This window comes from Pseudomonas sp. PSPC2-3 (assembly GCF_049898265.1).
In the GTDB taxonomy this organism is placed as follows: Bacteria; Pseudomonadota; Gammaproteobacteria; order Pseudomonadales; family Pseudomonadaceae; genus Aquipseudomonas; species Aquipseudomonas veronii.
In genome coordinates, this window is the sequence record NZ_JAFCXJ010000008.1 from 1 (window position 1) to 54,066 (window position 54,066).

Here is a 54,066-nt window from a genome sequence, read left to right on the forward strand (position 1 = left end):
ACTGCATCATCTGCGCTCGTGAGCATTTTTTGCGAAACACCTCGCGGCCCGACTTATCCTGGCCGTGCAGGTGGAAAGTATGTTTGCCGAGATCGATACCGATCAGTGCTGACTCGCTCATGATGATGGCCTCCGAAAACAAAACACCCCGTGAAAGCGTAGCCCTCACAGGGTGTTGGGGGTGACCATCTCATTAACCGGCCTGAGAAGGCCGGTTTTTTTATGTGCGGGATTCCACTTCAGTCGTTGAAGTCTTCCCAGCCGCCCATCTGTTTCCAACGGTTGACGATGCCGCAGAACAGCTCGGCGGTCTTTTCGGTGTCATAGCGCGCCGAGTGGGCTTCGCGACCGTCAAAGTCGATACCGGCGGCCTGGCAGGCTTTGGCCAATACAGTCTGGCCATAAGCCAGGCCGGCGAGCGTAGCGGTGTCGAAGCTGGAGAACGGGTGGAACGGGTTGCGCTTCATGTCCAGCCGCGCCACGGCGGCATTCAGGAAGCCCAGGTCGAAGCTGCTGTTGTGCCCCACCAGGATCGCGCGTTTGCAGCCATTGGCCTTCAACGCCTTGCGCACGCCACGGAAGATATCGGTCAGTGCTGCTTCTTCACTCACCGCCATGCGCAGTGGGTGATCGAGCTTGATCCCGGTGAATTCCAGGGCCGCGGCTTCGATATTGGCGCCTTCGAACGGCTCGACGCGGAAGAAGTGGGTGTGTTCCGCGAACACAAAACCCTGTTCGTCCATGCCGATGGTGGTCGCGGCGATTTCCAGCAGCGCGTCGGTGGCGCAGTTGAAGCCACCGGTTTCTACGTCGATGACGACCGGCAGATAGCCGCGAAACCGCTCGGCCATCGGGTGACGGGAACCGCCACCGCTGTGCTCGTGTTCGTCATCGTAATGGTCTTCACTCACTTGCTTTCCTCCAGCAGGCGCCAGCGCAGTGTTTCACCGGCGCGCAGCGGGATAACAGTCAGCTCGCCAAACGGCAGGCTGACGGGGGCAGTCCAGTCTTCACGGACCAGGGTGATGCGGTCGGTATTCGCCGGCAGCCCGTAGAAACGCGGGCCGTTGAGGCTGGCGAAGCCTTCGAGTTTGTCCAGGGCGTTGCGTTGGTCGAACGCTTCGGCGTACAGCTCGATCGCCGCATAGGCGGTGTAGCAACCGGCACAACCGCAGGCCGCTTCCTTGGCATGCTGGGCGTGGGGCGCCGAGTCGGTGCCGAGGAAGAACTTCGGGTTGCCGCTGGTCGCAGCGTCCAGCAGGGCCACCTGATGGGTGTTGCGCTTGAGAATCGGCAGGCAATAGAAGTGCGGCCGAATCCCGCCCACCAGCATGTGGTTGCGGTTGTAGAGCAGGTGATGGGCGGTGATGGTCGCGCCAACGTTGGCCGAGGCCTCGGTGACGAACTGCACCGCATCGGCCGTGGTGATGTGTTCGAACACCACCTTGAGGGTCGGAAACAGCTCGACCACCCGGCGCATATGCTCGTCGATGAAGATCTTCTCGCGATCGAACACGTCGACATCGCCGCGGGTGACTTCACCGTGGATCAACAGCGGCATGCCGACTTCGGCCATCGCTTCGATCGCCGGCAGGATCTTGTCGATGCTGGTCACGCCGGAGTCGGAGTTGGTGGTTGCGCCCGCCGGATACAGCTTGGCGGCGTGTACGAAACCGCTGGCCTTGGCCTCGCGGATTTCGTCGGGCTGGGTGCGGTCGGTCAGGTAGAGCACCATCAACGGTTCGAAGCGGCTGCCGGCCGGCCGTACAGCGAGGATGCGCTGGCGATAGGCGTCGGCCTGCGCGGCATTACGCACCGGAGGTACCAGGTTAGGCATGATGATGGCGCGGCCAAACGTGCGCGCAACATCGGCCACGGTGTGGGGCAACGCAGCACCATCGCGAAGATGAATATGCCAGTCGTCGGGACGCAGCAGGGTCAGGCGGTCGGACATTGGGGATTCCAGGCGGGTCAATCTGGTGGGAATGCTACCGGAAAAGACTCTTGCAGGCACTCGCTATCAAGTTTTGCCGGATGCATCCGATAGCCTTTGGTATGCCTTAACGATGTATGACGCTTTGAAGTGTTGTAGAAACCAGTGGAGCCTCCCGTGCGCCAGCATTATCTAGCCCTGCTCAGTGTGTTCGCCAGCCTGCCTGCGATGGCCCTCACGTTCCAGACACGTCTGGAGAATATTGAGTGGAAGGTGGAGGGCGACAAATTCGAGTGCCGCTTGACCCAGCCGATCACCGATTTCGGCTCGGGTGAGTTCGTGCGCCGGGCCGGCGAGCAGGCGACATTCCGTCTGAAAGCCTTTAACGGCTTGCTCGGCGCAGGATCGGCGACCCTGCTGGCGGCGGCTGCGCCATGGCAACCGGGCCGCGGCGATATCAACCTCGGCGCCGTGCGTGCCGGCAGTGGCGATGTCTTGTTCAACAGTTCCCAGGCCCAGGCCGGGCGCCTGTTCAATGGCCTGCTCGAGGGGCGCAGCCCGACCGTGCGGCATTACGGGCGTGAAGGCGGCTATTCGGAAATTCGTCTGTTGCCGGTGAAATTCAACAAAGCCTACAACGACTATCAACTGTGTACCGCCAAGCTGCTGCCGATGAATTACGATCAGGTCAAGCAGACCGAAGTTGGCTTCCCCGGTGGCGGTATCGAGCTGGACGCAGCGGCCAAGCGCAAGCTGGCGGTGATCGTCGAATTCATGAAGGCCGATCCGACGGTCAACCATATCGAATTGAACGGTCACTCCGACAACAGCGGCAATCGCCTGACCAATCGCGATGTCTCGCGCCGTCGCGCATTGGCGGTGATGGACTACTTCAAGGCCAACGGCGTGCCGGAGTCGCAGATCACCATGCGTTTCCACGGTGAAAGCTACCCCTTGGCGCCCAATACCAATGCCGCCAACCGCGCGCGCAATCGGCGCGTCAATATCCAGCTCGAACGCGTGGCCGCCCCCGAGAAACCGGCGGTGCAAGCCAAGGGCCCGAGCAACCCCGCCGCTACGTCATAAGGTGCGACCATTGGTCGCCCGCTCGACATAATCTGTCGCTTTATCTTCATTTGCTGTCGCGCCCCTGTAATTTCGCGGTTTTGATCGGTAGAATCGTTGCCTTTCCGTAAAACCCCGTGGAGTGATGGCATGGCCGACGTAAACAAGGTCGTTCTCGCGTATTCCGGCGGCCTGGACACTTCGGTGATCCTCAAGTGGCTGCAGGATACTTATAACTGTGAAGTGGTGACCTTCACCGCTGACCTGGGTCAGGGCGAAGAGGTCGAACCTGCACGCGCCAAGGCGCAAGCCATGGGCGTCAAAGAGATCTACATTGACGACCTGCGCGAAGAGTTCGTCCGCGATTTCGTTTTCCCGATGTTTCGCGCCAACACCGTCTACGAAGGCGAGTACCTGCTGGGTACCTCCATCGCACGTCCGCTGATCGCCAAGCGCCTGATCGAAATCGCCAACGAAACCGGCGCTGACGCCATTTCCCATGGCGCCACCGGCAAAGGCAACGACCAGGTGCGTTTCGAACTGGGCGCCTATGCCCTCAAGCCGGGCGTGAAAGTGATTGCCCCTTGGCGTGAATGGGACTTGCTGTCCCGTGAAAAACTGATGGATTACGCTGAAAAGCATGGCATTCCGATCGAGCGTCACGGCAAGAAGAAGTCCCCGTACTCGATGGACGCCAACCTGCTGCACATCTCCTATGAAGGCGGCGTGCTGGAAGACACCTGGACCGAGCACGAAGAAGACATGTGGCGTTGGACCGTCTCCCCGGAGAACGCTCCCGACAAGCCGCAGTACCTGGAACTGACCTACCGCAACGGCGACATCGTCGCGCTGGACGGCGTCGAGATGACCCCGGCCACCGTACTGGCGACCCTGAACCGTATCGGCGGCGAACACGGTATCGGCCGTCTCGACATCGTCGAGAACCGTTACGTGGGCATGAAGTCCCGTGGCTGCTACGAAACCCCAGGCGGCACCATCATGCTGCGCGCCCACCGCGCGATCGAGTCGATCACCCTGGACCGCGAAGTGGCTCACCTCAAAGACGAGCTGATGCCCAAGTACGCCAGCCTGATCTACACCGGCTACTGGTGGAGCCCTGAGCGTCTGATGCTGCAACAGATGATCGACGCTTCCCAGGCTCACGTGAACGGCGTTGTGCGCCTGAAGCTGTACAAGGGCAACGTGATCGTCACCGGTCGCAAGTCCGATGAGTCGCTGTTCGACGCCAACATCGCCACCTTCGAAGAAGATGGCGGCGCCTACAACCAGGCGGACGCAGCAGGCTTCATCAAGTTGAATGCACTGCGCATGCGTATTGCGGCCAACAAGGGTCGCAAGTTGTTCTGAGTGTTCCCGTCGAAATGAAAAGTGGCCCCTTGTTCAGGGGCCATTTTTTTTTGCCTGTAAAAAAGGCGCGGCGATCCTGATGTTTAAAGTTGTTTAGGTTTGTTTAAAGTCTATCGAGGTTCGTCGTTTCAGAAAGTTTGATGCCTGGCCCGCCGAGGAATGAATTATTTACACCTGAGTAGGAACTATGTCTTACAGAAAATTCACTCACCAAAGTGCGGCGTAGATGTAAGTCGCGGAAAGTTCTGTAGGAAATTTATGGTGTAAATAAATATGTTGAATGGAACTGAAATCATCAGGCTTTTTTTACCTGTCGGCCCATGCGGTCGCGACATGCAAGGGGCATTTCCTGAAACGGGTGTGCGCTGCGTTTACGGTTGCCCCCCTATTCACCGGATATTTCTCTCAAAATATGTGCGAGCCCGGAAAGGTCTGAAAGGCTCCATAAAACTCGAAACATCTGAGTTGGTGTTTTTTTGTAGGTTAATTCCTATCTCGTTGTGGGTTGGGTCTCTGCTTGCTGTTGCTTGGGGTGGAACGCTATGCCAACTAGGAAACGACTAGGCTATTGTGCTTGCTCTGAATAATTCGAACAGCGAAATTGGACTTTCTCATGAATAAAGTGCTGATCGTGGATGATCATCCCGTCATTCGTCTTGCTGTGCGCATGCTAATGGAGCGTCATGGTTATGAGGTCGTTGCCGAGACCGATAACGGTGTCGATGCGTTGCAACTTGCACGGGAACATATGCCGGACATTGTCATACTGGATATTGGAATTCCCAAACTCGATGGCCTGGAAGTTATCTGCCGGCTGTCGTCCACCAAACAGGCCACACCGTTCAAGGTGCTGGTCCTGACTTCCCAGGCGCCGGGCCATTTCTCCATGCGCTGCATGCAGGCGGGGGCGGCCGGGTACGTGTGCAAGCAGCAGGACCTGACGGAATTGCTGAGTGCCATCAAGGCGGTGCTGTCCGGTTACAGCTACTTTCCCAACCAGGCGCTGAATTCGGTGCGTTCCACCATGGGCAACGCCAGCGAGGCCGACATGGTCGAGCGCCTTTCGGGACGCGAGATGATGGTGTTGCAGCAACTGGCGCGCGGCAAAACCAACAAGGAGATCGCTGACGGCATGTTCCTCAGCAACAAAACCGTCAGCACCTATAAGACACGCTTGCTGCTCAAGCTCAATGCCCGCTCACTGGTCGATCTGATCGAGTTGGCTCAACGCAATGGCCTGGTCTAGAGGAGGGCGCCACCCCATGGCTGGATAGCCAGGCGAATCGGCATAAAAAAGCCTCCGTGAGGGAGGCTTCCGGCCGTTCTCGGCTGATCAGAGGTCGAAATCGTAATCGGCCAGCTGTTTTTGCAAGCGTCGCTCTTCCAGAAGGTTGTCGATGGTGCGGCGTTTGCTTAGATTGGTCTTGGCCACCTCTACAGGTGCTTCCTGCCCATCGTCATCCGACTCGACAAGGTCATCGTCCACTTCCAGTTGTTCTTTGCCAGTGCTCATAACGTTAACTCCGGGCTAAGACTGCCGTTGGCGCTCCTTATAACGATATTCCATGAGCGGGTAAAAAAGATTTTTTCAATCGATAGATCGAAAAAACCTATGATCCCTCAATCGTCCGACGTCTTGTCCTTGTATTCGCACAGGTCTTCGATGCGACAGCTGCCGCAGCGCGGCTTGCGGGCCTGGCAAACGTAGCGCCCGTGAAGGATCAGCCAGTGGTGCGAATCGAGCAGATACGGCTTGGGGACAAACTTCATCAGTTGTTTTTCCACTTCCACCACATTCTTGCCGCGGGCAATGCCGGTGCGGTTGCTCACCCGGAAAATGTGAGTGTCCACGGCCATGGTAAGTTGCCGGAACGCCGTATTGAGCACAACGTTTGCCGTTTTGCGGCCCACGCCTGGCAAAGCCTCCAGCGCTTCGCGGGTTTGCGGCACTTCGCCGCCATGCCGCTCCACCAGTAGGCGGCAGGTCTCGATGACATTTTTCGCCTTGCTGTTGTACAAGCCGATGGTCTTGATGTATTCGGATAAACCTTCCACGCCCAAGGCATGGATCGCTGCCGGCGTGTTCGCCACGGGATACAGTTTGGCCGTGGCCTTGTTGACGCCGACGTCTGTGGATTGGGCCGAGAGAATCACCGCAATCAGCAACTCAAACGGCGTGGAGTAGGCCAGTTCGGTTTTGGGTTCCGGATTGTCTTCGTGGAGCCTGCGGAAAATTTCCAGGCGTTTTGCGGCGTTCATGGGGCAGGCGATTCCTTGCTGGCGGTCAGCGTGATTGTGAAAAATGGGCCCAGGCTTGCAACCCTGCGAGCAATAACCCAAGCAGGATAAACCCGGCCGGCATCAATGTGGTGGCGGCACTGGCGCGTAACAACCCCATGACGAGCATGAGCGCGGCGAACAGGCCGACCAACCGTAGCTGCGCCTTGCGCTGGCCCGCCTCAAAGAAACCATGGTGTTCCAGGACGACGCATTGCACGCTGATCAGCGCAAGGTAGATGCCCAACTGCTGATACAGCGGCAGCGCAAATGCCTGCAACAGTAGCTGCGCACAACTGACCAGTGTCGCGGCGACCATCAAGCTGGCACCCAGCCGCAGGGACGCGCTCAGGCGCGAGCGTACCGCGCGCATGACCAGGCCGTAGAGCGTCACGGTCAGCGCCGACAACGCCAGGAAACTCAGGGCTTTGGGCAGGGTGTCAGTCACCCCGAGCAACGGTGCGAGCAGCGCTGCATTGGCCAGGCCAACGGCTCTAGTCATGGGCGTCGGGCTCCAGCAGGGATGAGCGGTGCTCGTCGAAATAGCGCAAAGCGTCATGGGTGGCGCTGATCACCGCTCGAGAGGTGAGGGTGGCACCGGCTATTTGATCGACGGTCGAGTCTTGCATGTCCGTGCGTGAACGCCCCTTGAATGAAGCCAGCCAAAGGTTGCCGGGCTGGCTGATAAGCCCGCCCAGGCTTGGGGTTTCCGATTGCGCCAGGGTCTTGATGCCCAGCAGCTTGCCGTCGCGGTCAATGGCGATCAGCAGTTCGATCGGGCCGGCATAGCCGCTGGTGCTCAACCGCAGCAGCACCGCGCTGGGTTGGCCCGACAGGCTGACCCGATAGCCACCCAGCAGTTGGCTCTCCTCCAGCGGCTGCGCAGCGATCGGCAGCGGTTGCTCCAGCGGCTGATTGTCATAACGGTCGGCGGGTAGCAGGTCGAGCAGCGCCTGACGCTGCAGGGCCAGGGCCTGGCGCGCGGCGTGATCGGCAGTCAGGTGCTGAAGGGTCAGGATCAGCGTGCCGCCGCCGATAGCGATCAGCAACGCCAGCAGTACGCCTCTGTGCGACTTCATAGGCTGACCGCCGGCTGTTTCGCGGCCACCAGGCGTTCCAGCGCCGGCACGGCCAGGTTCATCAGCAGCACCGCAAAGGCTACACCGTCCGGGTAACCGCCCCACGTGCGAATCAGATACGTCAGCAGGCCCACGCCCACCCCGAACAGCAGCCGGGCCCTGGGGCTTTTTGGGCCGGAGACCGGCTCGGTGACGATAAAAAATGCGCCGAGAAGCGTGGCGCCCGTCAGCAGATGAAACAGCGGCGAGCCGTGGGAGTCAGAGCCCGAGCCATTCCAGCACAGCAGGCTGATCACAAACAGGCTACCCAACATGCCCAAGGGCGCGTGCCAACTGAATACCCGCTGGCGCAACAGCCACAGCCCGCCGGCCAGAAACGCCAGGTTCACCCACTCGCTGCCCTTGCCGCCGACATGCCCAAATGCCGGGTTGCGCGCGAACAGTTCATCGATGGTCAGGCTTTTGTTCAGCCGCAGGGCGTCCAGTGCCGTGGCCTGGGCCCAGGCATCGGGCGCGTCGCGGTGCAGGCCGAATACCTGTTGTGCGCCGGCCAGCAGGTCCATGCCGTGGGTGGTCGGCCAGTGTGTCATGAGTTGCGGAAAAGCCACCAGCATCGACGCATACCCGACCATCGCCGGGTTGAAGGGGTTGCGCTGGCCGCCGTACAGGTGCTTGCCCAGCAGCAGTCCACTGGCCACGGCCGCCACGCACAGCCACCAGGGGCAATAGGGCGGCAGTGCCAGGGCGAGCAGGGTCGCGCTGACCAGGCTGCTCAGATCGCCGCCACGCGCCCCCCGCAGGCGTTGCACGCCCGCATCGACCAGCAGTGCGCAGCCCGTCGCCAGCAACAGATTGATCAACACGCCCCAACCGAACAGCCAGAACATTGCCAGCCCACCCGGCAGTGTCGCCAGCAACACCCGTTGCAGGGCCTGTTGAGGCTCAAGCGTGGCCATGTGCATCCACCTGGCGCTGTGCTGCGTCGAGATTGGCGTGTGCCTCGGCCAGTTGCTGTGGGTCGGCGTTCCGATCCTGGGCTTTCTTCAATTCGGCGCGCCGCATTGCCAGTTGGATCTTGGCGCGCTTTAGATCGGCGGTGTTGGCGGGGGCCGGCGTTGCAGGCGCGGGGTTCACCTCCAGAGCGGCCAATGCCTGCTCCGCGGCTTCGAACTGTTGTTGCAGCACGATCAGTTGCGACTGCTGTTCAAAGGTGGGCGGATGCCCGAATGCCTTCAAGGATTTATGCAACTGCGCACGGCTCATCGCCACGTTGATCTTGGCTTTCTTGATCGCGGCGTCCTGGGCTGCCTGCGCCGCATCGATCGGCACGGCGGCCAACGGCGCGGCCCGCTTGGTGCGGGCCAGGCGTTCGGCCTGTTTGTGTTCTTCTTCCCGTTGCAGGCGCGCGTTGCGTTGCTCAAAGCGTCGCCGTGCGCGGTCTCGCTTCAAGGCGCGCGCGCGGCGCTCGTGGTCGTTGGTCGCCAGGCCGCCGACAATCGGCAGCACCGCCACTAGCGGGCGCATCTCGATGCAATCGACCGGGCAGGGCGCGACGCACAGGTCGCAGCCGGTGCATTCGTCGATGATCACGGTGTGCATCCATTTGGCCGCGCCGACAATTGCATCCACCGGGCAGGCCTGGATGCATTTGGTACAGCCGATGCATTCGGCCTCACGGATGTAGGCAATCTGTGGTGGCGCTTCGCCGCGGCTGGTATCCAGTGCCAGTACCGGCACGTTCAGCAACTGCGCGAGCGCGCCGATCGTTTCCTGCCCGCCGGGCGGGCATTTATTGATGGCTTCGCCTTGGGCGATCCCTTCGGCGTAGGGCTTGCAGCCCGGGTGCCCGCACTTGCCGCATTGGGTTTGCGGGAGCAGCGCGTCGATACGTTGAATCAGGCTCATGCTTTGATCATTGCGTTGAAACCCAGAAAAGCCACCGCCATCAGCCCGGCGCTGATCAGTTCGACCGGCAGGCCGCGGAAGGGCAGCGGGATGTCGTTGTCGGCGATGCGCTGGCGCAAGTCGCTGAACAGGCTCAGCACCAGCCAGAAGCCGAGCCCGGCGCCCACGCTCAGTGCCGCCATGTGCGCCAGCCCCTCATCGTCTTCAATGCCCAGCAACACCACGCCCAGTACCCCGGCGTTGCCCAGCAGCAGCGGCCATAACCCTTCCGTCGGCAGCGTCGGGCGCAGGCGCATGAGCGCGCCGAGCACGGGGCGGATCAGCAGCGCGGTCAGCGGTAAAAACACCCACAGCCGCAGGGCAGTCAACCCCAACGGTTGCAGCACGTAGTGATCCAGCAAATAGGCCAGCACGCCGCTCACTGCCATCAACACGGTGGTGGCAATCCCCAATGCATGCACCCGCGAGCGTGAATGCGCGGCCAATATCGGGTCGACGGCCAACGGCATCTGCAACACGAGGTTGTTGATCAGGGCGGCGCTGACAAGGGTGAGGAGCATATCGGTCATGGGCATGCCGGTTAAGCGAACAGGGCCTGATTATCCGGCAAGCGAGAAGGGGGTACTAGCTGAAAAGCCCTGTCGCCGCGACGACAGGGCTGTTTTGCAGGGCTTACTTGATGCGTTGACCCGGCTTGGCGCCGCTGTCAGGGCTCAGCAGGTAGATTTCTTCGCCGCCGGGGCCGGCCGCCATCACCATGCCTTCGGAAATACCGAACTTCATTTTCCGCGGCTTGAGGTTGGCGATCATCATGGTCAGGCGACCATTGAGCTTGGACGGGTCCGGATAAGCGCTCTTGATCCCGGAGAACACGTTGCGTTGCTCGTCGCCGATATCGAGGGTCAGGCGCAGCAGCTTGTCGGCACCTTCCACGGCTTCGGCCTTGAGAATCAGCGCAACCCGCAGGTCGACGGCGGCAAAGGCGTCGAACTCGATCTCCGGGGACAACGGGTCCTTGACCAGTTCACCGTTGCCAGCCGGGTTCGATTCGCCGGTGTCGGTCGGGCTGGCGACCAGGTCTTCTTTCGACGCGTCGCTCATGGCCTGGACTTTTACCGGGTCGATACGGGTCATCAGCGGCTTGAACTCGTTCAATTGATGGTTGCTGAGCAAGCTGGCGTGGTCGTTCCAGGTCAGCGGCGCGACGTTGAGGAACGCCTCGGCATCCGCGGCCAGCAACGGCAGCACCGGCTTGAGGAAGATCACCAACTGGCGGAACAGGTTGATGCCGGTGGCGCAGATGGCCTGGACTTCCGCCTGCTTGCCTTCCTGCTTGTTCAGCGACCACGGTGCCTTGTCGGCGATCCACGCGTTGGCGCGGTCGGCCAGGCCCATGATCTCGCGCATGGCGCGGGCAAAGTCGCGGGCTTCATAGGCATCGGCGATGCTTGGCGCGGCGGCCAGGAACGCGTCGGTCAGTTCCGGCGCGGCATTCTCGGCCACCAGCACACCGGCGTTGCCCTTGTGGATGAAACCGGCGCAACGGCTGGCGATGTTGACGACTTTGCCGACGAGGTCCGAGTTGACCTTCTGTACGAAGTCTTCCAGGTTCAGGTCAAGATCGTCGACGCCACGGCCCAGCTTGGACGCATAGTAGTAGCGCAGGTATTCCGGCGACAGGTGATCCAGGTAGGTGCGCGCCTTGATGAAGGTGCCACGGGACTTGGACATCTTCTGGCCGTTGACGGTCAGGTAGCCGTGTACGTTGATGCCGGTCGGCTTGCGGTAGCCCGCACCTTCGAGCATCGCCGGCCAGAACAGGGCGTGGAAGTTGACGATGTCCTTGCCGATGAAATGGTACAGCTCGGCGGTGGAGTCCTTGCCCCAGAACGCATCGAAGTCCAGCTCCGGCGTGCGCTTGCACAGGTTCTTGAAGCTGGCCATGTAGCCGATCGGGGCGTCCAGCCACACGTAGAAATACTTGCCCGGCTCGCCTGGGATCTCAAAGCCGAAGTACGGCGCATCGCGGGAAATGTCCCACTGTTGCAGCCCGGCATCCAGCCATTCGGCGATCTTGTTGGCGACGGCGTCCTGCAGGGTGCCGCTGCGCGTCCAGGTTTGCAGCATCTGCTGGAAATCCGGGAGCTTGAAGAAGAAGTGCTGGGAATCCTTGAGCACCGGGGTGGCGCCGGAGATCGCTGACTTGGGGTTCTTCAGGTCGGTGGGGGCGTAGGTGGCACCGCATTTTTCGCAGTTGTCGCCGTACTGGTCCTCGGTGCCGCATTTCGGGCAGGTGCCCTTGATGAAGCGGTCGGCCAGGAACATTTTCTTTTCCGGGTCGAAATACTGCGTGATCGAGCGCGTGGCAATGTGCCCGGCGTCCTTCAACCGCAGGTAGATCTGGCTCGACAGTTCGCGGTTTTCGTCGGCGTGGGTCGAATGGAAGTTGTCGAAGTCGACCAGGAACTCGGCAAAGTCGGCGCTGTGTTCAGCCTGCACATTGGCGATCAGTTGTTCCGGGGTGATGCCTTCCTTTTCGGCGCGCAACATGATGGCCGAACCGTGGGCGTCGTCCGCGCAGACATAGATGCATTGATTGCCGCGATGCTTCTGGAAGCGCACCCACATGTCGGTCTGGATGTACTCAAGCATATGGCCAAGATGGATGGAACCATTGGCATAGGGCAGGGCGCTGGTGACGAGGATCTTGCGTGGCTCGGACATGGGGCTCGGCTACTCGATGAAACGGAGGTCGGCCACTATAAAGCGCCGGCAAATATATTTCACCCCGTGGCGCTGTTTCAGCATCTTCCCAACCTGCGAAAGCATGCCGTTAAGCCGCTGGAACGGTTAGGATAGCCGCCTGTTTCAGTCAGTCTTTTTCGGGAGTAGCCCATGAGCGCCGTTAATCGCGCAGCGGTGGAAGCCGTTCTTCGCCAGTACACCGACCCCTATTTGAACCAGGATCCGGTCAGTGCCGGTTGTGTCCGCGCCATCGAGATCCAGGGCGACCAGGTGTCGGTCCGGATGGAGCTGGGCTATGCCGCCGGTCTGTTCAAGAGCGGCTGGGCGCAGATGCTGCAAATGGCCATCGAAGGCCTCGACGGCGTGCGTTCCGCCAAGGTCGACATTCAGTGCGTGATCGCGCCGCACAAGGCCCAGGCGCAGATCCCCGGCCTGGCCAATGTGAAGAATGTGGTGGCCGTGGCCTCCGGCAAGGGCGGCGTGGGCAAATCCACCACGGCGGCCAACCTGGCGCTGGCGCTGGCGCGCGAAGGCGCCCGCGTGGGGATTCTCGACGCGGATATCTACGGCCCGAGCCAGGGCGTGATGTTCGGTATTGCCGAGGGCGCCCGCCCGAAAATCAAGGACCAGAAGTGGTTCGTGCCCATCGAGTCGCTGGGCGTGGAAGTGATGTCCATGGCGTTCCTGACCGACGACAACACGCCGATGGTGTGGCGCGGGCCGATGGTTTCCGGCGCCTTGCTGCAACTGGTGACCCAGACCGCCTGGGGCGATTTGGACTACCTGGTGATCGACATGCCGCCAGGCACCGGTGACATCCAGCTGACCCTGGCGCAAAAAGTCCCGGTGGCCGGTGCGGTGATCGTGACCACGCCGCAGGACCTGGCGTTGCTGGACGCGAAGAAAGGCGTGGAAATGTTCCGCAAGGTCAACATCCCGGTGCTGGGCGTCGTGGAAAACATGGCGGTTCACATCTGCTCCAACTGTGGCCATGCCGAGCACCTGTTCGGTGAGGGGGGCGGCGAGAAGTTGGCGACCCAGTACGGCGTCGAACTGCTGGCCTCGCTGCCGCTGGCGATGGTGATTCGCGAACAGGCCGATGGTGGCAAACCGACAGTGGCGGCCGAGCCTGATGGCCAGATCGCCATGGTTTATCAGGAACTGGCGCGTCACGTGGGCGCGCGGATTGTCCTGCAAGAAGCGGCTTCACCGGCCATGCCGACGATTACAGTCAGCGACGACTGAGTCATTCGCAGGAAACAAGCCCCGCTATTGTCGGGGCTTTTTCTTGTCCGCCGAACGGCCAGGTATCGCTTGCCAGGCTCTTACGCAGTTGCTCGTGTAAGCATTTGCTTACTCTCGCGTAAGTGTTTGGTTTTTTTTGCGTTCCTGGACGTCGCGAATTGTCTGGCCATATTTCTAATCAATTGAAATATAACAATTATTTATTGGCTCGCGAGAGCGAAAGCTCGGCAGGCGACGGGTTGGGTTGCGTTGTACTTCCCTGGGAACTGGTTACTATCAGTCCTGTGTCCACGGATTGACACAGCCATCAAGGAACGATGGTTTGAAGGAACGTCGCAGGATGCGATTCATCAGGATGATGAAAAAGGAATACAGGGACTAGGGAAAAAATGTGGGCGGGTCATACCGCCCCTTTTTTCGCCTGCAGAAAAGTGAAATGCCTGCCCCTGAACGCAAAAAAGGCCCGCAAGGGGCCTTTTTTGTTGGGCTGCGGCGCTGTCAGCGCTCGAGATCCTTGATCTTGCCTTTTACGCCATCCCACTCTTCCGCATCCGGCAGCGACTCTTTCTTCTCCGTGATGTTCGGCCAGATTTCCGCCAGTTCGACGTTCAACTGGATAAATTCCTGCATATCTTCCGGGACCTCGTCCTCGGAGAAAATAGCGACGGCCGGGCATTCAGGTTCACACAGGGCGCAGTCAATGCACTCATCCGGGTGGATCACCAGGAAATTCGGGCCTTCGTAGAAGCAGTCCACCGGACAGACTTCTACGCAGTCGGTGTATTTGCACTTGATGCAGTTGTCGGTGACGACGAAGGTCATTTCTAATTTTCTCCTCAGGCGGCGGCAGCGAAACCCCTTATGGTGGGGCCCGCGAGGTTTGAGAGCGATAATCTGCGAGCCAGGCTAAAAGCCCGCAGCATCCCAAACCGCGCGAGATAATATCAGCTTGCAAGCGTCTGCGTTAGATCTGTGTCTTCAGTGTATAGAGCATTTCCAGCGCTTTTCGCGGTGTCAAGTCGTCCAGGTCAAGTTTTGCCAATTCATCCAGCACCGGATGGGGCAGGCTGGCAAACATATCGCTCTGGTGTGGCGCGTTGGATTTGCTGTTGCTCTTCTTCGGGCTGGCGACCACGGTGTCGTGGGGCAGGGCGGTGGCTTCCAGGCGGCTGAGGTGCTCGCGGGCGCGGCTGATCACGTCGTTCGGCACACCGGCCAACTGCGCCACGGCCAGGCCGTAACTCTGGCTGGCCGGCCCTGGCAGCACATGGTGCAGGAACACGATACGTTCGTTGTGCTCGGTGGCATTGAGATGCACGTTGGCCACCAGCGGCTCGCTTTCCGGCAGCACGGTCAGTTCGAAGTAGTGGGTGGCGAACAGCGTATAGGCGCGCAGGTGCGCCAGGCGCTCGGCCGCCGCCCAGGCCAGGGACAGGCCGTCGAACGTGCTGGTGCCGCGACCGACTTCGTCCATCAGCACCAGGCTGCGCTCGGTGGCGTTGTGCAGGATGTTCGCGGTTTCGCTCATCTCCACCATAAAGGTCGAGCGGCCGCCGGCGAGGTCATCGCTGGAACCGATCCGCGTGAAGATGCGGTCCACCAGGGACAGCTCGCAACTGGCCGCTGGCACAAAGCTGCCGATATGCGCGAGCAACACGATCAATGCGGTCTGGCGCATGTAGGTGGATTTACCGCCCATATTCGGACCGGTGATCACCAGCATGCGGGTTTCGTCATCCAGCGACAGATCGTTAGCGACAAACGGCGTGGTCAATACCTGCTCCACCACCGGGTGGCGCCCCTGCACGATACGCATGCAGGGTTCGCTGACAAACCGCGGGCAGTTCAAGTCAAGGTTCAGCGCACGCTCGGCCAGGTTGCTCAGCACATCCAGCTCGGCCAGGGCGGCGGCGGTGTCTTGCAGTGGCGCGAGGCGGCTGATCAAGTCTTCGAGCAACGCTTCATACAGCATCTTTTCCCGCGCCAAGGCCCGGCTCTTGGCCGACAGCGCTTTATCTTCGAACGCTTTCAGCTCGGGGGTGATGAAGCGTTCGGCACCTTTAAGGGTTTGACGACGTTGATAGTCGATGGGCGCCTGCTCGGCCTGCTTGCTCGGCAACTCGATGAAGTAGCCATGCACACGGTTGTAGCCGACCTTCAGGTTGGCCAGGCCGGTGCGGGCTTTTTCGCGGGCTTCCAGGTCGATCAGGAACTGCCCGGCGTTTTCGCTCAGGGACTGCAGTTCATCCAGTTCGCTGTCGTAACCGGTCTTGAGTACGCCGCCGTCGCGGATGATCGCCGGCGGGTTGTCGATAATGGCTTTTTCCAGCAGGGCCGCGAGGTCCGGGTAGGTGCCGGTGGTGACGGCCAGCTGTTGCAGGTGCGGCGTGTCCAGTTCGGTCATCGCCGCTTGCAACTGCGGCAGGGCGCCGAGGGCATCGCGCAGGCGCGCCAGGTCGCGCGGGCGTGCGTTGCGCAGGCCGATCCGCGCGAGGATGCGCTCGATATCGCCGATTTCTTTCAACTGTGGCTGCAGCTTTTCGAAGCGATAGCCGTCGAGCAGGCAGGTAATCGACGTCTGCCGCGCTTGCAGCACCGTCAGGTCGCGCAACGGACGGTTCAGCCAGCGCGTCAGCAAGCGGCTGCCCATGGCGGTCTGGCAACGGTCGACCACCGATTGCAGGGTGTTGTCGCGCCCGCCCGCCAGGTTGGTGTCCAGCTCCAGGTTGCGACGGCTGGCGCCGTCGAGCACCACGGTATCGTCCAGGCGCTCATGGCGCAGGCTGCGCAAGTGCGGCAGGGCGGTGCGCTGGGTTTCCTTGGCGTAGCTGAGCAGGCAACCGGCGGCGCCGATGGCCAGGGTCAGGGTTTCGCAACCGAAGCCCTTGAGGTCCTGCACGGCGAACTGCTGGCACAGACTTTTCAGCGCCGAATCGCGCTCGAAATCCCACGGCGCGCGACGCTTGGTCCCACGACGACGTTCCGCCGGCAGGTCCTTTGGCCAATCATCCGGGATCATCAGCTCCACCGGATTGATACGCTCCAGCTCCGCCAGCAGGTTCTCCCAGCCTTTGGTCTCCATCACGCTGAAGTTGCCGCTGGTGATATCCAGCACCGCCAGGCCGAACAAGCGCTCGTCGCCGAGCACCGCAGCGATCAGGTTATCGCGACGCTCATCGAGCAGCGCCTCATCACTCACCGTCCCCGGCGTAATAATACGCACCACCTGACGCTCAACCGGCCCTTTGCTGGTGGCCGGGTCGCCGATCTGCTCGCAGATCACCACCGACTCGCCCAGCTTCACCAGCTTGACGAGGTAGCCTTCCAACGAATGGTAAGGAATCCCACACATCGGAATCGACTGCCCCGCCGACTGCCCACGCGCGGTCAGGGTGATGTCCAGCAACTTGGCGGCTTTCTTCGCGTCTTCGTAGAAGATCTCGTAGAAATCGCCCATGCGATAGAACATCAACTGATCAGGGTGCTGGTTTTTCAGGCGCCAGTACTGCTGCATCATTGGGGTGTGGGAGGACAGATCGGAAGTGGTTTTACTCATCAGATAATTAGCGAATTCGTTAAAAGGAGTGGCAAAGGGGGCACTTGGCCCGGCTGATTTTGCGATGGCGGCAAGGTTAACACGCGAGGTCGACCCTTCGCAGGCCTGCTCAAAAGACACGGTGAGTGCATAAAAATGCATGGTCAATGCAAATTAGCATTTGCCAAGCTTCAAATCTGTCGTCACTATCCGCTTTATGCAAAAACGCAACGTTTCTATCGTCTTAAGAGAATTGCTGGACCGCGACCGGATCTCCCCCACGGAGCTTCACCGGCGTACCGGCGTGCCTCAATCCACGCTGTCCCGGATCCTCAGCGGCAAGATCGTTGACCCCTCGGACAAGCATATTTCGCGCATTGCCGAGTACTTCCGCGTCAGCACCGACCAACTGCGCGGGCGCGCGGCGGTGGGCGTTTCGCGGGATGAAGGGCGCGACCCGATGCATTCGGAACTCAAGGACATAAGCCTGTGGGATGACGACACCCCCGTGAATGACGACGAGGTGTCGATCCCCTTTCTGCGTGAGGTTGAATTGGCTGCTGGATCAGGAAGATTCGTCATCGAGGAAAGCGAGAAGGCCAGCCTGCGGTTCGGCAAGCGCAGCCTGCGGCATAACGGTGTGCAGTTCGACCAGGCCAAGTGTGTGACGGTGCGCGGTAACAGCATGTTGCCGGTGCTGCGTGATGGCGCGACGGTGGGGGTGAATGCGGGCAAGAGTGCGATTGGCGACATCGTCGATGGCGACTTGTACGCCATCAATCACAATGGTCAGTTGCGGGTCAAACAGCTCTATCGCCTGCCTTCCGGGATTCGCCTGCGCAGTTTCAACCGCGATGAACACCCGGACGAAGACTACAGCTTCCAGGACATCCAGGATGAACAGATCAGCATCCTCGGTCATGTCTTCTGGTGGGGCATGTACGCCCGTTAACCTTTTTGTGTAAGACGAAGCCCGCCAATCAGCGGGCTTTTTTTCGTCTGTAGAAAGGCATCAAACCCTTTGCCAGTAAGGCTTACAATGCATCAATGCATTTCTTCTGCAAAAATAAATGCATTTGTGCATTGACTGTATATGCATACATGCATATTCTTTGTCTCAAGCCGGCCAACAAGGCTCGGTGGAGGCGGCAAGGATGCTGCCAGGAACGACAAGGAAGGCACGCAACATCGGCACGGACGCCATCGAAGCGATGGCAGGGATGCCAGGTAACACCGGCAAGGATGCCGACGCTCTTTAGTTTCACCGTTTTACAAGAATAGGCAGCGATGAACCGGCCTTGACGGTTCAGAGGGTTGGCAACTGACCCGGGTGTGCAGCGTAAAGCACCAGAAGCAGTTATCCGGCAGACAGGGATCGTGGTCGGAAAAACATTGAGGAAAGATCCGTACCGCGCCAGTAGCGCCGAAAGATCGAGTACCCAGCCTCACCCATACTGTTCCTTTTGAAGGCGTCTTTTGTCGCCATGCGGCGTTGCCGCTCAACAACAGCCACTCCTCACAAGAGGATCGTATGGGTGAGGCTGGGCACAGGACCGCATTACTGAAAAGCCCGGGCAACCGGGCTTTTTGGAATGCCTACCTATAAATGGATTTACCCAAACGCCGGCATTTTGCCGGCATTGCTCAGCCAGGAGGCGTGACATGACAAACGAGCAGCAAGCGTTAGCGGAAATGCCTATCTGGCTGGTGATCGTACTGGCGCTGATCGGCGGAGTTTCTGGCGAAATGTGGCGCGCCGACAAGGAGGGCGCCCGTGGTTGGTCGCTGATCCGGCGCCTCGCGTTGCGGTCTGGGGCGTGCATGGTCTGCGGGGTCTCGGCGTTGATGCTGTTGTACGCCGCCGGCATGTCGATCTGGACCGCCGGCGCCCTCGGCTGCCTGACAGCGATGGCCGGTGCAGACGTCGCCATTGGCCTTTATGAACGTTGGGCGGCCAAGCGCATTGGCGTCGACGAGGCCCCGCCCTCCCGCCCGGATCAGCAGTAACCGCTGCAAGGACGCGACTGATGACATCTATCGAAAAACCTTCCCAACTGCCCATCGCAATTGGCGAAGCGCTCAAGGGCGCCTTCCCACAATTGCGTGTGGGCAACCACCAGGACTTCCAGGGCACCGGGGATAAAACCGGCGTGCTGATTACCGTGGAACGCAACGGCCCCGGCGTTCGATCCCTTGAAGGGCGTAAGGCCCATGCACTGTCGGTGTCACTCGTGGCCAGGGTTGCCAGTGGTTCGGCGCCTTACGACGCCTGCGACCTGGCCAGTCAATTGATGGATTTGGCCCTCGATAATCGCTGGGGCCTGCCGTCGGACCAGTGTGACCTGCCAAGCGCCATCGTCGCGGCGCCGACCCTACAGGGCAGTGCCGAAACCGACTACGACAGTTGGACAGTGTCCTTCACCCAAAACATCTACCTCGGCTCGCCGATACTCGAAGACCCCACCGGAAAACCGCTGTTTGCCTGCACGTGGGAAGTCTCGAATATCGACGATCCTGACCAATACCGACCCTTGCAGGAGTAGTCCATGTTCGATGCTTTGTTACGCATGCAACTGGGACCGATCGTCGAGCGCCTGGCGGAAATGGAGGCCCAGCTCGAAGACCTGTACCGACGCGCTGAAAGCTTTTGTCGGATCGGCATATGCCAGCAGGTCGACGCCGCCAGCAATACCTGCATCGTCAGCCACGGCGACTTGCTGACCCCGGCGATTGGTTTTTTCAACCCCAGCGCGGGGGCGCAGACCGAAACGCGCATCCCGTCAGTGGGCGAGCAATGTTTGTTGCTCAACTATGGCGGTGGGGAAGGCGCTGCGCAGTCAGTAGCGCTTTTCGGCCTCAACAGTAGCCTGTTTCCGCCGGTCTCCAGCGTTGCATCGTTGACCCGGCGCCGCCACCAGGACGGAACGCAAAGTGACTATGACGACGCCAGCCACACATTCAACTGGACCAACGGGCCCACCGTGTTCAGCGGTTCCCGCGAACAGGTCGAGGCGAAGGTCGGCGCTGCCACGTTGCAGATGAGCGCCAAGCACATCACCTTGCAACTCGGCGCCGTCGGTGTGCTGCTGGATGCCGGCGGCGTGCATTTGAGCGGCCCGCTGGTGGATCACCAAGGCCGCGTGATCAGCACCGCATAAGGATTTGCCATGATCGGAATCGATAGGAATACCGGGGCAGCGGTCGATGACTGGCTGCAATTCGTACAGCGTGCCACCCGAGCGCTGACCACCCCCGTGGGCACTCGCCAGAAGCGCCCGTTGTACGGCTCGCTGATCCCCCAACTGCTCGGGCAGAACCTCGGCGACGACCTCTTGATCCTCGCCCAGAGCCACGCCGCCAAAGCGTTCTACAACGTCGAGAACGGCATCGCCGACTTTCAACCCCAGGTCATCGTCGCCAGTCGCCAGGGCGCCGGTCTGTTGCTGCGGTTTGCCGGCACGTGGAAAAACCGCCAACAATCCTTCGAGGTCATGACATGAGCATGCTGATCCCTGGCCAGAACCAACTGGCGGAGCCGGCCATCATTGCCGTCGACGCGTTCGAGCCGTTGCTGGCGCAATTCAAGGCGTTCGTCATCGACTACGTCGCCGCCCGCGCGCCACAAAGTGCCGCCAAACTCAAGGTCAGCCTCGATAACGAAAGCGAACTGCTGAGTCTGGCCCTGGAAGCGTTTTGCGTGCGTCTGCAAACCCACGAACGCCAGTACAACGCACGCATCAAGCAGATGCTGGCGTGGTGGGCCACCGGCAGTAACCTCGACGCACGCCTGGCCGATATGGGCCTGGAGCGCCAGGTGCTGGACCCCGGCGACCCGGCGGCCTTCCCGCCGGTGCCGCCGACACTGGAAAGCGACGACGACGCACGCTTGCGCTATTACTTGGCGCCCCACGCGCCGGCGGCGGGTTCTCGCATGCAGTATCGCCGCGAGGTGTTCACCCTCGGCGAACGACCTGCGGTCAATGTAGAAAGCGCGACACCGGGTGTGGTCACGGTCACCTATACCTTCGACCCGGATGGCTACGCAGCTCAGGTCAAGGATGGCAGCGGCCGACGCACCGCCCCCGGTGAGGTGATGGTGACGGTGCTGTCCAGGGACGGCGATGGAACCGCTTCCGCCGATTTGCTTGACGGCGTGCGCAGACATTTCGCACGCCCCGATGTACGGCCGGAAACTGATCTCGTCACTGTCCAAAGTGCGCAGATCCAACGCTACAAGATTCGCGTGGTGGCCAAGATCAACGCCGGGCCGGACTCGGGCCTGACCCAAGTGGCCGCGCAACGCTTGCTGCAAACCTACGCCGAATCCTGTCACCGCCTGGAAGGGCGCGTCGACCCGAGCTGGATCGACTACGCCATCCACAGCGCCGGAGCGGCGCAGCTGCAAATCCTCGAACCGCTGGCACCGATTGTCTGCTCGGCGTTCCAGGCGCCGTATTGCACGGGTGTCGAGGTGGAGGTACGCACGCTATGAGTGAGCCCAAACCGAGTCTGTTGCCCGCCAATAGCTCACCGCTGGAAAAAGCGTTGGACCTGGGGTTTGGCAGGTTGCTCGAGCGGATCATGCCGCCGTTTCCGGCCTTGATGAACCCGCTGCAAACACCCTCCGAATTCCTTCCTTACCTGGCCGCCGACCGAGGCGTCAGCGAATGGGACGCGGATGCCAGCGAAACGGAAAAGCGCCTCACCGTGGGCTTGTCCTGGCAGATCCAGCGCCAGGCCGGCACGCCCAAGGCTTTGAGCTATGCGGTGGAGTCGCTGGGTTTCAGCCCCAACATCAGCGCCTGGTATCAACAGCGGCCGCAGGGCGTGCCTTACACCTTCGATGTGCAGGCGATCATCGGACGCAGTTGGTCCAGCGGTGACCATAACCGATTGATCCGCCGTATCAACGCCGCGAAGAGCGAGCGCGACCAGGCGACGATTACCGTGGTTCACCAGACACAAGCACGCCTTGGCCTGACCGCGATTGTCCACGCCCCGTTTAACGACAGCGAGTTAAGCCTGCAAGGCGCGTTACCCGAACTTGCCTTGGGCGCTCGACTTAACAGTGCTGGCGTTGCCCGGCACTACACCATTAACGACTACGACCTCAGGGCGCAGCCATGACAGATGACATTACGCGCCTGGTGCGCTTCACCTCCAAGGGTTTGGATGAAGTGCTGCAGGCAAAGAACCAGGGCTTGAAAGGCGAAATCACCCACATCGGCGCCGGCACCGGCCGCTACAACCCAGACGGCACGGAAGTGGCCTTGCGTGACGAGCGCCAGCGGGTGGCGATTGTGGATTACGAGGACTTGGGCGAGCGCCAACTCAGGATGGCCGCGCTGTTCGATGGCGATGGCGAGTATGAGATTGGTGAGTTCGGTTTTTACCTCGCCAGTGGGACGTTGTTGGCGGTGTATTCGGTAGCTGGGAAGTTGCTGACGTATAAAGCGGCGGCGGCTCGGGTGCTGCAGAAGTTCACGTTGGATGTTTCGCCGTTGCCGGCGGAGAGCGTGACGGTGGCGGTGGGATCTGAAAATTTGAATATCCTATTGATTGATGAGTTGGCTGCCATTTCCGCTGCAAATATCGACAATATGACTCGAGGTCTAAGTGTTCTATTTCGGGTGATGGCTTTGGAGGCGAAAGCTGGCGCGAGGTGAGTGTGGGGGCGGAGCTGAAAAGGTAAGCCTGCAACTAATGGCTTTAGCGTTGGTGGCGGTATTGAATGATGAGCTTGGAAGTTAACAGTAGAATAAGGAGATTAAATTTTGAGTGCAGAACAGCAAATTGCAGCGCTTGTAAGTGCTGCGAACGGTTTGACCGCTGCGGTAAATAATAAGGTTGCAGAGATTGATAGTTCAGTGTTGGCTGCGGTTCGCATGATTCCCAATATGTCGAGAGAGTTATTTGTCGATGCCGTGGATGGCAGCGATGTCGCGCTCGGTACGGCCTCGGCACCTTTGAAGACAATCGGCGAAGCAATGTCTAGGACGGGAACAGTACCCTATGTGATGATTAACTTGAAAGCCTCCCAGTCACATGAGTTTTCAGGCCAAAGTGAACAGTATTGCTATCGAGTAGTATCAAATAAGGTTGTCTTCGCACGTTGGGGGAGTGGTAGTAATCCTGTGTTCACTCCGAGAGTTGGTGAATTCTCGCCAGGCACCTCAAATCTGCACTTTATCTCGCTTGAGGGGGGCTCTGTTTACTATCGAGCAGTAGACATCGTTATGCCGACGGTCTTGAAGTCAGGAACTTCGGGTTGGTACTATTTTGGTTCGTCACTTTTCTATCGAGGTCACGGCCTGGAGTCGACAGTACAGGGGGTGGTTTCATTCTCGGGTTCAATACTTCGGTTGGGCGTAGGTAATATTTTTTACTCTGGGTATACGGCAAACTATCGTGTTGATATTAATATGACGACGATTGATACCGCTGTCTCAAATTCCTTTGCGGATCTCACAGGTGGCACGATGGTGCTCTCGACTATAGCCTCTACGATAACAGGGAGCAAAACGTGGGCGCATTTGATAAAGGGCGTAGTGCGTGACTCGCGTGGAAGCTTGTCCAATTTCCTTAGTAATATTGGCAGTGTTGTGGCGGATGGAGGGCAGCAATGATCAAGGAATTTAAATTTGGCGGTCAGACAACTTACAATGCTACCGCTCAGCAATTGTTGGATATGGGTTTTTTGCAGTCGGATATTGATGCTGCCTTAAAGGCGCAAGACATTGCCGATGTAGACTTTAATCGGCGCCTGGCTTATCGGACTGACTCTGATCCGCTTTATATGGAGTGGCAGTATGACCAGACCGAAACCAAAGAAAAAGAATGGCGTGCGAAGATAGCGGAAATCAAGGCCCGCTTCCCGTTGCCGGAACACAAATAGCCCCTCACCGCGAAAGCGGTTTTTTTTCGTCTCCCCAAAGCCCCTCCCGCAGGGGCTTTGGTGTTTTCCACCCGGAGAATTCAACACATGCCCACTCGCCAAACCTACACCGTCCTCATCCCATTCCCCATCGGCGCCGGCCATTGGTCCACCGCCGGCCAGGAACTGGAACTGCTGGACGTCGAAGCATCCGCCCTGCGCACCGCTGGCCGCTTGGAACTGACCAGCGTCCTCAATACCACCCCCAAGAAGGCTGAATAATCATGGCTGAGGTTTTGAACTTCGAGCACAACGGCATCACTGTGAACGCAACTGAGTCCCCCGAGGCCATGGGTGGCCTGGGGGATAACGTGATCGGCCTGGTCGGCACCGCGCCGAATGCCCACGCGTCGATCCCGAAAAATGCCCCGTTCCGCATCAACAGCTTCACCACCCAGGCGCTGCTGGACCCTACCGGCAGTGAGGCGGGCACGCTGTTTCAGGCGGTGTACCAGATCCTCAAAGTGGTCAAGGTACCGGTCTACGTGGTGATCGTGGAGGAGGGCGCCACCCCGGCTGACACGATCAACCATGTGATCGGCGGTAACGAACCGGTCACCGGGCGCAAACTTGGCCTGGCGGCCCTGAGCAGTGTGCCGGAAGACCTGACCATCATCGGCGCCCCAGGCTTCACCGGCACCAAGGCCGTGGCGAGCGAGTTCGCCGCCTTCGGCAAGCGCATCAAGGCCCGTGTGGTGCTGGATGGCAAGGACGCCTCTGTTGCCGATCAGGTGACCTACAGCGGCGAACTGGGCGGTGCCGATCTCGGTTTCGACCGCTGCCTGCTGGTACACAACATGCCGTCGGTGTACTCCAAGGCCGCGAAGAAGAATGTGTTTCTTTCGCCGTCGTCCCTGGCCATCGCTGCACTGGCCAAGGTCAAGCAGTGGGAAAGCCCGGGTAATCAGGTGACCTTCGCCGAGGACGTTTCCCGCGTGGTCGAGTACAACATTCTCGACACGTCCACCGAAGGCGACCTGCTCAACCGCTACGGCGTGAGCTACTACGCCCGCACCATCCTCGGCGGTTTTTCGCTGCTGGGTAACCGCTCCATCACCGGCAAGTTCATCAGCTACGTCGGCCTGGAAGACGCCATCAGCCGCAAGCTGGTCAAGGCCGGCCAGAAGGCCATGGCCAAGAACCTCACCAAGTCCTTCATGGACCAGGAGGTCAAGCGCATCAACGATTGGCTGCAAACCCTGGTCGCCGACGAAACCATCCCCGGCGGCAGTGTGTACCTGCACCCGGAGTTGAACAGTGTCGAGAAGTACAAGAACGGCACCTGGTTCATCGTTATCGACTACGGCCGCTATGCGCCCAATGAACACATGATTTATCAACTCAACGCCCGCGATGAAATCATCGAGCAGTTCCTGGAGGACGTTCTCTAATGTTTACCAACCGAGTCAGACAGGCCATTGCGGCCACCCTCCAAGGCCTGCCGCTGTCCGCGACCGTGGAAGAGTTCACCCCGCCGAAGATCGAGTTCGACATGGAGTCCATGTCCGGCGGGCGCTTCATTGCCGAGGAAATGGCCAGGAGCGGCAAAGTGCTCAACGCCAAGCTGATCCTGCAAGGCGCCGGCCCGGAAATCATGCTGGCCCTGGGCGTGCGGATGGGGGACGACATTCTGCTGAACGTGCGTGAAGCCGGCCAGGATCAGGACGGCAAGACCTACTTCACCTACCACACCGTGGGCGGCAAGCTCAAATCCCTGGAGGAGGCAAAGCTGAAGATGGGCGAGAAGGCCACCACCACGCTGGAGCTGTCCTGCCGCACCTATAACCGCCTGGAAAACGGCATTTCGGTGATCGACATCGACGTGCGTACCCAGAAGTTCGTCCTCAACGGCGTCGATATTCTGGGCGACGCCCGCCGCGCGGTGTTGATGCCGTAACCCCTCGGGGGCGGGCTCGCTCGCCCCCATACTTGACCAAGGAATTGCCCCATGGCCTGGATGCCACCGCTGCACCTCCTGCTGGCCCCGATCACCGCCGACACCGGCGCGACGATCGAGCAGGTGCAACTCAAACCGCTGTACTACGCCGCGCAAAAAGACGCGCTGGCCCGGGCCGGTGATGACGAGGACGACCAGTTCTTCGAACTGGCGAAACTCGCCACCGGCCTGTCGGAAAAAGAGCTCGACCAACTCAAGCGCCCGGACTACGTGAGCATCGCCCAATACGTACATGAGATGTCGACGCGCCCGGCGTCATTCTTCCTGCAAGCGCCCGAAGCTGCGACCCACGACCAGCCCGTCCACCTGCTGTTGCCCCTCGACGCGGCTGGCCGTACCTGGACCGAGCTGCCCCTGGAAATGCCCGCCCTGCGCGCGACCAAAGTGATGAAAAAACTCGCCACCAACAAAGAGCGCGCCGAGTTCATCACCGCCCACTGCACTGGCCTGATGATCCCCGACCTGGCCGGCCTGACCGTGCCTGACTGGACGGAATTGCAGGAGCGCATCGATGATTTTTTAAACAAACCGGCGGACTTCTTTCGGAGCGCGACATCGAAGTAATCCTCGACGTGGTGCCGCTGATTTACTCGGTCAATGAAGCGGAAATCCTCGACTGGGACGCCGGAAAAGCACTGCGCCGCTACGACATCGCGATCACTCGCCTTGGCGTCAAACAGGAGTAGAGCGGGATGCAAGAGACTCAATACGAGATCAGGCTCGCCGAAGAAGACAAGCGCTGGATGACCTTTGCGGCCCTGTCCAACGAGGCGACACTCAACAGTGTGCTGACCCCCCTTCCTGATAGTTTTGTCGGGCCTTCCAGCCTGGATGCCGAACCGCAGCCATCGTCGGAACTCGGCCTGGCGCTGGTCACGGTGAGCCTGGATATCAACGCCTTGACCCTTGAGCAAGTGCGGTTGCGCGAGACGTTGGAAACGCTCAACAGCACATTATTCATTACCAGTGATTCACTGGCGCTCAGGACGGTCGATAGCGCCTCGCAGGCGCAGAACAGTCAACCCAAGGAGCCGCCGCCGGCCGCCGACTCCTGGGTCGACAAAAGCCTGCAGTTCGGGGCCGATGCGGCGAAGACCATTGCCAAGGATGTGGGCTCGAGTTTGTGGGATACGGCCAAAAGCAGGGTCTCGGGCAAGGCCATTGATGCACTGGCGCAAAAGTTTCCCAAAGCCGGCAAGTGGCTTAAAGACGACAAAGACAAAGACAAAGACAAAGACAAAGACAAAGACAAGGACTGCTGCTGCTGCAGCGGCGAGTCTCTTCGTGGCGCCGTCACCCCGAGCATCATCTTGCCGCCTGGCTATGAGCGTTCTGGCGGGAAAAAGACTTCCGCGAAAAAAACCGCCAAGTCGACGCGGTGGCGGGAGTTGCCCGTCCCCCGTGGCCTCGGCCCGTTGAAGTATGCCGACACCGCCATCAATGTGATCCAGGGCATACGCGATGGCGACGCAAAAGCAGTCACCACCGGCCTGTCTACGGCCGGTGGTGCCTGGGCCGGCGCCTCTGCCGGCGCGGCCATCGGCACCCTGGTTTTGCCTGGCATCGGCACGGCTGTAGGCGGCGCAATCGGCGGCTTGCTCGGCAGCGAAGCGGGCGCTTGGCTTGGGGACAAACTGTTCAGCCCCGCTGACCGCCTGCCCGCACCCAATGCCGTCAGCAAGGAACTCAACAGCGCATGCACGGACAATGTGCAAGTCACCCTGGCCCCCAGCATCCAGATCACCGGCGTCAACCCCGCCGATGCCCAGCAGGTGGTCAATCAGGTGATCCAGGCTCTGCAATTCCAATGCCTGCCGATGCTCTCCGACACCCTCGGGGTTCGGCGCAATGCGGCACTGGCCGATCCAGGAGGTGATTGATGCGACAACAGATGGTGCTGGGCGATTTCATTTTTGGGCTCGCCCGTGGGTTTGCCTATTCCTCGCTGACCCGTAACAGCGACGGCGGCTGGGCTGACCTGACGATTATCGCGAGCAAACCGCAGTCGCGGCAGAACGGCCAGAAGCTGGAAAAACTCACCTTCAGCGGCACGGCGATGTACGGCGTGGGCATGCAACGCCTGGACGAGTTGCGCGCCCTGCAAAATCTACGCGTGCCGCTGCCACTGGTGGATGGCATTGGCCGCAACTGGGGCCTGTGGCGGATCAATTCGGTGATGGAAACCCAAAGCAACGTGATCGATGACGGTACCGCCATGCTCATGACCTGGAGCCTTGAATTGGAGGAATTCATCAATGCGTAGAGTGCGAAGTATTGCCGGTGATTCGGTCAACCTGCTGCTCTACCGCGAGCTGGGGCGTTGCGATGATGCCGCGGAAGAAACCCTCTGGCGCTTGAACCCCACGCTTGCCGAATACGGCCCGTTGCTGCCGGCTGGCGTGTGGGTGATCGTGCCCGAAATGGCTTCGCGGCCGGCGGCGTTGCGCCTCGTTTCGGCGTGGGATTAAGAAGGAGGCTACATGGCTCAGGGATTTACGCCAATTGTGGAGTTCTATGGCGCCAACGCGGCGCTGCTCAATCAACGTCTGATGCACTGGAGCCATACCGACGCGGCGGGCCTTGAGTCCGACCGCCTTGAACTGACGCTCAACATCGAGGGCCTGGAGGGCCTGCCCAGCCTGAGTGGCAAGATCGGTTTGCGCGTCGGTTATCAAGAGTCCGGCTTGGTGGAAAAAGGCGAATTTGTCATTACCCAGCGCACGCCGGTGCTGTTTCCCATGCGCTTGCTGATCGTCGCCACCGCGGCGCCATTCAGCGCGAGCGATGCCAGTGGTTACCGCCAGCGTCGATCCGCCAGTTATGGACCGATCACCCTGGGCGCGCTGTTTCGCCAGATGGTCAGCCGCCACGGCTATTCGCCGCGGGTGGCACCGGCGCTGGAGGGCATTGCGATTGCCCACATCGACCAATCCAATGAAAGCGACATGGCGTTCATCACCCGCCTTGCCAAACGTTATGGCGCCGTCACCAAACCGATCAACGAACTGTACGTGCTCGCCGAGGCCGGGCAGGTCAAGTCACTCTCCGGCCAGCAACTGCCGGACGTGACACTGTCGGTCACCGAGGACAATCGCCCCGGCGATCAAGCATTCATCACCGCCAAGCTCGACGAAACCTCGCGCGCCAAATACCAGGGCAGCCGCGTCACCTGGTGGGATGCCGCCGCGGGCAAGCAGCGGGTGGTTCAGGTCGGGGTTGCGCCCTTCAAGACCTTGCGTCAGCGCTGCCAGAACGAAGCCGAGGCGCGGGCGGTGGCTGAGGGTGAATTGCGCCGCGTGGGCCGTGAAGACCTCAAGCTGCAGATCGATTGTCCGGGGAACCCGCTGTTATCGGCCGAAGGGCTGTTGCTGTTGGATGACACCTGGCCTTCCTACATGCAGGGGCGCTGGTCGATTACCAAGGTGACGCATGTCGGCGATCCGGTGACGGGCTATCGCAGTTCGGTCACGGCCGGCGGGTTGTCGGCGTAGTACCTTTTACGGAGTAGGCACCATGCTGATAACACTGCCCCAGCTTCTTTACATCATGCCGGGCGCCCGCCTCAGCGCGAGCACTTTTCTATCCCCGTTAAATGCGGCATTCGCTTGCTACGCGATCGACAATCCGAAACGCCTCGCCGCCTGCCTCGCCCAAATTGGCCATGAATCCGGCGAATTGCGCTACGTCCGCGAACTGGGCAGCGATCAATACCTGAGCAAATACGACACCGGCATCCTGGCCGTTCGCCTGGGCAACACCCCCGAAGCCGACGGCGACGGTCAGAAGTACCGGGGCAGGGGGCTGATCCAGATTACCGGGCGTCGAAATTACCTGGCATGCAGCCAAGCGCTGTTTGGCGATGAGCGCCTGCTGCTGCAACCGGAACTGTTGGAACAGCCGCAATGGGCCGCCGAATCCGCCGCCTGGTTCTGGCAACGCAACGGCCTGAACGAACTGGCGGACAACGACCAGTTCACCACCATCACTCGGCGTATCAACGGCGGGCTCAACGGCCTGGAGGAGCGTTTGCGCTTGTGGACGCGTGCGAAGGCGGTGCTATGCGTTTCCTAGCGGCCTGGCGTCTGATCGGCGCGTGCCTGTTGAGCGCGCTCGTGTGGCAGGTGCAAGCCTGGCGTTATGGCGCGCAGCTCGAGGCGCAATCGGCGGCCCAGGCGCAGGCGCTCAGCCAGCAAAGCCAGGTAGCTTTGCGCCAGCAACAGGCGCAGCAGGACAAACGGCTGGCCCTGGAGCAACAACTCAGCGCCATTGACCAACAACATGCTCGGGAGTTGAGCGATGCACAACGTCATCAGGCCGCTCTGCGTGATCGCCTGGCCACTGCTGATGTGCGGTTGTCAGTCCTTCTCGACGCCAGCGACAGCGCCAGTGGTTGCGCAATGCCTGCCGCCACCGCCGCCGGCGGCGTGGTTCATGCAGCCACGCGAGCCCGACTTGACCCGGCGCATGCTCAGCGAATTATCGCCATCACCGACGACGCGGATAACGCCGTGATCGCCTTGCGCGCCTGTCAGGCGTATGTGCGGGCCATCGTGCGTTAGTGTCTTGATGCACGCTGCAACTTGCATGGCCGATGGGCTCATGTAGGGTAGGCCAATACCCGCTCACTCCAGGAGACCTCCGTGAAAGAAATCACCCAACTGGCCGCTGAACTGGGTCGCCGTCTACAGGTGCTCAATGCCCACGTCACCACCGCCGAGTCCTGTACCGGCGGCGGCATCGCCGAAGCCATCACGCGCATACCGGGGAGTTCGGCGTGGTTCGAGGCGGGATATGTCACCTATTCCAACCGGCAGAAAACTCGGCAGTTGGATGTGCCGGAGGCACTGTTCGGCAAAGTGGGGGCGGTCAGCCGCGAGGTGGTGGAGGCCATGGTCAGGGGCGCCCAGGAAAAAAGCCTGGCGCGCTTTGCCGTGGCGGTCAGCGGCGTGGCCGGGCCCGATGGCGGCTCGCCGGAAAAACCGGTGGGCACGGTATGGCTGGCGTTCGGCGTGGGTGACGAGGTCACGGCCGAGCGCCAGCACTTCCCCGGCAACCGCGATGAGGTCCGCCGACAAACGGTAAAGGCCGCGCTAGAGGGCTTGTTGCGACGAGCTGCAGCAGAAATAGAAAATCAGGGGTAGGCGATCTCCGATCTTTGTGGAACAATACTGTCTACTTATACAGGTGTTGGCCGTCAGGCCTTATTGATTACGTGAGGACTTTAATGGACGAGAACAAGAAGAAAGCCTTGGCTGCGGCCCTGGGTCAGATCGAACGTCAATTCGGCAAGGGTGCCGTAATGCGTATGGGCGATCACGACCGTCAGGCGATCCCGGCTATTTCCACTGGCTCTCTGGGTCTGGACATCGCGCTCGGCATTGGCGGCCTGCCAAAAGGCCGTATCGTTGAAATCTACGGTCCTGAATCTTCCGGTAAAACCACCCTGACGCTGTCGGTGATTGCCCAGGCGCAAAAGATGGGCGCGACCTGCGCGTTCGTCGACGCCGAGCACGCCCTGGACCCTGAATACGCCGGCAAGCTGGGCGTGAATGTTGACGACCTGCTGGTTTCCCAGCCGGACACCGGTGAGCAAGCCCTGGAAATCACCGACATGCTGGTGCGCTCCAACGCCATCGACGTGATCGTGGTCGACTCCGTGGCGGCCTTGGTGCCAAAAGCTGAAATCGAAGGCGAAATGGGCGACATGCACGTCGGCCTGCAGGCCCGTCTGATGTCCCAGGCGCTGCGTAAAATCACCGGTAACATCAAGAACGCCAACTGCCTGGTGATCTTCATCAACCAGATCCGGATGAAGATCGGCGTCATGTTCGGCAGCCCGGAAACCACCACCGGTGGTAACGCGCTGAAGTTCTACGCGTCGGTCCGTCTGGACATCCGCCGTACCGGCGCGGTGAAGGAAGGTGACGAGGTTGTCGGTAGCGAAACCCGCGTCAAAGTCGTTAAGAACAAAGTGGCCCCGCCATTCCGTCAGGCTGAGTTCCAGATCCTCTACGGCAAGGGTATCTACCTGAACGGCGAGATGATCGACCTGGGCGTGCTGCACGGTTTCGTCGAGAAATCCGGTGCCTGGTATGCCTACAACGGCAGCAAGATCGGTCAGGGCAAGGCCAACTCGGCCAAGTTCCTGGCGGACAACCCGGATGTTGCCGCCGCGCTTGAGAAGCAGATCCGCGACAAGCTGCTGACCCCCGCGCCGGACGTGAAAGCTGCAGCCAACCGTGCGCCGGTTGACGAAATGGAAGAAGTCGACACTGACGTCTGAACCAAACGATGACCGTTGTGCTGGATACACTCGTCGCCGTTCGGCGCACTGCGATGGACCTGCTCGCGCGTCGCGAGCATGGTCGAGTCGAACTGACGCGTAAACTGCGTCAGCGCGGTGCGTCCGCTGAGATGATCGACACTGCCCTCGACCGGTTGACGGAAGAAGGGCTGCTGTCGGAAGCCCGTTACCTCGAAAGTTTTGTGTCCTACCGAGCGCGCTCCGGCTACGGCCCGGCGCGAATTCGTGAAGAGCTGAGCCAGCGCGGCCTGCAACGCGCCGACATCGACCTTGCCCTGCGCGAGTGCGGTATCAGCTGGCAGTCACAGCTGGAAGATACCTGGCGTCGCAAGTTCTCTGGGCATCTTCCGATTGATGCCAGGGAACGCGCGAAACAAGGGCGCTTCCTGAGTTATCGCGGGTTTTCGATGGAAATGATCAACCGGTTGTTCAGCGGTCGGGACATGGACGACTGAACAACGCAAAAAATAAAAGGCCCGCTATGAAAATAGCGGGCCTTTTTTTTTGCTCAAAAATCACGCCGGCTCCGGCGCCACCCGTTGTTGTGTCTTGCCCTGAGCCTGCGCCCAGTTCTCCGGCAAGTTGATGTAGTCCACCAACTCCCGCAACCGGCCCTGATCACGCCCGTTGAAGTTGAACACCAGTCGCGTCAGATGACTGAACTGCGGCTCATCGTGCTCTTCTCCGGTGTAGGCGAGCTGCTGAAAGTCTCCACTCAGTCGCAGGCTGGCGAACTCTTTTTGCACCTGAGCCAGCGCCCGCTCACTGAGCGGATGATTCATGCGTATCACAAACTCACGCTTCAGCCAGCGAGTAGAGTGGAAGTTGGCATAGAACTGGTTGATCTCGTCTACCGCGGCTTCAGCGCTGTACACCAGGCGCATCAGCTTCAGGTCGGTGGGCAGCACATAGCGATTGGCTTCCAACTGGCTGCGGATAAAGTCCAGGGCGCCTTGCCAGAAACCGCCACCTGGCGCATTGAGTAACACCACCGGCACCAGTGGGCTCTTGCCGGTCTGGATCAGCGTCAGTACTTCAAGCGCTTCATCCAGGGTGCCGAAACCGCCGGGGCACAACACCAGCGCATCGGCCTCCTTGACGAAGAACAGCTTGCGCGTAAAGAAGAAGTGGAACGACAGCAGGTTCTCGGTGCCGTCGATGGTCGGGTTGGCATGCTGTTCGAACGGCAGGGTAATGTTGAAGCCCAGGCTGTGCTCCAGGCCGGCACCTTCGTGGGCGGCGGCCATGATCCCGCCGCCGCCGCCGGTGATCACCATCAGATCGGAGCGCGCCAGTGCCGCGCCCACTTCCCGGGCCAGGGCATAGAGCGGGCTTTCCACCGGCGTGCGCGCCGAGCCGAACACCGTCACTTTGCGCCGCCCCTTGAACTGTTCCAGCACGCGGAAGGCGTGGTCCAGTTCGCGGATGGCTTGCAAGGTGATTTTGGCGTTCCAGCGGCTGCGGTCGTCCTGTGCCATGCGTAGCGCGGTGAGGATCATGTCGCGATAAAGGGGGATATTCGGGCTGTTGGGTGCGATCAACTGGAGTTGAGCTTCGACCTGCTGCGTGAGGTCGACCCCGTTTGCTTCAAAATGCTGGAGCAGGCGGTCATTCGGTTCGTAAGGCATTCAACTTCTCCTTCTTCACAGAGCCTGGGCGGGCGGCGAAATGTTCGTCCGTGGCCACGACACTGCATGTGTCGCTGCATGCCCATGGCATTGCACAGTGTTCGCCAAGCGGCAAAGCGCGACTCTGTATGTTCCTTGTGATTTAAAAACCTTTGCACTGCACATGGCAGGAGGACAACTCTGTTTTGCCCTGAAAATGTTACAGAACAGCATGGGAACTGGGCTGAGCGGGTTGTGGGAATGAGACGATCATGGGCCGAAAAACCCTTGGCTGGCAACCGCTTATTGGTCTCACGTCACCGCGTGCAGCGTTCGGCGGCAAACACAAACGAGGGAATTGCGCGCCACTGGACAGCAGCGCGCGGCGGGGCATGCGCGAGTTACTTTTTCTTCTTCGCCGCAGTCGGTGCCGGGCAGTCTGCTTCGACGAATTTCACCGAAGCCACCGGGCGGTTGGTCTTGTTTTCGGTGATCTCGTAGCGCATCACCGCGCCCTTGGCCATCAGCTCGCGGTAGCCGTGGTTCAGGCACACGCTTTGTCCGAGCTGGAAATACACCGCCTTGGGGTTGGCACGCATCTGTTCGGCACGATCGGGCAGCACGCTGAGGTGATCGATCAACTGCATGCCTTCAACGGTGTAGGCCACTTCCAGGGTTTTTTCATCGATTTCCCGGGGCAGGTCTTTGTTGCTTTCAGCCGCGACGCTTTGCAGCTTCTTGTTCATTTGGGCCTCCAGCAGCGAGGCCGCCTGGGCGCCAACAGGCAAGACCAGCGCGAGGGCGACGGATGGGGCGACAAGACGCAGCATGGAACGCAGCATGAAACTCTCCTGATTCGGTTACTGGTGCATAGACCAGCCACTGGGCTGTGCGTTCAGTGGCGCGCAATTATAGGTGAGCCCTGGCCGGTACAGCCAGGCGTATTGCTGGGAAGTGCGTGTGGCTCTGGTAAACTGCGGCCACTTAAGCCTTCCTCGAGTTCCCCCAGTGTCGATTTTCCTTTCCGTGCGGCGCATCTGATGAGCCACGCCGTCTCTCGTCTGCGTACCCAGCGCCTGGCGCGCGCCATCAGGCCTTTCGTCAATCGGGGTTCGCGTGCCGAGCGCTGCCCCGGCTGCCGGGTGATCCCCGCGTATTGCTTGTGTGCCTGGCGGCCCAAGGTCCAGGCCCGGTCTGCGATGTGCCTGTTGATGCACGACGTCGAACCGATGAAGCCCAGCAACACCGGCTGGCTGATCGCCGATGTGATTGACGACACCAGCGCGTTCGCCTGGTCACGCACCGAGGTCGACCCCGGGCTGCTCACTTTGCTGGCTGATCCGCAGTGGCAGCCCTACATTGTGTTCCCCGGCGAATTCGTCGCGCCGGAACGGGTTGTCAGTGAGGTCAAGGTGGGGGAGGGCAAGCGCCCGCTGTTTATCCTGCTGGACGGCACGTGGAGCGAAGCGCGCAAGATGTTCCGCAAAAGTCCCTATTTGGAGCATTTGCCGGTCCTCAGCCTGGCCCCCGAGCAGCTGTCGCGCTACAAACTGCGTCGTTCCAAGCGGGATGATCATTTCTGCACCGCCGAAGTCGCCGCGCTGTGCCTGGAGCTGGCCGACGACGGCGCGGCCAGCGAAGTACTGGACGCTTACCTCGACGTGTTCAGCACCCATTATCTGGCCGCCAAGTTCCAGTTGCCGCTGGACTCGACGGATATCGTCCATACTCGTCTAGCGCCCTACATCCCGGCGGTATAACCAGACGACGTTTGCATGATGGCACCGTAAATCCGACAACCGCTAAACTGCCCGTTGGCGTAGTGCTTGACCACCCAGGCTACGCTGGGCATGCTGGGCGCCGATCAGGGCGCAACCGTGAATTTCCAACGTCGTTTCAGGTGCTTTTGACGTTGAGCATGCCCTGTGGTGATGGCTGCCTGGCCGTTACCTTGTGTATTGGCGAACCCTGAACCCATCAGGGCTGCCATAAAAAACAGGATCATTTAATCAATGGCCACATACGAAATCCTGATAGCTGATGACCACCCGCTGTTTCGCAGTGCGCTGCATCAGGCAGTAACGCTGGGCTTGGGCCCCGATGTCCGTCTGGTTGAAGTGGCCAGCATTGCCGAGCTGGAAACCCGCCTCACCGAAAAATCCGACTGGGACCTGGTGCTGCTCGACCTGAACATGCCTGGCGCCTATGGGTTTTCGGGGCTGGTGCTGTTGCGCGGGCAATACCCGCAGATTCCCGTGGTGATGGTCTCGGCTCAGGAAGAAGCCGATGTGGTGGTGCGCTCCAAGGAGTTTGGCGCCAGCGGTTTCATTCCCAAATCGAGCTCCATGGAAAAGATCCAGAAAGCCGTGCGCGCGGTGCTGGAGGGCGATGTGTCCTGGCCGCCGCAAGCGTTTGAAGAGATCAACGTGTCCGACGAAGCCAAGGCTGCCCGCGATGGCCTGGCCAGCTTGACGCCCCAGCAGTTCCGGGTGCTCACCATGGTCTGCGAAGGCTTGTTGAACAAGCAGATCGCTTACGAGTTGAGCGTGTCGGAAGCGACCATCAAGGCCCACGTTACCGCGATCTTTCGCAAGCTGGGGGTGCGAACGCGAACCCAGGCGGCGTTGCTCTTGCAACAACTTGAGTCAATTTCGCAGCATTAAGCTATTGTCGATTCACGCTTTTTTGACTTTGCGTGATCTAGTTTTCCCACTTCTTTGGTTCAGTTGCCTACATCTATGTCGCCTTTCAAGGGTCAAACCGGTATCAAACGTATCTTTAACGCAGGGGGCTATTCCCTGGATGGCCTGCGCGCAGCCTTCACCGGTGAGGCGGCCTTCCGTCAGTTGGTGTTGCTGAACGTCATCCTGATCCCGCTGAGTTTTTTCCTGCATGTCAGCCGCGTCGAACGGGCGCTGTTGATCGCGGTGTGCCTGCTTGCGTTGATCGTCGAGTTGCTCAACTCGGCCGTGGAAGCGGCCATCGACCGCATTTCCCTGGACCGTCACCCACTGTCGAAAAACGCCAAGGACATGGGCAGCGCCGCGCAATTCGTGGCACTGACCATGATCACCCTGGTGTGGGCCGTGATCCTGATCTAAGCCTCAGGCAATGTTCGGCAGCACGATTTCGTCGCTGCGCTGAACCCCCGCGGTGAAGGCGCGGCACAGCTCGAGAAACTCGCGCATCGCCGAGGTCTGGTACTTTTGCTTGTGCCAGATGAAGTAGAACTGCCGGGCCAGGTCCAGGTCCGGGGTTTCTACCGGTACCAGGCTGCCGCGGCGGAAAGCATCGCGCAGCGCCAGCCGGGAAATGCAGCCAATCCCCAGCCCCGACTCCACCGCACGCTTGATCGCCTCGGTGTGTTCCAGCTCGAGGCGAATGTTCAGCGCGCTGCGATGATGGCGCATGGCCTGATCAAAGGTCAGGCGCGTACCCGAGCCCTGTTCGCGCAGGATCCACGCTTCGTGGGTCAATTCTTCCATGCTGGCGACACCGCGCTGGGCCAGGTGATGCTGAGGCGCGCAAAATACCACCAGCTCATCTTCCACCCAGGTCTGCACTTCGATATCCGGGTGGCTGCAGTCGCCTTCGATTAGACCCAAGTCAATTTCATAATGCGCAACCTGGTGCACGATATGTGCAGTGTTCTGCACGTGCAGCTTCACCTGGCTCTCGGGGTGCTGCTGCATGAAGCTGCCGATCAGCAGCGTGGCCAGGTAATTGCCGATGGTCAGTGTGGCGCCGACGGCCAGTGAACCGAAGCCAGACTTGCCGTTGAGCAGGTCTTCGATCTCCTTGGCCTGATCCAGCAGGGCTACCGCCTGGGGCAACAACTGACGGCCGAGGGCGTTGAGGCTCAGGCGTTTACCCGCCCGGTCGAATAACTGGCAGCTGGATTGACGCTCCAGCTCGGTGATTGAGGTGCTGGCGGCGGATTGAGATAAGGCCAGAAGGCCAGCAGCGCGTGAGACGCTTTCCTGCTGGGCGACGGCGACGAAGACTTGCAGCTGACGGAGAGTAAATCGCATATCGATATAACCGATAACCCTTATCTTAATAATCCAGTTAACAGATATTGTCGCCGCCATTAGAATGCTGTGCAATTGCGCACTTATCATTTTGGCGCAGACCCATCTCCAGGAGTCCCCCGTACATGAGCAACATGAACCACGAGCGTGTCCTCAGTGTTCATCACTGGAACGACACTCTGTTCAGCTTCAAGTGCACCCGCGATCCGGGCTTGCGCTTCGAGAACGGTCAGTTCGTGATGATCGGCCTGCAACAACCCAACGGCCGCCCGCTCATGCGCGCTTATTCGATTGCCAGCCCGAACTGGGAAGAGCATCTGGAGTTCTTCAGCATCAAGGTGCCTGATGGCCCGCTGACTTCCCAGTTGCAGCATCTGAAGGAAGGCGACGAGATCATCATCAGCAAAAAACCGACAGGCACCCTGGTGCTTGACGATTTGAAGCCGGGTAAACACCTGTACCTGCTCAGCACCGGTACCGGCCTTGCGCCATTTATGAGCGTGATCCAGGACCCGGAAACCTACGAGCGTTTCGAAAAAGTGATCCTGTGCCACGGCGTGCGTTACGTCAACGAAGTCGCCTACCGCGAATTCATCACCAAGCACCTGCCGCAGAATGAGTTCTTCGGCGAAGCCCTGCGTGAAAAGTTGATCTACTACCCCACCGTGACCCGCGAACCGTTCGAAAACCAAGGCCGTCTGACCGACCTGATGCGCAGTGGCAAGCTGTTCCGCGATATCGGCCTGCCACCGATCAACCCCCAGGACGACCGCGCCATGCTGTGCGGCAGCCCAAGCATGTTGGACGAGACCAGCGAAGTGTTGAACAGCTTCGGCCTGAAAGTTTCGCCACGCATGCGTGAGCCGGGTGACTACCTGATCGAACGCGCCTTCGTCGAGAAGTAAACGCGGTCAAAAAAATGTGGGAGGGGGCTTGCTCCCGATTGCTGAGTGTCAGTCAATGCATCCGGTGACTGACCCGCCGCTATCGGGAGCAAGCTCCCTCCCACATTGGTTTTTGGTTTATTTAGCTGCAATCACTTCCAGCACACAGATGACGCCCGCCTCGGGATAGTGCCAGCGCACATCCACGTCCCAGAACTGCGCGCCATATTCCCGCTCGGGCCCGGGCGTTTGATAGGCCGGCCGCGGGTCTTGCGCCAAACACTGTTCGATCAACGCCACCAGCGGTTCAGCAAGGCGCTGAGCGTGGTCTTGCGCCTGGTGCAGAGCCGTCTTCAGCCACTGCACGGGAATCAGTGGCGGCGTGCCATTGGCGATGCCGTTGGCGGCGTTGTCGACAATGTCGGCATACGGCACATACGGCTTGATATCCAGCACCGGCGTGCCATCGAGCAGATCGATCCCGGAGATCCACAACCGGCCCGGTTCGACCTTGTCCAGCTTCACCACCGACTGGCCAATCCCGTTGGGCCGATGGGTCGCACGGGTGGCAAACACGCCCATGGACTTATTGCCGCCCAGACGGGGCGGGCGCACTTTCAGGCGGGGTTTGTCTTCCAGGGCCCGGTGGAACAGAAACAGCAGCCACACATGGCTGACCTGCTCCAGGCCCTGCACCGCCTCGCCGTGGTCGAACGGCGCGACCAGCTCCAGCACGCCGCGGGCGGCAGGCGCCAGTTGCGGTTGGCGCGGGATGGCGAACTTCTCCTTGAAGCAGGAGCGCACGAAGCCGACGGGAGAGACCTGGTAACTCATGGCTTACGCGCGAACCCGCAGGGTCAGGCCCTTGAGGAAGTTGCGCAGCAACTGGTCGCCGCAGGTGCGGTAATTGGTGTGGCCGAACTTGCGGAACAGCGCGCTCAGCTCAGGCTTGGACACCGGGAACTCGGCAGCCTTGAGGATGGCGTGCATGTCGTCTTCCTTCAGTTCGAAGGCCACGCGCAGCTTCTTGAGGATGATGTTGTTGGTCACCGGGGTTTCGATCGGTTGCGGCGGACGGCTGTCGTCCTTGCCGCGCTTGAAAATCACCAGGCCGTCAAGGAAGTGCGCCATGACCTCGTCCGGGCAGAACACAAAGCCTTCTTCCTCGTCTTTCTTGAGGTAAGTCAGCAGGTCTTCCTTGGTCACGTCCATGCCGCCGAGTTTGATCAGCTCGACCATCTTGTTGTCGCTGATGTCGAGCATGTAGCGCACGCTGCGCAGTACGTCGTTGTGAATCATGGTGGGCAATCCTGGTTTTCAACGGTGGACACCGCCCACGCAGGCGGTGTCGAAAAAGGGGGAGTGGCTCAGAACTTCTCTTTGCCGGACAGGTAACGCCATTGGCCGACCGGCACCTTGCCGATGGACACGCCGCCGATGCGGATACGACGGATGGCGATGACTTTCAAGCCGACAGCTTCGCAGAACAAGGCGATCACCCCCGGTTGCGGGTTTTTCATCGCAAAGCGCAGGCGGTTTTCGTTCTGCCAGCTGGCTTTCACCGCCGGCAGCTCTTTGCCTTTGTAGGTCAGGCCATGGTTGAGGCGGTTCAGGCCGTGAGCAACCATGTCACCTTCGACCTCCACCACGTATTCCTGCTCGATCTTGGCGGCATCGGCGGTCAGTTTGCGCAGAATCTTCCAATCCTGGGTGAACACCAGCAGGCCGCTGGCCTTGGCTTGCAGGTCAGCGCTGGCGGTCAGGCGCAGGAAGTGGCCCTTGAGCGGGCGCTTGCTGAAGCGGTGTTCTTCCGACAGCGTTTCGGCGCTGATCGACGCCATTGCCGTCTCGGCATCCACGCCCACCGGCGCGTGCAGCAGGATGGTCACAGGCTCTGGCGCGGTGGCCTTGGCCTCGGGGTCCAGTTCGACCTTCTGGGTGGTGACCTTGAACTGTGGCTCGTCGATCACTTCACCGTCCACCGAGACCCAGCCGCCTTCGATAAACAGCTCAGCCTCCCGACGGGAGCAACCGACCAGTTCGATAAGGCGTTTGGAGAGGCGTATGGGGTCAGTCATGACAAGGGCCGTAGCAAAAGGGGGCCGCTATTGTACCTGTGTGGGCGCGGTTAATCCCGGCCCCATTTCATTTAGCCCTGACGCGCCTCTTGCTGCACCTGGCGCAAACGCATGTGCAGCAGCGGATAAGGCTGTCCCAGGCCATCATGCTCTGTGCGGCCGATGACTTCGAAGCCTTGCTTGAAGTAAAAGCCCAGCGCCTGCGGGTTCTGTTCGTTGACGTCCAGCTCATCGGCGTTCATGCGCTCGATCGCGTAACGCAGCAATTGCCGGCCGAGGCCCTGGCCACGGTGCTGCGGGTCGATGAACAGCATCTCGACCTTGCCCGCGGCCACCCCGGCGAACCCGGTGATGCGCTGGCGCGTGTCCTTGGTGCAGATCAGCATCACCGCATCGAGGTAGCGGGTCAGCACCAGGTTTTTCAGCAGCGTGATGTAGCTGTCCGGCAGAAAGTCATGGGTGGCGCGCACCGACGCCTCCCAGATCCGTGCCAACTCGGCGTAGTCGCTGGTTTTTGGGGTGTGGATAACCGAATGCTGACGCATGCCCGCTGCCCTTTGTGGATGTTCGGTGTCGATGGGCAAAACGATAGACCTAAAAAAGCCCCGCATCTTGTCCAGAAGCAGGGCTTTTTCACTTTTTTATCCGCGCCTGATGCGATCAGTCGCGCTTTTCGGCCCACAGGTCGTATTCGTCGGCATCGGTCACCGTACACCAGACCTTGTCGCCGGGTTTCAAACCGCTGGCATCGTCGATAAATACGTTACCGTCGATTTCCGGGGCGTCGAAGAAGCAGCGGCCTACGGCGCCTTGCTCGTCGACTTCGTCGATCAGCACTTCGATTTCCTTGCCGATGCGCAGTTGCAGGCGCGCCGAGCTGATCGCCTGCTGGTGCGCCATGAAGCGCTCCCAACGGTCTTGCTTGACGTCATCCGGTACTACGGCCAGGTCCAGCAGGTTGGCCGGGGCGCCTTCGACCGGCGAGTACTGGAAGCAGCCGACGCGGTCCAGCTGGGCTTCGGTCAGCCAGTCGAGCAGGTACTGGAAGTCTTCTTCGGTTTCGCCCGGGAAGCCGACGATGAAGGTCGAACGGATGATCAGTTCCGGGCAGATCTCGCGCCAGTTCTTGATGCGCGCCAGGGTCTTGTCTTCGAAGGCCGGGCGTTTCATGGCCTTGAGCACTTTCGGGCTGGCGTGCTGGAACGGGATGTCCAGGTACGGCAGGATCTTGCCGGCGGCCATCAACGGGATCAGCTCGTCCACGTGCGGGTACGGGTACACGTAATGCAGGCGCACCCACACGCCCAGGCTGCTGAGGGCTTCGCACAGCTCGGTCATGCGGGTTTTCACCGGCGCACCGTTCCAGAAGCCGGTGCGGTATTTCACGTCGACGCCGTAGGCGCTGGTGTCCTGGGAGATCACCAGCAGCTCTTTAACGCCGGATTTGACCAGGCGCTGGGCTTCGTCCAGCACATCGCCCACCGGGCGGCTGACCAGCTTGCCGCGCATCGACGGGATGATGCAGAAGCTGCAACTGTGGTTGCAGCCTTCGGAAATCTTCAGGTACGCGTAGTGGCGCGGGGTCAGCTTGATGCCTTGCGGCGGCACCAGGTCGATCAGCGGGTTGTGGTCCTGGCGCGGCGGCACCACTTGATGCACGGCGTTGACCACCTGCTCGTACTGCTGCGGACCGGTCACGGCCAGCACGCTCGGGTGTACGTTGCGGATATTGCCTTCTTCCACGCCCATGCAGCCGGTGACGATGACCTTGCCGTTTTCCTTGATGGCCTCGCCGATCACTTCCAGGGATTCCGCCTTGGCCGAGTCGATGAAGCCACAGGTGTTGACCACCACCACGTCCGCGTCCTGGTAAGTGGACACGACGTCATAACCTTCCATGCGCAGTTGCGTCAGGATGCGTTCGGAGTCGACCAGAGCCTTCGGGCAGCCCAGGGAAACAAAGCCGACCTTGGGGTTGGCTTTTGCGATGGTGGTGGACATGTCTAACCTCGGTATTGAATGACGCCGCCAGTCGGGCACGACAAGGCGGTAGACGGGCACTTAGCGCGCTCGTAAAAGAGCATGCTTTTGTGCCTCTGATCAAAAAGTGCGCAATTCTAGCGACGGGCAACGCACTTGACCAGCTTTATGCAGGGAAATACGACGAGTGCTGCGCTATGCTTCGCGCCGTTGCGAACGGGTGAAATCCTTGGGTCAACAAAACGTCTGTTACGAGAAGTAAAACAGCGCATGCTAAGGTCAGCTTAGATGCGTTGTTTATAAGAGACCTCAGGTCATAGGGCAGGAGTGGTTGATGGGTCAGGCAAGTAGTCAGGCAGCGGGTGCCGAGCATTCCAATGCCAAGCCGATTGGCATGCTGGTGGCAGCGGTCGGGGTGGTTTATGGCGATATCGGGACCAGCCCGCTCTATACCCTTAAAGAGGTGTTCGGTGGAGGGTATGGGGTTCAGGTCAACCATGATGGTGTGTTGGGGATACTGGCGCTGATCTTCTGGTCGCTGATCTGGGTGGTTTCGATCAAGTACGTGTTGTTCATCCTGCGCGCCGATAACCAGGGCGAGGGCGGGATCATGGCCCTCACTGCGTTGGCGCGGCGAGCGGCGTCGCCGTATCCGAAGCTGCGTTCGGTGCTGGTGATTCTCGGGTTGATCGGCGCTGCGCTGTTTTACGGCGACAGCATGATCACCCCGGCAATCTCGGTGCTCTCGGCGGTAGAAGGCCTGGAGCTGGCCTTCGAAGGGCTTGAACGCTGGGTCGTACCGCTGTCGCTGGTGGTGCTGGTGGGGCTGTTCCTGATCCAGAAACATGGCACCGACCGTATCGGCAAGCTGTTCGGGCCGGTCATGGTGTTGTGGTTCCTGGTGCTGGCGGGCCTGGGCGTGCATGGCATCAGCCAGCATCCGGAAGTGCTCAACGCATTGAACCCGGTGTGGGGTGTGCGTTTCTTCATGGTCCACCCTGGCATGGGTGTGGCGATTCTCGGCGCCGTGGTGCTGGCATTGACCGGTGCCGAAGCGCTGTACGCCGACATGGGCCACTTCGGGCGTAAACCCATTGCGCGTGCCTGGTTCGCCCTGGTGCTGCCGGCGCTGGTGCTCAACTATTTCGGCCAAGGTGCGTTGCTGCTGGAAAACCCCGAAGCGGCGCGTAACCCGTTCTACCTGCTCGCACCGAGCTGGGCGCTGATTCCGTTGGTGGTGTTGTCTACCCTGGCCACGGTGATTGCGTCCCAGGCGGTGATTTCCGGCGCGTTCTCCCTGACCCGTCAGGCGATCCAACTGGGTTACATCCCGCGCATGCACATTCAGCATACGTCCAGCGCCGAACAGGGCCAGATCTATATCGGCGCGGTGAATTGGTCGCTGATGGTCGGCGTGATCCTGCTGGTGCTGGGCTTCGAGTCGTCCAACGCGCTGGCTTCGGCCTACGGCGTGGCGGTGACCGGCACCATGCTGATCACCAGCATCCTGGTGTCGGCAGTGATGCTGTTGCTGTGGAAATGGCCACCGGTGTTGGCGATTCCGGTGCTGATCGGTTTCCTGTTGGTCGACGGGCTGTTCTTCGCCGCCAACGTGCCGAAAATCGTCCAGGGCGGTGCATTCCCGGTATTGGCGGGGATTGTGCTGTTTATCCTGATGACGACGTGGAAACGCGGCAAGGAACTGCTGATGGACCGCCTCGACGAAGGCGGCCTGCCGCTGCCGATCTTTATCAGCAGTATCCGCGTGCAGCCGCCCCATCGCGTGCAGGGCACCGCGGTGTTCCTCACCGCGCGGCCCGACGCGGTGCCCCATGCGCTGTTGCATAACCTGCTGCATAACCAAGTGTTGCACGAGCAAGTGGTGTTGCTGACGGTGGTCTACGAAGACATTCCCCGCGTTCCCGCCGCACGGCGCTTCGAGGTGGATGCCTACGGCGAAGGGTTCTTCCGCGTGATCCTGCACTTCGGTTTCACCGATGAGCCGGACGTGCCCGAAGCGCTGAAGCTGTGCCACCTGGATGATCTGGATTTCAGCCCGATGCGTACCACGTACTTCCTCAGCCGCGAAACGGTCATCGCCTCGCGCATCAAAGGCATGGCCCGTTGGCGCGAAGGCTTGTTCGCGTTCATGTTGAAGAATGCCAACGGCAACCTGCGGTTCTTCAAACTCCCGGTCAACCGGGTGATCGAGCTGGGCACCCAGGTCGAAATGTAAGCGGTTGTTGGACGGGAGCCGGCAATCGGCTCCCGCTTTGTCTTCTGAACCCTGTGCAATCCCCCGTTGTCGACTAGGCTCTAAGCACTGTTGTGTAGGAGCGGGCTTGCCCGCGAAAAACCTTAACGGTAACGCGTCGATCCTGGATAAACGCGGCGCCCATGAGGCTTTCGCGAGCAAGCGCGCTCCTACAGAAGTGCCCAAAAAGCCAAGAAGAGGTGCGCCATGAGTCAGTTGCTCGAACCGTATACCCTGCGCCAATTGACCCTGCTCAATCGCATTGCCGTGTCGCCGATGTGCCAGTACTCCAGCGTCGATGGCCTGGCCAACGACTGGCACCTGGTCCACCTCGGCAGCCGCGCTGTCGGCGGGGCGGGGCTGATTTTCACCGAAGCCACCGCCGTGACCGCCGAGGGCCGTATCACCGCCGAAGACCTGGGCCTGTGGAACGACGCACAGATCGCCCCGCTGCAACGCATCACGCGCTTTATCACTGCCCAGGGCGCCGTGGCCGGGATTCAACTGGCTCACGCCGGGCGCAAGGCCAGCACCCATCGGCCGTGGATCGGCAAACACGGCAGCCTCAAGCCGCAAGACGGCGGCTGGGTGCCGGTGGGGCCCTCGCCGATTGCCTTTGACCCGAACCATACGCAACCCCTGCCGCTGGACGAGGCGCAGATCGAGCAAGTGATCGCCGACTTCGTCGCCGCCGCCAAGCGCGCGTTGACCGCCGGTTTCAAAGTGGTGGAGATCCACGCCGCTCACGGTTACCTGCTGCATCAATTCCTCTCGCCCATCAGCAATCAGCGTCAGGACCAGTACGGCGGCACCTTTGAAAACCGTATCCGCCTGGTGCTGCAAGTCACCGAAGCGGTGCGCGAAGTCTGGCCGCAAGACCTGCCGCTGTTTGTGCGGGTGTCAGCCACCGATTGGGTGGAGGACGGCTGGAACCCCGATGAAACCGTGGAACTGGCACGTCGCCTGAAAGCTTTGGGGGTCGACCTGATCGACGTGTCCTCCGGCGGCACCGCCGCCAACGCCGAGATCCCCATCGGCCCCGGCTACCAGACGCGGTTTGCCGAGCGTGTGCGCAAAGAGTCGGGCATCGCTACCGGCACCGTGGGCATGATTACCGAGCCGGCCCAGGCCGAACACATCCTGCGCACCTGCCAGGCCGACATCATCTTCCTCGCCCGCGAGCTGCTGCGTGACCCGTATTGGCCATTGCATGCCGACGATGACCTGGGCGGGCGCAAGGCGACCTGGCCGGCCCAGTACCAGCGGGCGACCCATCGGGAGCAGCCGATTCATGAGTCTGATCTCAGGGATTGAGCCTTCTTAGGTTCCAACAAAACCCACCCTTATCCGGTGGGTTTTTTTTGCCAGGAGCTGTGGGATAGGGCTGTAGGTATTTATTCCTGACCCAATTATTTAAGTGAATACTCTAAAAAAATCCCACACGTCATGAGATTGTTTCTACGCTTAGAGTACGCCTGATTTCTGGCCCAGGGAGCCAGTCGGTTTGTCTACCGAGGCATTGCGCTTCACGGCAGGCGGGTAATGGGCACACGGAGTTTTTGATCGATATCAGGAGAAACAGTCCATGGCCAAGTCCTATGGTGTAGCGGGTGTGGTGGCGTCTTTTCTGACCCGCAGGGTGTCCTTGCGTGCCCGAAGGTTGAGTTCCGATGAAGCTGAATTGCTCGCGCAGTATCGCGCCCTGACCGAGAACGATCAGGTGGCGATGCGCTATTTGATTGGGGCGATGAAGAGTGTGTCGCGGTTCTGAGCGGGCTGTGACCCCATGTGAGGGCGGGCAAGCCCGCGCTCACATGGTCGGTCACGGTGTCAGGTGTATTTACGCTGCTCCGGTGCTGGCGGGAAGTACTGATACAACCAGGTTTCACTCAAGGTGCGGTCCTGCGTGCGGATAAACAGGCGCAGTTCCACTGGCTCCACGCTGTCGCTGGTCGGGTACCAGTCGAAGAGGATGCGATAGCCCTTGATGCTGTCGAGCACCAGCACGCTGAAGTCTTTCACCTCGCCGTGGGAACAGGTCACCACCGGCTCGATCCCGGTGCCGGCTGCCAGGCGATCCAGGCCACCGCCCTTGAAGTCCACGGCAAACCGCCGCGCCCAGACTGGCGGGTAATGTTCGCCCGGTGCCCAGCCTTCGGTGAAGCCGCCCATGCCTGAACGCGTGGCGTCGACTTGCGCCAACGGCGTGCTCACCGGTGGCAGGGCGCTCCAGTACAACTTGTAGCCATAGTTGAGTGAATCACCGGCGGCCACCGGTTTTTTCGGGGTCCAGAAGGCCACGATATTGTCCAGAGTCTCGCCGGTGGTCGGGATCTCCAGCAGGTCGATCGAGCCTTCGCCCCACGCGGTGGTCGGTTCGACCCACAGGCTTGGGCGCTTGCTGTACCAGTCGACGGTGTCCTGGTAGCTGGCGAACTCATGGTCGGTCTGCACCAGGCCGAAGCCTTTCGGGTCGGTGTCGGCGAACGCATTGAATTGCAGCTTGGCCGGGTTGTTCAGCGGGCGGCAGATCCACTCGCCGTTGCCGCGCCACATTGCCAGGCGGTCCGAGTCGTGGATCTGCGGGTGGATGGTGTCGCACATGCGCCGCTCGTGGGTGCCGCAACTGAACATGCTGGTCATCGGCGCGATGCCCAGTTGTTCGATGGCGGTGCGCGCATTGATATGGGCGTCGATTGCCATGACCACCTGGTTGGCCTGGCAGTCGATATCGAAACGGTAGGCGCCGGTGGCGCTCGGCGAGTCGAGCAGGGCGTAGACCACAAAGCGCGTGGCATTTTTATCCGGGGTTTCGAACCAGAACTGCGTGAAGTCGGGGAATTCCTCGCGCTTTTTCGCGTAGGTATCGATCGCCAGGCCGCGTGCGGAAAGGCCATATTGCCCCGTGGAATCCACCGCGCGGAAGTAACTGGCGCCGAGAAACGACAGCACGTCATGGCGATCCAGTTCCGGCGCCTTGAACAGCTTGAAGCCGGAGAAACCCAGGTCGCCGGTCAGTTGTTGGGTGTCGACCGTGGTTTTTTCATAGTTGAACAGCGAAGGGCGGAAATGCACTTCGCGGGCCTCGCGGGTCGTGGGGTCGACGGCGTGCATGCGAACGGGCGTCTTGAAGCCCATGCCGACGTGGAAAAACTGCACGTCCAACTGGCCGTTCACTTCCTTCCACAGCGAGTGTTTGCCGTCGTAGCCGATGGCGTTGAAATTTTGCGGGGTCATGGTCGCCAGGGTGGGCGGCAGCACCTGTTTGGTGTCTTTATACGCGGTCCCGGCGAGTTGCCTGGCCTGGGTCTTCAGCGTTTCGAAGTCGAACGCCACGGCCTTGCCGTCGGCGGCGCGGTTCCCGGCCCAGGCTTGCGCAGCCAACAGGCCGCTGGCCGATAAACCGGTGTAAGCCGCAATGGCCATGGACGCTTTAAGCAAATTCCTGCGGTGCATAGAGACAACCTGTCGTGAGCAAATCCCGCGCCGGCCCTGGCGCGTGCTGGATCAAAGATAACGGTTCGGACATGCCTTCGGCCAAACGCAACGGACATTAAACAGACGCCGCATAGCTTAAGCGGTTCGATGGCGTAGGAAAAATGATTGATGGCGGGATGATGGCTTGGCAAATGCGACAAGACATTTCCGGGCTTTGAGTGAGCACATTACCCAGGAATTATGAAGATCCAATGTAGGCGGGGGCTTGCTCGCGACAGGCGCCTGGACACCGCGTTTAATCGGATGCCCCGCATTATCGTTGGCGTTCTTCGCGAGCAAGCTTGCTCCTACAGTCAAGGTATCAGGGCGAGGTTCAGTGCTTGAACATCACATGGCGCACGGTGGTGTAGTCCTCCAGCCCGTACATGGACATGTCCTTGCCATACCCCGACAGTTTCTGACCGCCGTGAGGCATTTCGCTGACGAGCATGAAGTGAGTGTTCACCCAGGTGCAGCCATACTGCAAGCGCGCAGCCAAGCGATGGGCGCGTCCCACGTCGGCGGTCCATACGGATGACGCCAGACCGTAGTCCGAATCGTTGGCCCAGCCCAGCACCTGTGCCTCATCGGCGAACTTGGTCACCGACACCACCGGCCCGAACACCTCGCGGCGCACGATTTCGTCGTCCTGCTGCGCATCGGCCAAAACCGTCGGCTCAAAGAAGAAGCCGTTGCCTTCCACCGCCTTGCCGCCGGTGACCAGGCGTATATGCGGCTGCGCCACGGCACGTTCGACGAAACCGGCCACGCGGTCGCGGTGTTGCGCGGTGATCAGCGGGCCCAGCTCGGTGGTCGGGTCATCCTGCAAGCCGTACTTGATACTGGCGACTGCCGCGCCGAGCTTCTCGACGAACGCGTCATAGATTTCCGCTTGGGCGTAGATACGGCACGCCGCGGTGCAATCCTGGCCGGCGTTGTAGAAACCGAAGGTGCGGATGCCTTCCACCGCCGCGTCGATGTCCGCGTCGTTGAAGATGATCACCGGCGCCTTGCCGCCCAGTTCCATGTGCATGCGCTTCACGCGGTCGGCGGTGTTGGAAATGATGTTGGCGCCCGTGGCGATGGAGCCGGTCAGCGACACCATGCGTACTTTCGGGTGGTTCACCAACGGGCTGCCCACGGTGGGCCCACGGCCGAAGACCAGGTTGAGCACGCCGGCCGGGAAGATCTCCGACGCCAGTTCGACCATGCGCAATGCGGTCAGCGGGGTTTGTTCCGACGGCTTGAGCACCACGGTATTACCGGCGGCCAGGGCTGGGGCGATTTTCCAGGCGACCATCATCAGCGGGTAGTTCCACGGGGCGATGGAGGCGATCACGCCCACCGGATCGCGGCGGATCATCGAGGTGTGGCCCGGCAGGTATTCACCGCCGGCCGAGCCGCTCATGCAGCGGCTGGCACCGGCAAAAAAGCGGAACACGTCGGCAATCGCCGGGATCTCGTCGTTCAGTGCGGCGCTGTAGGGTTTGCCGCAGTTGTCCGATTCCAGCTTGGCCAGTTCTTCGCCGTGGGCTTCGATCACGTCCGCCAGTTTCAGCAGCAACAGCGAGCGATCCTTGGGCGTGGTCTGTGACCAGCTTTCAAACGCTGCATCGGCGGCCCGCACAGCGGCGTCGACCTGGGCTTCGCTGGCTTCGTTGATTTCCACCAGCACACGGCCCAACGCCGGGTTGAATACGGCCTGCGCCGGGCCTTCGCCTTTGACCAGTTGGCCGTTGATCAAGAGTTTGGTTTGCATGGTTCACTCCTCCAAAAAACTGTTGTTATTGCCCTGAAGAAACCGGCTCTGAGTGTGGGGGGGCACTTCTCCAATACCCACATTATTTACCGCCACTGCCTGCCACGCTTTCACCGCCGCGGGTCAGGTAATAGGCACCCAGAATCGGGAACATCGTCACGATCATCACCAGCATCGCCACCACGTTGGTCACCGGCACATCCCGTGGGCGACTCAACTGGTTGAGCAGCCACAGCGGCAAGGTGCGCTCATGCCCGGCGGTGAAGGTGGTGACGATGATTTCGTCGAACGACAGCGCAAACGCCAGCATGCCGCCGGCCAGCAGCGCCGAGCCGAGGTTGGGCATGATGATGTAGCGGAAGGTCTGCCAGCCGTCGGCGCCCAGGTCCATCGAGGCTTCGATCAGGCTGTGGGAGGTGCGGCGCAAGCGGGCGATGACGTTGTTGTAGACGATCACCACGCAGAAGGTCGCGTGGCCGACGATGATGGTGAACATCCCCGGCTCGATGCCCAGCGTCTTGAACGTCGCCAGCAGGGCGATACCGGTGATGATCCCCGGCAGCGCGATCGGCAGGATCAGCATCAGCGACACGCCTTGCTTGCCGAAGAACTCGCGGCGATACAGCGCGGCTGAAGCGAGGGTACCGAGGACCATGGCGATCAGGGTAGCGATCGCCGCGATCTGCAGCGACAGCTTGATCGCTTCGAGCACGTCCGGGCGGGCGAACGCCACGCTGAACCACCTCAGGGTGAAGCCCTGGGGTGGAAAGCTGAACGCTGCCTCTTCGGTGTTGAAGGCGTACAGGAAGATGATCAGGATCGGGAAGTGCAGAAACACCAAGCCGCCCCAGGCCGCAATCTTCAAGCCGATGGATGATTTCTCAGAGTGCATCGAAGGCCCCCAGACGTTTGACGATGGACAGGTAAACCGCGATCAGCACGATTGGCACCAGGGTGAACGCCGCGGCCATGGGCATGTTGCCGATGGCGCCTTGCTGGGCGTACACCATGCCGCCGACGAAGTAACCCGGCGGCCCGACCAGCTGCGGCACGATGAAGTCGCCCAGGGTCAGCGAAAACGTGAAGATCGAACCGGCGGCAATCCCCGGCACCGACAGCGGCAGGATCACCTGCATGAAGGTCTGGCGCGGCTTGGCGCCCAGGTCGGCCGAGGCTTGCAGCAACGACGGCGGCAAACGCTCCAGCGACGCCTGGATCGGCAGGATCATGAACGGCAGCCAGATGTAGACGAACACCATGAACCGCCCCAGGTGCGAGGTGCTCAAGGTGCTGCCGCCCACGCCGGGGATTCCCAGCACGAACTGCAACAGCGGCTCCAGGCCCAGGTGCTGCACAAACCATTGCGCTACGCCGCCCTTGGCCAGCAGCAGGGTCCAGGCATATGCCTTGACGATGTAGCTGGCCCACATCGGCATCATCACCGCGATATAGAAGAACGCCTTGGTCTTGCCCGTGGTGTAGCGCGCCATGTAATAGGCGATGGGGAAGGCGACGATGGCGCTGGCGAGCGACACCACAATCGCCATGCTCAGGGTGCGCAGGATGATGTCGAAGTTCGATGGCTGGAACAGCGCGGCGAAGTTGGCCAGGGTCAGGTCCGGCGTGACCGCCATGGTGAAGTCGTCGAACGTGTAGAAGCCTTGCCACAGCAAGGTCAGCAACGAGCCCAGGTAGATCGCGCCGAACCAGATCAGCGGCGGTATCAGCAGCATTGCCAGGTAGAGGTTGGGTCTGCGATACAGCAGGTTGGAAAACCTGCGCATCGGCGTTTGGGTCAGGCTCATGTCACACCTCGCCTGCATGGTCGGTCAGGGTGGTCATGGCGGCCCGCGCCCAGCGTGCAGTGATGGGCTGGCCGACCTGATAGCCGTTGCTGATGTCCAGCCACTGGTTATTCGCCTGGCTGATGTTCAACGCCTGGCCGTTCGCCAGTTTCAGTTCGTAGCGGGTGGCGCTGCCCTGGTACTGGATGTCATGCAACAGGCCGCTGATTTCCACTTCGTCGGCCGCCAGCGGGCCTTCGGCAAAGCGCACGTGCTCCGGGCGGATCGAGAACGGCTGCGGGCTGCCGCTGAGGCGCTGGGCCAACTCGCCGCGAATCACATTGGAGGTGCCGACGAATTCGGCGACGAACGCGGTGGCCGGTTTCATATAGAGGTTGCGCGGGGTGTCGACCTGTTCGATGCGGCCCTTGTTGAACACGGCCACGCGGTCGGACATCGACAGCGCTTCGGTCTGGTCGTGGGTCACGAAGATAAACGTGATGCCCAACTGACGTTGCAGCTTTTTCAGCTCGCTTTGCATCTGTTCGCGCAGCTTGAGGTCGAGGGCGCCCAGCGGTTCATCCAGCAGCAACACGCGCGGGCGATTGACCAGCGCGCGGGCCAGGGCGACCCGTTGGCGCTGGCCGCCGGAGAGCTGCACCGGCTTGCGCTCGCCGTAGCCGCCGAGGGCGACCATGGTCAGGGCTTCTTCGGCGCGGTCGAGGCGCTCGGTCTTGCCCACGCCTTTGACTTTCAGGCCGTAGGCCACGTTGTCGCGCACATTCATGTGGGGGAACAGCGCGTAATCCTGGAATACCGTGTTGACGTCACGCTGATACGGCGGCAAGCCGGCGGCTTCCTCGCCATGAATCCGGATCGAGCCTGCGCTCGGTTGCTCGAACCCGGCGATCAGGCGCAGGCAGGTGGTCTTGCCCGAGCCGGAAGGGCCGAGCATGGAAAAGAACTCGCCGTCCTGGATATCGATGGAAACCCGGTCAACGGCTTTCACTTCGCCGAACTGACGGGAAACGTGGGTGAATTGGACTGCAAGCGTCATGGTGCGGTGCTCCCAAAAGGCGCGGGTCGTCGCAGCGGCCCGGCCTGGACTTCTGAAAAAACAGAACATCGGTGAATGTGCTCAATGTGGGAGGGAGCAAGCCCCCTCCCACAGGGGGGATTAGCGCCCGCCCATGATCGCAATGTAATCCTGGGTCCAGCGACTGTACGGCACGAACTTGCCGCCCTCAGCCTGCGGGGTTTTCCAGAAGGCGATCTTGTCGAACTGGTCGAAGCCGTTGGTCTTGCAGCCCTCGGCGCCGAGCAATTCGCTACCGGTGCAGGCCGCCGGCACCGCCGGCAGGGAGCCGAACCAGGCGGCGACATCGCCCTGGACCTTCGGCTGCAGCGACCAGTCCATCCATTTGTAGGCGCAGTTCGGGTGCTTGGCCTCGCTGTGCAGCATGGTGGTGTCGGCCCAGCCGGTGGCGCCTTCCTTGGGAATGGTCGAGGCAATCGGCTGCTTCTCGTTGATCAGGCCGTTGACCTGATACGGCCAGGCGCTGGAGGCGACCACGCCTTCGTTCTTGAAGTCACTCATCTGTACGGTGGTGTCGTGCCAGTAGCGGTGGATCAACGGTTGCTGTGCGCGCAACAGGTCGAGCACGGCTTTGTACTGGGTTTCGGTCAGCTCGTAGGGGCTCTGGATGCCCAGCTCCGGCTTGGTCGACTTGAGGTACAGCGCCGCATCGGCGATGTAGATCGGGCCGTCGTAGGCTTGCACGCGGCCTTTGTTCGGCTTGCCGTCCGGTAGGTTCTGCGCCTCGAACAGCACATTCCAGCTGGTGGGCGCGGTCTTGAATACGTTG

At 60.6% G+C, this 54,066-nt stretch carries 59 protein-coding genes and 2 pseudogenes (1 of these 61 only partly in view); 34 read left to right on the forward strand and 27 right to left on the reverse strand.

Annotated elements, in window-relative coordinates:
- The 3 genes and pseudogenes from ACP7E3_RS18560 to pyrC form a co-directional block, all read right to left on the reverse strand.
- A pseudogene (locus tag ACP7E3_RS18560) lies at positions 1-121 on the reverse strand (IS110 family transposase); the annotation flags it as partial.
- Between the two features lie 118 nt (positions 122-239).
- Entirely contained in the window at positions 240-911 is a 672-nt protein-coding gene (gene rnt, locus ACP7E3_RS18565; protein WP_017844623.1) for a ribonuclease T, read from the reverse strand.
- The gene (pyrC, locus tag ACP7E3_RS18570) at positions 908-1,954 is read right to left on the reverse strand and encodes a dihydroorotase (RefSeq protein WP_017844624.1); all 1,047 of its coding nucleotides are present in this window, start codon (positions 1,952-1,954) and stop codon (positions 908-910) included. Before pyrC ends, rnt begins: the two co-directional genes overlap by 4 nt.
- Before the next feature lie 156 nt (positions 1,955-2,110).
- On the opposite strand from pyrC, the gene ACP7E3_RS18575 reads away from it, so the two are divergent.
- The 3 genes from ACP7E3_RS18575 (at position 2,111) to ACP7E3_RS18585 (ending at position 5,612) form a co-directional block, all read left to right on the forward strand.
- Positions 2,111-3,019 (forward strand): flagellar protein MotY, encoded by a 909-nt coding sequence (locus ACP7E3_RS18575; protein ID WP_057005827.1) that lies wholly within the window; start codon positions 2,111-2,113, stop codon positions 3,017-3,019.
- 129 nt (positions 3,020-3,148) lie between these two features.
- Entirely contained in the window at positions 3,149-4,366 is a 1,218-nt protein-coding gene (locus ACP7E3_RS18580; RefSeq protein ID WP_017844626.1) for an argininosuccinate synthase, read from the forward strand.
- A gap of 613 nt (positions 4,367-4,979) precedes the next feature.
- Complete coding sequence (locus ACP7E3_RS18585) at positions 4,980-5,612, forward strand: response regulator transcription factor (RefSeq protein ID WP_017844627.1); 633 nt, start codon at positions 4,980-4,982, stop codon at positions 5,610-5,612.
- An 87-nt stretch (positions 5,613-5,699) separates the two neighbouring features.
- On the opposite strand, the gene ACP7E3_RS18590 is transcribed toward ACP7E3_RS18585, so the two are convergent.
- The 8 genes and pseudogenes from ACP7E3_RS18590 to metG form a co-directional block, all read right to left on the reverse strand.
- Positions 5,700-5,879, reverse strand: coding sequence for a PA3496 family putative envelope integrity protein (locus ACP7E3_RS18590; RefSeq protein ID WP_017844628.1), 180 nt, complete (start codon positions 5,877-5,879; stop codon positions 5,700-5,702).
- Between the two features lie 107 nt (positions 5,880-5,986).
- A complete protein-coding gene (gene nth, locus ACP7E3_RS18595; RefSeq protein ID WP_046384541.1) occupies positions 5,987-6,625 on the reverse strand; it encodes an endonuclease III in 639 nt (212 codons plus the stop codon).
- A 25-nt stretch (positions 6,626-6,650) separates the two neighbouring features.
- On the reverse strand, positions 6,651-7,145 hold the full coding sequence (locus ACP7E3_RS18600) for an Rnf-Nqr domain containing protein (protein ID WP_426124014.1): 495 nt from the start codon (positions 7,143-7,145) through the stop codon (positions 6,651-6,653).
- Positions 7,138-7,722, reverse strand: coding sequence for an RnfABCDGE type electron transport complex subunit G (locus ACP7E3_RS18605; protein ID WP_426124016.1), 585 nt, complete (start codon positions 7,720-7,722; stop codon positions 7,138-7,140). Before ACP7E3_RS18605 ends, ACP7E3_RS18600 begins: the two co-directional genes overlap by 8 nt.
- Positions 7,719-8,678 carry an RnfABCDGE type electron transport complex subunit D gene (locus ACP7E3_RS18610; RefSeq protein WP_057005821.1) on the reverse strand — a complete coding sequence of 320 codons (960 nt, stop codon included), beginning with the start codon at positions 8,676-8,678 and terminating at the stop codon, positions 7,719-7,721. Before ACP7E3_RS18610 ends, ACP7E3_RS18605 begins: the two co-directional genes overlap by 4 nt.
- A 556-nt stretch (positions 8,679-9,234) precedes the next feature.
- Positions 9,235-9,606: pseudogene (gene rsxB / locus ACP7E3_RS18615) on the reverse strand (electron transport complex subunit RsxB); the annotation flags it as partial.
- A 17-nt stretch (positions 9,607-9,623) separates the two neighbouring features.
- Positions 9,624-10,196 carry an electron transport complex protein RnfA gene (locus tag ACP7E3_RS18620; protein ID WP_057005819.1) on the reverse strand — a complete coding sequence of 191 codons (573 nt, stop codon included), beginning with the start codon at positions 10,194-10,196 and terminating at the stop codon, positions 9,624-9,626.
- A 103-nt stretch (positions 10,197-10,299) separates the two neighbouring features.
- Positions 10,300-12,351 (reverse strand): methionine--tRNA ligase, encoded by a 2,052-nt coding sequence (gene metG / locus ACP7E3_RS18625; protein ID WP_108525860.1) that lies wholly within the window; start codon positions 12,349-12,351, stop codon positions 10,300-10,302.
- Between the two features lie 171 nt (positions 12,352-12,522).
- Between metG and apbC the strand changes: the two genes are divergently transcribed.
- Positions 12,523-13,617 (forward strand): iron-sulfur cluster carrier protein ApbC, encoded by a 1,095-nt coding sequence (apbC, locus tag ACP7E3_RS18630; RefSeq protein ID WP_426124019.1) that lies wholly within the window; start codon positions 12,523-12,525, stop codon positions 13,615-13,617.
- Positions 13,618-14,115: 498 nt separating this feature from the next.
- On the opposite strand, the gene fdxA is transcribed toward apbC, so the two are convergent.
- Complete coding sequence (gene fdxA / locus ACP7E3_RS18635) at positions 14,116-14,439, reverse strand: ferredoxin FdxA (RefSeq protein WP_003222178.1); 324 nt, start codon at positions 14,437-14,439, stop codon at positions 14,116-14,118.
- A gap of 142 nt (positions 14,440-14,581) precedes the next feature.
- Positions 14,582-17,173 (reverse strand): DNA mismatch repair protein MutS, encoded by a 2,592-nt coding sequence (gene mutS / locus ACP7E3_RS18640; RefSeq protein WP_057005817.1) that lies wholly within the window; start codon positions 17,171-17,173, stop codon positions 14,582-14,584.
- Between the two features lie 196 nt (positions 17,174-17,369).
- Here mutS and ACP7E3_RS18645 point away from each other — a divergent pair, with 196 nt between their 5' ends.
- From ACP7E3_RS18645 to recX, 23 genes are all read left to right on the forward strand, one after another.
- A complete protein-coding gene (locus ACP7E3_RS18645; protein ID WP_026139757.1) occupies positions 17,370-18,104 on the forward strand; it encodes a LexA family transcriptional regulator in 735 nt (244 codons plus the stop codon).
- A gap of 710 nt (positions 18,105-18,814) precedes the next feature.
- Entirely contained in the window at positions 18,815-19,159 is a 345-nt protein-coding gene (locus ACP7E3_RS18650) for a phage holin family protein (protein WP_017844641.1), read from the forward strand.
- Positions 19,160-19,179: 20 nt separating this feature from the next.
- Positions 19,180-19,695: a hypothetical protein gene (locus ACP7E3_RS18655; RefSeq protein ID WP_426124021.1), complete on the forward strand. Its 516-nt coding sequence runs from the start codon at positions 19,180-19,182 to the stop codon at positions 19,693-19,695.
- A 3-nt stretch (positions 19,696-19,698) separates the two neighbouring features.
- Positions 19,699-20,310, forward strand: coding sequence for a phage baseplate assembly protein V (locus ACP7E3_RS18660; RefSeq protein ID WP_102617348.1), 612 nt, complete (start codon positions 19,699-19,701; stop codon positions 20,308-20,310).
- A gap of 9 nt (positions 20,311-20,319) precedes the next feature.
- Positions 20,320-20,652, forward strand: a complete 333-nt coding sequence (locus tag ACP7E3_RS18665) for a phage baseplate protein (RefSeq protein ID WP_017844644.1) — start codon at positions 20,320-20,322, stop codon at positions 20,650-20,652.
- On the forward strand, positions 20,649-21,644 hold the full coding sequence (locus tag ACP7E3_RS18670; RefSeq protein ID WP_017844645.1) for a baseplate J/gp47 family protein: 996 nt from the start codon (positions 20,649-20,651) through the stop codon (positions 21,642-21,644). Before ACP7E3_RS18665 ends, ACP7E3_RS18670 begins: the two co-directional genes overlap by 4 nt.
- Entirely contained in the window at positions 21,641-22,279 is a 639-nt protein-coding gene (locus ACP7E3_RS18675; protein ID WP_046384531.1) for a phage tail protein I, read from the forward strand. The genes ACP7E3_RS18670 and ACP7E3_RS18675 overlap by 4 nt, the downstream gene beginning before the upstream one ends.
- The gene (locus ACP7E3_RS18680; protein ID WP_128191536.1) at positions 22,276-22,818 is read left to right on the forward strand and encodes a hypothetical protein; all 543 of its coding nucleotides are present in this window, start codon (positions 22,276-22,278) and stop codon (positions 22,816-22,818) included. Before ACP7E3_RS18675 ends, ACP7E3_RS18680 begins: the two co-directional genes overlap by 4 nt.
- Positions 22,819-22,926: 108 nt before the next feature.
- Positions 22,927-23,778: a hypothetical protein gene (locus tag ACP7E3_RS18685; RefSeq protein ID WP_128191535.1), complete on the forward strand. Its 852-nt coding sequence runs from the start codon at positions 22,927-22,929 to the stop codon at positions 23,776-23,778.
- Positions 23,775-24,047, forward strand: coding sequence for a hypothetical protein (locus ACP7E3_RS18690; RefSeq protein WP_128191534.1), 273 nt, complete (start codon positions 23,775-23,777; stop codon positions 24,045-24,047). The genes ACP7E3_RS18685 and ACP7E3_RS18690 overlap by 4 nt, the downstream gene beginning before the upstream one ends.
- Before the next feature lie 87 nt (positions 24,048-24,134).
- The gene (locus ACP7E3_RS18695; protein ID WP_169796396.1) at positions 24,135-24,308 is read left to right on the forward strand and encodes a hypothetical protein; all 174 of its coding nucleotides are present in this window, start codon (positions 24,135-24,137) and stop codon (positions 24,306-24,308) included.
- Between the two features lie 2 nt (positions 24,309-24,310).
- The gene (locus ACP7E3_RS18700) at positions 24,311-25,477 is read left to right on the forward strand and encodes a tail protein (protein WP_017844650.1); all 1,167 of its coding nucleotides are present in this window, start codon (positions 24,311-24,313) and stop codon (positions 25,475-25,477) included.
- Positions 25,477-25,983: a phage major tail tube protein gene (locus tag ACP7E3_RS18705; protein ID WP_426124026.1), complete on the forward strand. Its 507-nt coding sequence runs from the start codon at positions 25,477-25,479 to the stop codon at positions 25,981-25,983. Before ACP7E3_RS18700 ends, ACP7E3_RS18705 begins: the two co-directional genes overlap by 1 nt.
- A 51-nt stretch (positions 25,984-26,034) precedes the next feature.
- A complete protein-coding gene (locus ACP7E3_RS18710; RefSeq protein WP_046384528.1) occupies positions 26,035-26,607 on the forward strand; it encodes a phage tail assembly protein in 573 nt (190 codons plus the stop codon).
- Between the two features lie 128 nt (positions 26,608-26,735).
- On the forward strand, positions 26,736-27,923 hold the full coding sequence (locus ACP7E3_RS18715; RefSeq protein WP_426124028.1) for a hypothetical protein: 1,188 nt from the start codon (positions 26,736-26,738) through the stop codon (positions 27,921-27,923).
- The gene (locus ACP7E3_RS18720; RefSeq protein ID WP_057005808.1) at positions 27,923-28,306 is read left to right on the forward strand and encodes a phage tail protein; all 384 of its coding nucleotides are present in this window, start codon (positions 27,923-27,925) and stop codon (positions 28,304-28,306) included. Before ACP7E3_RS18715 ends, ACP7E3_RS18720 begins: the two co-directional genes overlap by 1 nt.
- Positions 28,299-28,511, forward strand: coding sequence for a tail protein X (locus ACP7E3_RS18725; protein ID WP_057005807.1), 213 nt, complete (start codon positions 28,299-28,301; stop codon positions 28,509-28,511). Before ACP7E3_RS18720 ends, ACP7E3_RS18725 begins: the two co-directional genes overlap by 8 nt.
- A gap of 12 nt (positions 28,512-28,523) precedes the next feature.
- Positions 28,524-29,534: a contractile injection system protein, VgrG/Pvc8 family gene (locus ACP7E3_RS18730; RefSeq protein ID WP_057005806.1), complete on the forward strand. Its 1,011-nt coding sequence runs from the start codon at positions 28,524-28,526 to the stop codon at positions 29,532-29,534.
- Between the two features lie 22 nt (positions 29,535-29,556).
- Positions 29,557-30,114, forward strand: a complete 558-nt coding sequence (locus ACP7E3_RS18735) for a glycoside hydrolase family 19 protein (protein WP_426124031.1) — start codon at positions 29,557-29,559, stop codon at positions 30,112-30,114.
- A complete protein-coding gene (locus ACP7E3_RS18740; RefSeq protein WP_426124033.1) occupies positions 30,102-30,602 on the forward strand; it encodes a lysis system i-spanin subunit Rz in 501 nt (166 codons plus the stop codon). Before ACP7E3_RS18735 ends, ACP7E3_RS18740 begins: the two co-directional genes overlap by 13 nt.
- A gap of 81 nt (positions 30,603-30,683) precedes the next feature.
- Positions 30,684-31,184, forward strand: a complete 501-nt coding sequence (locus ACP7E3_RS18745) for a CinA family protein (RefSeq protein ID WP_017844660.1) — start codon at positions 30,684-30,686, stop codon at positions 31,182-31,184.
- A gap of 83 nt (positions 31,185-31,267) precedes the next feature.
- Positions 31,268-32,326, forward strand: a complete 1,059-nt coding sequence (gene recA / locus ACP7E3_RS18750; RefSeq protein ID WP_017844661.1) for a recombinase RecA — start codon at positions 31,268-31,270, stop codon at positions 32,324-32,326.
- An 8-nt stretch (positions 32,327-32,334) separates the two neighbouring features.
- Positions 32,335-32,802 carry a recombination regulator RecX gene (gene recX, locus ACP7E3_RS18755; RefSeq protein ID WP_017844662.1) on the forward strand — a complete coding sequence of 156 codons (468 nt, stop codon included), beginning with the start codon at positions 32,335-32,337 and terminating at the stop codon, positions 32,800-32,802.
- A gap of 60 nt (positions 32,803-32,862) precedes the next feature.
- On the opposite strand, the gene ACP7E3_RS18760 is transcribed toward recX, so the two are convergent.
- Together ACP7E3_RS18760 and ACP7E3_RS18765 are read right to left on the reverse strand one after the other, a co-directional pair.
- Positions 32,863-33,975 (reverse strand): TIGR00730 family Rossman fold protein, encoded by a 1,113-nt coding sequence (locus ACP7E3_RS18760; protein WP_426124036.1) that lies wholly within the window; start codon positions 33,973-33,975, stop codon positions 32,863-32,865.
- Between the two features lie 380 nt (positions 33,976-34,355).
- Positions 34,356-34,796, reverse strand: a complete 441-nt coding sequence (locus tag ACP7E3_RS18765; protein ID WP_046384507.1) for a PA3611 family quorum-sensing-regulated virulence factor — start codon at positions 34,794-34,796, stop codon at positions 34,356-34,358.
- 198 nt (positions 34,797-34,994) lie between these two features.
- Between ACP7E3_RS18765 and ACP7E3_RS18770 the strand changes: the two genes are divergently transcribed.
- The 3 genes from ACP7E3_RS18770 (at position 34,995) to ACP7E3_RS18780 (ending at position 37,055) form a co-directional block, all read left to right on the forward strand.
- Complete coding sequence (locus ACP7E3_RS18770; RefSeq protein WP_026139758.1) at positions 34,995-35,714, forward strand: tRNA-uridine aminocarboxypropyltransferase; 720 nt, start codon at positions 34,995-34,997, stop codon at positions 35,712-35,714.
- A 252-nt stretch (positions 35,715-35,966) separates the two neighbouring features.
- The gene (gene erdR / locus ACP7E3_RS18775) at positions 35,967-36,617 is read left to right on the forward strand and encodes a response regulator transcription factor ErdR (RefSeq protein ID WP_057005803.1); all 651 of its coding nucleotides are present in this window, start codon (positions 35,967-35,969) and stop codon (positions 36,615-36,617) included.
- A 75-nt stretch (positions 36,618-36,692) separates the two neighbouring features.
- Positions 36,693-37,055, forward strand: coding sequence for a diacylglycerol kinase (locus tag ACP7E3_RS18780; RefSeq protein ID WP_017137081.1), 363 nt, complete (start codon positions 36,693-36,695; stop codon positions 37,053-37,055).
- Between the two features lie 3 nt (positions 37,056-37,058).
- Here the strand turns inward: ACP7E3_RS18780 and ACP7E3_RS18785 are convergent, their stop codons facing one another.
- A complete protein-coding gene (locus tag ACP7E3_RS18785; RefSeq protein WP_046384505.1) occupies positions 37,059-37,985 on the reverse strand; it encodes a LysR family transcriptional regulator in 927 nt (308 codons plus the stop codon).
- 125 nt (positions 37,986-38,110) lie between these two features.
- Here ACP7E3_RS18785 and fpr point away from each other — a divergent pair, with 125 nt between their 5' ends.
- Entirely contained in the window at positions 38,111-38,890 is a 780-nt protein-coding gene (fpr, locus tag ACP7E3_RS18790; RefSeq protein WP_017844669.1) for a ferredoxin-NADP reductase, read from the forward strand.
- A gap of 117 nt (positions 38,891-39,007) precedes the next feature.
- Here fpr and tsaA read toward each other — a convergent pair whose 3' ends face one another.
- The 5 genes from tsaA to rimO all read right to left on the reverse strand — a co-directional run bounded on the left by tsaA (position 39,008) and on the right by rimO (position 42,948).
- Positions 39,008-39,703, reverse strand: coding sequence for a tRNA (N6-threonylcarbamoyladenosine(37)-N6)-methyltransferase TrmO (tsaA, locus tag ACP7E3_RS18795; RefSeq protein ID WP_201021948.1), 696 nt, complete (start codon positions 39,701-39,703; stop codon positions 39,008-39,010).
- Positions 39,704-39,706: 3 nt separating this feature from the next.
- Positions 39,707-40,168, reverse strand: coding sequence for a DUF1456 family protein (locus ACP7E3_RS18800; RefSeq protein ID WP_017844671.1), 462 nt, complete (start codon positions 40,166-40,168; stop codon positions 39,707-39,709).
- Between the two features lie 68 nt (positions 40,169-40,236).
- Complete coding sequence (locus ACP7E3_RS18805) at positions 40,237-40,947, reverse strand: rRNA pseudouridine synthase (RefSeq protein WP_053254683.1); 711 nt, start codon at positions 40,945-40,947, stop codon at positions 40,237-40,239.
- 71 nt (positions 40,948-41,018) lie between these two features.
- Positions 41,019-41,492, reverse strand: coding sequence for a GNAT family N-acetyltransferase (locus tag ACP7E3_RS18810; RefSeq protein WP_126586102.1), 474 nt, complete (start codon positions 41,490-41,492; stop codon positions 41,019-41,021).
- A gap of 115 nt (positions 41,493-41,607) precedes the next feature.
- Positions 41,608-42,948 carry a 30S ribosomal protein S12 methylthiotransferase RimO gene (gene rimO / locus ACP7E3_RS18815; protein WP_046384502.1) on the reverse strand — a complete coding sequence of 447 codons (1,341 nt, stop codon included), beginning with the start codon at positions 42,946-42,948 and terminating at the stop codon, positions 41,608-41,610.
- A 313-nt stretch (positions 42,949-43,261) separates the two neighbouring features.
- Here rimO and ACP7E3_RS18820 point away from each other — a divergent pair, with 313 nt between their 5' ends.
- The 3 genes from ACP7E3_RS18820 (at position 43,262) to ACP7E3_RS18830 (ending at position 46,952) form a co-directional block, all read left to right on the forward strand.
- Positions 43,262-45,163, forward strand: a complete 1,902-nt coding sequence (locus tag ACP7E3_RS18820) for a potassium transporter Kup (RefSeq protein ID WP_057005801.1) — start codon at positions 43,262-43,264, stop codon at positions 45,161-45,163.
- Positions 45,164-45,388: 225 nt separating this feature from the next.
- Positions 45,389-46,495: an NADH:flavin oxidoreductase/NADH oxidase gene (locus tag ACP7E3_RS18825; protein ID WP_426124043.1), complete on the forward strand. Its 1,107-nt coding sequence runs from the start codon at positions 45,389-45,391 to the stop codon at positions 46,493-46,495.
- A gap of 271 nt (positions 46,496-46,766) precedes the next feature.
- Positions 46,767-46,952, forward strand: coding sequence for a hypothetical protein (locus ACP7E3_RS18830; protein WP_017844677.1), 186 nt, complete (start codon positions 46,767-46,769; stop codon positions 46,950-46,952).
- A gap of 59 nt (positions 46,953-47,011) precedes the next feature.
- On the opposite strand, the gene ACP7E3_RS18835 is transcribed toward ACP7E3_RS18830, so the two are convergent.
- The 6 genes from ACP7E3_RS18835 to ydcS all read right to left on the reverse strand — a co-directional run.
- Entirely contained in the window at positions 47,012-48,637 is a 1,626-nt protein-coding gene (locus tag ACP7E3_RS18835) for a glucan biosynthesis protein D (protein ID WP_026139759.1), read from the reverse strand.
- A 355-nt stretch (positions 48,638-48,992) separates the two neighbouring features.
- Positions 48,993-50,417, reverse strand: a complete 1,425-nt coding sequence (locus ACP7E3_RS18840; protein ID WP_017844679.1) for a gamma-aminobutyraldehyde dehydrogenase — start codon at positions 50,415-50,417, stop codon at positions 48,993-48,995.
- Positions 50,418-50,499: 82 nt separating this feature from the next.
- Positions 50,500-51,309, reverse strand: coding sequence for an ABC transporter permease (locus tag ACP7E3_RS18845; RefSeq protein WP_010563467.1), 810 nt, complete (start codon positions 51,307-51,309; stop codon positions 50,500-50,502).
- Complete coding sequence (locus tag ACP7E3_RS18850) at positions 51,299-52,222, reverse strand: ABC transporter permease (RefSeq protein ID WP_177029653.1); 924 nt, start codon at positions 52,220-52,222, stop codon at positions 51,299-51,301. Before ACP7E3_RS18850 ends, ACP7E3_RS18845 begins: the two co-directional genes overlap by 11 nt.
- Before the next feature lies 1 nt (position 52,223).
- The gene (locus ACP7E3_RS18855) at positions 52,224-53,258 is read right to left on the reverse strand and encodes an ABC transporter ATP-binding protein (protein WP_057005799.1); all 1,035 of its coding nucleotides are present in this window, start codon (positions 53,256-53,258) and stop codon (positions 52,224-52,226) included.
- Between the two features lie 120 nt (positions 53,259-53,378).
- Positions 53,379-54,066: the 3' portion of a putative ABC transporter substrate-binding protein YdcS gene (ydcS, locus tag ACP7E3_RS18860; protein ID WP_017844682.1), read on the reverse strand. The gene runs 464 nt beyond the window's last position; only the last 688 of its 1,152 coding nucleotides appear in the window; the start codon falls outside the window, past its right edge; it ends in the stop codon at positions 53,379-53,381.

What these genes read in the sequence shown, in the direction of transcription:
- pyrC (WP_017844624.1), bottom strand. Translation starts at nt 1,954, where the DNA reads ATGTCCGACCGCCTGACCCTGCTGCGTCCCGACGACTGGCATATTCAT.
- ACP7E3_RS18580 (WP_017844626.1), top strand. Translation starts at nt 3,149, where the DNA reads ATGGCCGACGTAAACAAGGTCGTTCTCGCGTATTCCGGCGGCCTGGAC.
- ACP7E3_RS18585 (WP_017844627.1), top strand. Translation starts at nt 4,980, where the DNA reads ATGAATAAAGTGCTGATCGTGGATGATCATCCCGTCATTCGTCTTGCT.
- ACP7E3_RS18590 (WP_017844628.1), bottom strand. Translation starts at nt 5,879, where the DNA reads ATGAGCACTGGCAAAGAACAACTGGAAGTGGACGATGACCTTGTCGAG.
- nth (WP_046384541.1), bottom strand. Translation starts at nt 6,625, where the DNA reads ATGAACGCCGCAAAACGCCTGGAAATTTTCCGCAGGCTCCACGAAGAC.
- ACP7E3_RS18600 (WP_426124014.1), bottom strand. Translation starts at nt 7,145, where the DNA reads ATGACTAGAGCCGTTGGCCTGGCCAATGCAGCGCTGCTCGCACCGTTG.
- ACP7E3_RS18605 (WP_426124016.1), bottom strand. Translation starts at nt 7,722, where the DNA reads ATGAAGTCGCACAGAGGCGTACTGCTGGCGTTGCTGATCGCTATCGGC.
- ACP7E3_RS18610 (WP_057005821.1), bottom strand. Translation starts at nt 8,678, where the DNA reads ATGGCCACGCTTGAGCCTCAACAGGCCCTGCAACGGGTGTTGCTGGCG.
- ACP7E3_RS18620 (WP_057005819.1), bottom strand. Translation starts at nt 10,196, where the DNA reads ATGACCGATATGCTCCTCACCCTTGTCAGCGCCGCCCTGATCAACAAC.
- metG (WP_108525860.1), bottom strand. Translation starts at nt 12,351, where the DNA reads ATGTCCGAGCCACGCAAGATCCTCGTCACCAGCGCCCTGCCCTATGCC.
- apbC (WP_426124019.1), top strand. Translation starts at nt 12,523, where the DNA reads ATGAGCGCCGTTAATCGCGCAGCGGTGGAAGCCGTTCTTCGCCAGTAC.
- fdxA (WP_003222178.1), bottom strand. Translation starts at nt 14,439, where the DNA reads ATGACCTTCGTCGTCACCGACAACTGCATCAAGTGCAAATACACCGAC.
- mutS (WP_057005817.1), bottom strand. Translation starts at nt 17,173, where the DNA reads ATGAGTAAAACCACTTCCGATCTGTCCTCCCACACCCCAATGATGCAG.
- ACP7E3_RS18645 (WP_026139757.1), top strand. Translation starts at nt 17,370, where the DNA reads ATGCAAAAACGCAACGTTTCTATCGTCTTAAGAGAATTGCTGGACCGC.
- ACP7E3_RS18650 (WP_017844641.1), top strand. Translation starts at nt 18,815, where the DNA reads ATGACAAACGAGCAGCAAGCGTTAGCGGAAATGCCTATCTGGCTGGTG.
- ACP7E3_RS18655 (WP_426124021.1), top strand. Translation starts at nt 19,180, where the DNA reads ATGACATCTATCGAAAAACCTTCCCAACTGCCCATCGCAATTGGCGAA.
- ACP7E3_RS18660 (WP_102617348.1), top strand. Translation starts at nt 19,699, where the DNA reads ATGTTCGATGCTTTGTTACGCATGCAACTGGGACCGATCGTCGAGCGC.
- ACP7E3_RS18665 (WP_017844644.1), top strand. Translation starts at nt 20,320, where the DNA reads ATGATCGGAATCGATAGGAATACCGGGGCAGCGGTCGATGACTGGCTG.
- ACP7E3_RS18670 (WP_017844645.1), top strand. Translation starts at nt 20,649, where the DNA reads ATGAGCATGCTGATCCCTGGCCAGAACCAACTGGCGGAGCCGGCCATC.
- ACP7E3_RS18675 (WP_046384531.1), top strand. Translation starts at nt 21,641, where the DNA reads ATGAGTGAGCCCAAACCGAGTCTGTTGCCCGCCAATAGCTCACCGCTG.
- ACP7E3_RS18680 (WP_128191536.1), top strand. Translation starts at nt 22,276, where the DNA reads ATGACAGATGACATTACGCGCCTGGTGCGCTTCACCTCCAAGGGTTTG.
- ACP7E3_RS18690 (WP_128191534.1), top strand. Translation starts at nt 23,775, where the DNA reads ATGATCAAGGAATTTAAATTTGGCGGTCAGACAACTTACAATGCTACC.
- ACP7E3_RS18695 (WP_169796396.1), top strand. Translation starts at nt 24,135, where the DNA reads ATGCCCACTCGCCAAACCTACACCGTCCTCATCCCATTCCCCATCGGC.
- ACP7E3_RS18700 (WP_017844650.1), top strand. Translation starts at nt 24,311, where the DNA reads ATGGCTGAGGTTTTGAACTTCGAGCACAACGGCATCACTGTGAACGCA.
- ACP7E3_RS18705 (WP_426124026.1), top strand. Translation starts at nt 25,477, where the DNA reads ATGTTTACCAACCGAGTCAGACAGGCCATTGCGGCCACCCTCCAAGGC.
- ACP7E3_RS18710 (WP_046384528.1), top strand. Translation starts at nt 26,035, where the DNA reads ATGGCCTGGATGCCACCGCTGCACCTCCTGCTGGCCCCGATCACCGCC.
- ACP7E3_RS18715 (WP_426124028.1), top strand. Translation starts at nt 26,736, where the DNA reads ATGCAAGAGACTCAATACGAGATCAGGCTCGCCGAAGAAGACAAGCGC.
- ACP7E3_RS18720 (WP_057005808.1), top strand. Translation starts at nt 27,923, where the DNA reads ATGCGACAACAGATGGTGCTGGGCGATTTCATTTTTGGGCTCGCCCGT.
- ACP7E3_RS18725 (WP_057005807.1), top strand. Translation starts at nt 28,299, where the DNA reads ATGCGTAGAGTGCGAAGTATTGCCGGTGATTCGGTCAACCTGCTGCTC.
- ACP7E3_RS18730 (WP_057005806.1), top strand. Translation starts at nt 28,524, where the DNA reads ATGGCTCAGGGATTTACGCCAATTGTGGAGTTCTATGGCGCCAACGCG.
- ACP7E3_RS18735 (WP_426124031.1), top strand. Translation starts at nt 29,557, where the DNA reads ATGCTGATAACACTGCCCCAGCTTCTTTACATCATGCCGGGCGCCCGC.
- ACP7E3_RS18740 (WP_426124033.1), top strand. Translation starts at nt 30,102, where the DNA reads ATGCGTTTCCTAGCGGCCTGGCGTCTGATCGGCGCGTGCCTGTTGAGC.
- recA (WP_017844661.1), top strand. Translation starts at nt 31,268, where the DNA reads ATGGACGAGAACAAGAAGAAAGCCTTGGCTGCGGCCCTGGGTCAGATC.
- recX (WP_017844662.1), top strand. Translation starts at nt 32,335, where the DNA reads ATGACCGTTGTGCTGGATACACTCGTCGCCGTTCGGCGCACTGCGATG.
- ACP7E3_RS18760 (WP_426124036.1), bottom strand. Translation starts at nt 33,975, where the DNA reads ATGCCTTACGAACCGAATGACCGCCTGCTCCAGCATTTTGAAGCAAAC.
- ACP7E3_RS18765 (WP_046384507.1), bottom strand. Translation starts at nt 34,796, where the DNA reads ATGCTGCGTTCCATGCTGCGTCTTGTCGCCCCATCCGTCGCCCTCGCG.
- ACP7E3_RS18770 (WP_026139758.1), top strand. Translation starts at nt 34,995, where the DNA reads ATGAGCCACGCCGTCTCTCGTCTGCGTACCCAGCGCCTGGCGCGCGCC.
- erdR (WP_057005803.1), top strand. Translation starts at nt 35,967, where the DNA reads ATGGCCACATACGAAATCCTGATAGCTGATGACCACCCGCTGTTTCGC.
- ACP7E3_RS18780 (WP_017137081.1), top strand. Translation starts at nt 36,693, where the DNA reads ATGTCGCCTTTCAAGGGTCAAACCGGTATCAAACGTATCTTTAACGCA.
- ACP7E3_RS18785 (WP_046384505.1), bottom strand. Translation starts at nt 37,985, where the DNA reads ATGCGATTTACTCTCCGTCAGCTGCAAGTCTTCGTCGCCGTCGCCCAG.
- fpr (WP_017844669.1), top strand. Translation starts at nt 38,111, where the DNA reads ATGAGCAACATGAACCACGAGCGTGTCCTCAGTGTTCATCACTGGAAC.
- tsaA (WP_201021948.1), bottom strand. Translation starts at nt 39,703, where the DNA reads ATGAGTTACCAGGTCTCTCCCGTCGGCTTCGTGCGCTCCTGCTTCAAG.
- ACP7E3_RS18800 (WP_017844671.1), bottom strand. Translation starts at nt 40,168, where the DNA reads ATGATTCACAACGACGTACTGCGCAGCGTGCGCTACATGCTCGACATC.
- ACP7E3_RS18805 (WP_053254683.1), bottom strand. Translation starts at nt 40,947, where the DNA reads ATGACTGACCCCATACGCCTCTCCAAACGCCTTATCGAACTGGTCGGT.
- ACP7E3_RS18810 (WP_126586102.1), bottom strand. Translation starts at nt 41,492, where the DNA reads ATGCGTCAGCATTCGGTTATCCACACCCCAAAAACCAGCGACTACGCC.
- rimO (WP_046384502.1), bottom strand. Translation starts at nt 42,948, where the DNA reads ATGTCCACCACCATCGCAAAAGCCAACCCCAAGGTCGGCTTTGTTTCC.
- ACP7E3_RS18820 (WP_057005801.1), top strand. Translation starts at nt 43,262, where the DNA reads ATGGGTCAGGCAAGTAGTCAGGCAGCGGGTGCCGAGCATTCCAATGCC.
- ACP7E3_RS18825 (WP_426124043.1), top strand. Translation starts at nt 45,389, where the DNA reads ATGAGTCAGTTGCTCGAACCGTATACCCTGCGCCAATTGACCCTGCTC.
- ACP7E3_RS18830 (WP_017844677.1), top strand. Translation starts at nt 46,767, where the DNA reads ATGGCCAAGTCCTATGGTGTAGCGGGTGTGGTGGCGTCTTTTCTGACC.
- ACP7E3_RS18835 (WP_026139759.1), bottom strand. Translation starts at nt 48,637, where the DNA reads ATGCACCGCAGGAATTTGCTTAAAGCGTCCATGGCCATTGCGGCTTAC.
- ACP7E3_RS18840 (WP_017844679.1), bottom strand. Translation starts at nt 50,417, where the DNA reads ATGCAAACCAAACTCTTGATCAACGGCCAACTGGTCAAAGGCGAAGGC.
- ACP7E3_RS18845 (WP_010563467.1), bottom strand. Translation starts at nt 51,309, where the DNA reads ATGCACTCTGAGAAATCATCCATCGGCTTGAAGATTGCGGCCTGGGGC.
- ACP7E3_RS18850 (WP_177029653.1), bottom strand. Translation starts at nt 52,222, where the DNA reads ATGAGCCTGACCCAAACGCCGATGCGCAGGTTTTCCAACCTGCTGTAT.
- ACP7E3_RS18855 (WP_057005799.1), bottom strand. Translation starts at nt 53,258, where the DNA reads ATGACGCTTGCAGTCCAATTCACCCACGTTTCCCGTCAGTTCGGCGAA.